The following is a 56734-nucleotide window of genomic DNA, read 5'->3' as shown; positions in this document are numbered from 1 at the left end:
CAGATTCCCTCGCCCAATCACTATCTCGACCTGCCCACGATCACCAAGGAGAATGTCGAGAAATATCCGGCGGCCTGGGGCGGCTGAACAGGGATACGGCCGATGCTTCTGGAGATGCGCGACATCCGAAAGAGCTTTTCCGGAGTTCAGGTTCTCCGAGGCGTCGACTTCTCGCTGAAAGCCGGTGAAATCCATGCTCTTGTCGGCCACAATGGGGCTGGCAAGAGCACGCTCATGAAAGTGCTCGGCGGGAACTACGCCGACTACGACGGCGAAGTTCGGCTCGACGGCGAGGAAGTCAGGCTGGGCGCGCCGCGTGACGCTCTGCAGCGCGGCGTCGCCATCATCTATCAGGATTTCTCGCTGGTTCCCGATCTGACGGTGGCCGAAAACATTGCGCTCGGACGAGAGCCGCGCGGCCGGCTCTCCGGCACAATAGCCTATGGGCGGCTGCGCGACCGGTCGAAACAGGAAGCCGAGAGGCTCGGAATTGCTCTGCCCATGGACATGCCCGTGCGCCGGCTTGGCGTCGGCGCGCAGCAGATGACGGAAATCGTCCGCGCTTGTTCGCAGGACGTCCGTATCCTCGTGATGGACGAACCGACGGCCCGCCTCGCTCCAGCCGAACGCGAGCTTCTGTTCGCCACTATGCGCAGGATGGCCGCGGAGCAGCAGGTCGGCATCGTCTACATCAGCCATTTCCTCGACGAGGTCCGCCGGCTCGCCGATCGCATCACGATCATGCGCGATGGCGCGGTCGTAGAAACTGGCGCCGGTTCGTCCTACACGGTCGACAGCCTCGCCAAATTGCTCGTGGGCCATGAGATTGTCGCAAGCTTGAGGCCCACACAGGCGGGGGGCGCGGCGGACGGGGCGCGGGAGGCGCTTAACGTCCGGGGCCTCAGCATTCACGGCCGGCCTCCGATTGATCTTTCGATCCGGCGCGGCGAGATCGTTGGGCTCGCCGGGTTGGTAGGCTCGGGACGCACGCGTTTCGCAAGGGCGTTGATAGGGGACGTTCGTAGCGCTGGCCGCGTCGAGGTTGGCGGGCGGCTCATGAAGCGGCGCAATCCCGAGCGCGCGACCCGATATGGTTTGGTGTTGACGCCGGAAGACCGCAAAGCATCCGGATTGGCGCTGACCTCCTCCGTCGAAGCCAATATCGTGGCGAGCGCCCTTGGCAAACTGCTGGCGACCGCGGGCATCGTTCATCCAGGTAGTCGGGCGCGCATGGCTCTCGACATGATCCAGCGCTTCGCGATCCGCCCGCCCGCGCGAAAGAAGATCGTCGGCCAGCTCAGCGGCGGCAATGCTCAGAAGGTCCTGCTCGCACGCGCGGTCGCGTCGCGGCCGAAGGTCATGGTTCTCGATCAGCCGACGGCTGGCGTCGACATCGGCGCCAAGGCGGAACTGCACAACCAGATCAGGCTGGCGGCGCAGCAGGGCGCGGGCATCCTCGTCATTTCGGACGATCTGGACGAACTGCTCGACCTCAGCGACCGCATCGTCGTCATGACCGCGGGAGCGATGAGCGGATCGTTCCGCAAGGCCGAACTGACCCGCGCCAGCCTTCTGGCCAATATGAGCAGGTTGCCAGGCCGCGCATGATCAGGTCCTGAACGCTTTGAGTCCGGCCAGCATCGCGTCGCCCTTCTCGCCGCCCCGCATGTCGAGAAGGTCGGTGAATGTGAAGACGCAGACGCCTTCGACATCCGAAGCCTCAAGCGCGTTCAGCGCCAGCCTGAACTCCTCCGCGGTCAGCTCGCTCTTGCGGCCCCGGCCGGCGTGCATTCCTTCGAGATAGAGAGCCTTCGCCTGCAGCGTGCAGATCGCCTCGCGCCCGCTGCGCTTCCGGATGTCCTCCGCGACCGCGGCCGGCCAGGTCGGGGGCTTCATGAGGATCTGGTGATAGGCCATCACTTCGAAAATATCGACCACGCTGGAAAGCGCAGCGATGTCCTGGCCAAAAACTTCCTCGACCGCATTGTCGAAGTCGGATTGGAAGAACGGCAGGGTGTTTATCGAATATTTGAGCCCGCTCCGCACGGATGCGAGTTCGCGCCGTATGCGTGCGATGGCCGCGACAGTCCTGGCGCATTTCCAATCGGTCCAGGCTCGGCGATGACTTTCGTGGATGATCCGCGCCGAGACGATGGGATCGCTGGCGTCGACCGATAGTCCGAGATCGCGATTGAAAGCGCTGACCGTTCGACTGGAAAAGCAATATTCCGGTTTCTCGGAGCGCGCGTCTCCCGGCAGCCATGTTTCCCAGAAGCCGGGCCAGCGAATGAAGCCGAGATGCACGGCGTCCGGCTGCAGCGCGGCGACGCCGCGGCGAAGAAGATCGATCTTGTGGGTCAGGTTTTCTTCCCGATCCGGGGGCAGGCCAATGTACCAATCTTCCTGCCGGGCGGCGCGCCCGCACTGGTCGATCGCAACCGAACCTGGATGCGCATCGGAAAAGGCGGGATCGAAGCAAATATTCAGGCAGGCGAAATAGGCGATGCCTCTCTCCCCTAAGAGCTTCCGAAAGGCCGCGTCGTCGAGTGCGTCATAGGCCTGCCTGTCGGCCTCGGCGATCGCGCTCGCCACCGCCGAATTCGACATGGGAAGGAACTTGCTCTGGGCGATCACATAGGTGACGCCCCATTCCGCCAGGAGGTCGGCAGCCTGAACAGCGCTCATTCGGTGACGAAGAAACCAATCATTGTCGTAGATCTTGACGCCAAACCTCAAGTTCACGAATTCCTCCCTTCGAGGAGTGGCTGCTTGGCCGTCTCTTTATGTGGTTGCCGACTAAGGGCGAATGAACAACCCCAGAGCAAGATCAATTCAGAAATTAACACGCTCTGCGGCGCTGGCACAGACCGCCGGCGATGTCGCGTAGATTTTCGTTGGATGCAATTTGACGGCGCCTTCGACTGGCGGGCCTCGGCGACGCAGGATTTCTTTATCTTTGCTATTGCGAAGACCAGAGATTTTTGTTGCGTTGCTCGCCGATCGATTGTTCGGTGAACAAGCAAAGCCCGAGGCGCCCATGCCTGAAACCCATAATTTCCTCAGCCAGCTTGTCGGCTCCTTCGCCGTGCCCGCCGCGGAGAATCCCACGGTCGCGATGGTCGAAGCGGCTTTCGCGCATCATGGGATTGATGCGCGCTATATCAATTGCGAGGTCGCGCCGGCCGATCTTGGCGCCGCCGTGCGCGGCGCCAAGGCGATGGGTTGGCTCGGCTTCAATTGCTCGATCCCGCACAAGATCGCGGTCATCGCGCATCTCGATTCACTCGCCGAATCGGCCGCGACGATCGGCGCCGTCAATTGCGTTGTCCGCCGGCAGGGGCGGCTTGTCGGCGAGAATACGGACGGCAAGGGCTTTGTCGAATCTTTGCGCACGCTTGCCGACCCGAAGGGCAAGACGTTCATTGTGTTTGGCGCCGGCGGCGCCGCGCGCGCCGTCGCGGTGGAATCGGCGCTCGCCGGCGCCAGCGCGATCACCATCGTCAATCGCGATCCCGCGCGCGGCCGCGAACTTGTCGCGCTGATCAACGACAAGACGCCTGCCCGCGGCGATTTCGTCGCCTGGGATAAAACCTATCGCGCGGCCGAGGACGCCGACATTCTGATCAACGCCACTTCGATCGGCCTATTTCCCGATGTCGAAGGCCGGCTCGATCTTGATCTGGCGAGTTTGCGCCCCGCGATGATCGTCGCCGACGTCATTCCCAATCCGCCGCGCACCTTGCTAATCCGCGAGGCGCAAGCGCGCGGCTGCCGCACGCTCGACGGTCTCGGCATGCTCGTCAATCAGGGCGTGATTGGCGTGAAGCACTGGACCGGGGTGGATGTCGAGCCGGGCGTGATGAGGCGGAGGCTGGTGGCGCTGTTTGGGGCGTGAGGACGGAGCGAGGCGCAGGCGGCCTCGGTTCGGGAAATGTCGCAATGAGTTCATCTCGTCACAGTTGCGCATTAAATCGAACGAAAATCGGCAAATAGGCGCCGTTAGCGGTAATCCCGGGCGCTGACGAAATAGGTTGCAAGCGGCGCCGACATTGCATGATATCGATCAAATCCGACCGCCGGCGCGGCGGGGCATCGCAACGACAGGATGGGCGCTTTGGCTAAGATTCCTCCGGGAGTAGGTCCGAAATATCCGCAGGTTCTCGTGCTCGTCGGCGCCACGGGCGACCTGTCTCAGCGCAAGCTGCTGCCCGGCCTATTCCATCTATGCAGCGCCGGGTTCATTCCCGCCTGCCGGATCATCGGCGTCTCGCTGGATTCCATCGACGTCGAAGGTTTTCGCGCGATCGCGCGCGGCGCGCTCGATAAATTCTCCCCCCGCAAGGCCAGCGATGCCGACTGGGCGGCCTTTTCCGGGATATTGGACTATGTGCCGATGGCCTCCGGTCCCGAGGCCCTCAAGGCGGCGGTGGAGAAGGCGGAGCGGGATTTGGGCGGCGAAAGCCGCCGCGTGCATTATCTCAGCGTGCCGCCCGCAGCGGCCCTGTCGGCCGTGAAGCTGCTGGCGGAAGCGGGTCTCGTCGAGCGGTCGCGGATCATCATGGAAAAGCCGTTCGGCACGGATCTGGCGAGCGCGAAAGTGCTGAACGCCCGGCTGCACGAGGTCTTTTCCGAGGACCAGATTTTCCGCATCGACCATTTTCTCGGGAAGGAGCCGGCGCAGAATATCCTTGCGTTCCGTTTCGCCAACGGCTTGTTCGAGCCGATCTGGAACCGCAATTTCATCGACCATGTGCAGATCGACGTTCCCGAGACCTTGGGCCTGGGCAAACGCTCCGCCTTCTACGAGGCGACCGGCGCCTATCGCGACATGGTGGTGACCCATCTGTTCCAGATTCTCGCCTTCATGGCGATGGAGCCGCCGACCGCTTTGCTGCCGGAGCCGATCAGCGAGGAAAAGAACAAGGTCTTCCGCTCCATGCTGCCGATCGAGCCCAAAGATGTCGTGCGCGGCCAATATGCGGGCTATCGGGCTGAAGAAGGCGTCGACCCCGAATCCGACACCGAAACCTTCGTCGCGCTGAAATGCATGATCGACAATTGGCGTTGGGCCGGCGTGCCGTTCTTCCTGCGCACGGGCAAAAGGATGGCCGAGGGGCAGCGGATCATTTCGATCGCGTTCCGGGAAGCGCCCAAGAGCATGTTTCCGGTGGGGTCGGGCGTCGGCGCGCAGGGCCCGGATCATTTGACGTTCGATCTCGCGGACGCTTCGAAAGTGTCGCTGTCCTTCTACGGCAAGCGGCCCGGCCCCGGCATGCGGCTCGACAAGTTGAGCATGCAGTTCGCACTGAACGAGACGGGCCTGATCGGCGAGGTGCTCGAAGCCTATGAGCGCCTCATTCTCGATGCGATGCGCGGCGACCATACTTTGTTCACGACCGCCGAGGGCATCGAGCGGCTGTGGGAAGTGTCGATCCCCCTGCTGGAAGCGCCGCCGCCGGTTCGTCTTTACGCGCCCGACTCCTGGGGGCCGAAGTCGGTCCACCAGCTCGTCGCTCCCCATGCCTGGCGATTGCCCTTCGAGCGCGCTTGGCGTAACCCCAACGCTTCGGGGAGCTGATCCGGCGCGCTTGCGCGGACGCCGGAATCACGAGCATGCGTTCGCCGCGCCGTCGCTTATCTCGCCGACGCGCGGATGAGGTCCGACGCTTTCTCGCCGATCATGATGGAAGGGGCGTTGGTGTTGCCGCTGACGACATCGGGCATGATCGAGGCGTCGGCGATGCGCAGACTTGTGACGCCATGGACGCGCAATTGCGGATCGACAACGCTGGCCGCATCGACGCCCATCCGGCACGTCCCGGCGTGATGATGATAGGTCTCCGACACTTCGCGCACATAGGCCTGCAGCGATTGCCTGTCGCTCTTGCGCGGCCAGACCTCGGCTTTGCGCCATTCGGCGAAGGCGGCGTTGTTGAGAATCTCGCGCGAAACTTCTAGCGAATGCACCAGAGCGTTCACATCGGCCTCCTCGCGGAGATAGCCGGGATCGATATGCAGGACCGCATCGGGATCGGCGCTGGTCAGACGCATCTCGCCGCGCGAGATCGGCCGGATGATTCCAGGCGCGATCGCATAAGCGTTCGGCGGGATGTCGAGATAGGGCAGGGGCGGCGCCATATTCATGAAAAGCGGCTGATGATCGGGGCCGATCAGGCGCGAATCCGTCTTGGCGAAAAGATGCGCCTCCAGAATATTGTGGCGCGGCGGCGGAACGGGCTTTTTCGCCTCGTGGATGACGAAGGTCAGGAAGTGATCTTGCAGATTCCGGCCGACGCCGGGCAGATTTTGTACGATGGGAACGCCGAGCGTTTTGAGATGACCGGCGTCGCCCACGCCCGACAGCATCAGCAGTTTGGGCGAACCGAACGCGCCGGCGCTGAGGATGGTTTCGCCGCTCGCTTCGGCGCGCCGCACAGCCCCCTCATGCCAATATTCGACGCCCATGCAGCGATTGCCCTCGATAACCAATCGGCGAACGTGCGCCTGGGTGAGGACGGTGAGGTTGCCGCGATTCATGGCGGGCCGCAGGAACGCCGCCGCGGCGCTGCAACGCTGGCCGTCCCTGACGGTCAGATCGCAGAGCCCGATGCCGAGGGCGGATTCACCCGCGAAATCGTCGTTGCGTTCGATGCCGAGCGCGCGCCCCGCGTCGAGGAAAGCCTCGGTCAGCGGATTGGGCGCTTCGATCCGCGAGACGCTCAGCGATCCGTCGGCGCCGTGATAGCGTCCGGCGCCGCCCCAATAATCTTCCGACTTCTTGAAATAAGGGAGGACGCTTTCATAGTCCCAGCCGGCATTGCCCAGATAGGCCCAGTGATCGTAGTCGGCGCGATTGCCCCTGATATAGATCATGCCGTTGATCGAACTGGAGCCGCCCAGGACTTTACCGCGCGGCAGATAGAGCGCGCGGCCGGCGGCGCCCGCTTGCGGGGCTGTCGGCAGCCGCCAGTCATCTTCCGTCATCCAGAGCCGCCAGGCATGCGCCGGAATATGGATATCAGGATTGGAATCGGGCCCGCCCGCCTCAAGCAGCAACACCCGCGCGTCGCCGCTTTCGGAGAGCCCGGCGGCGATCACGCATCCGGCCGAACCCGCGCCGACGACGATGTAATCATAGCCAGCCAAGTTGTCCCCCCCCTTATGCGATTCTTCTGATCGATCGCGCGCGCGGCAGCGGCCTGGCGGCTATGTCGTACGTTTGGCGAACGTCGTCATCAGCATATCGAAAAACCTCGCCCGGTCGGCGTTGAGCGCGACATGGCAATTGGGCGCGCGCGTCGTCCGCTTCTCGTGATCGACTACGGTGCGGCCCATCGTATATTCGCCGCGTGTCTCGATCACGACATTGAGGAATTTCGTATCGATCACCTGGGGATCGACGAGCGCGGCGATGCAGACGGCGTCGTGGACGGGCGCGGTTTGCGGCACGCCGGTCGGCTGATTCGCCTCATAGCCCCCGATCCTGAATTCGACGAGTTGCGCGGCGGCCTCGCCAGCATTGGTGCCGAGCGCGCGCAATTGCGCGCATTGATCGAGGGAAATGAGGGCTTGATGGGTGGCGTCGAGCGGGACCAGCGTGATCTTGGGAAACGCCGCCTCCATCACGACCGCCGCGGCCTCGGGATCGGCCCAGATATTGAACTCGGCCGAAGGCGTGATGTTCGATTTGTCGATCGCGCCGCCCATGATGATGAGTTCCGATACATTGCCCGCGAAAGCCGGATCGAGGGCGGTGGCGGCGGCGAGATTGGACAGCGGTCCGACCGCGACCAGCACGATTTCTCCCGGGCTTTTGGCGAATGTGTGCACGAGATATTCGGGGGCGGAAAGCGGCTGCTTGATGGAGCGGGCTTCTGGAAAGGGCAGGGTGGCGAGATGAACCTTCGCGTCGCGCTTTAGCGCGCGCGGCACGGGAAAGTCGCTGCGCACGATCGGCTTGGCCAGCCCCTCATAGACGGGAATGTCGCCGCGGCCGATCCAGTCGAGGGTGCGGAGGCTGTTATTCGTGCATCGCGCCACTTCGACATTGCCGTTGACGGTGGCGACGCCCAGAAGTTCAAGATCGGGATGAAGCGCCGCGAGCATAATGGCGACCGCGTCGTCAGTGCCGGTATCGCAGTCCAGAATAAGTTTGCGCGCCATTGCGAGTTTCTCCGATTAAAGCGCTTCGCCGAAACGCACCGGCGCCCCTTGCGCGGGCGCTGTCAACTCACCTTCCCACATCACGCGGGCCCCGCGCACAATCGTGCCAACCGGCCAGCCGATGACTGTCTTCCCGTCATAGGGCGTCCAGCCGCAGTGCGAGGCGATCCAGGCGTCGCGGATCGTCTCGACGCGCTTGAGGTCGACGATGGTGAAATCGGCGTCATAGCCGGCGGCGATGCGGCCCTTGCTGGCGATGCCGAAGATGCGCGCCGGGCCGGCGCTCGTCAGGTCGACAAAACGCTGCAAAGTGAGGCGTCCAGCGGCGACATGGTCGAGCATGACGGGAACAAGCGTCTGCACGCCTGTCATGCCGGACGGACTATCGGGATAGGGCTTGGCCTTTTCGGCAAGCGTATGGGGCGCGTGATCGGAGCCGAGCACGTCGACGATCCCTTGCGCGATTCCGCGCCAGATTCCTTCGCGATGCTGGGCGCCGCGCACCGGCGGGTTCATCTGCAATTTCGCTCCAAGGCGCGCATAATCCTCGGCGCCCAGCGTCAAATGATGCGGCGTCGCCTCGCAAGTCGCGACATCCTTGGCGTCTTGGAGAAAATCGATCTCCTCCAATGTCGAAATATGCAGGACATGGACGCGCGCATGCGCTTGCCGGGCGAGCGCGATGAGGCGCTGCGTGCATTGGAGCGCGGCGATTTCGTCGCGCCAGACCGGGTGGGAGGTGGGATCGCCGGCGACCCGCAGTCCTTTGCGGGCGTTGAGCCGCGCTTCGTCCTCGCTGTGGAAGGCGGCGCGGCGGCGCGTCTTCTTGAGGATTTCGAGCACGCCCGCATCGTCGGCGACGAGCAGCTTGCCTGTCGAGGAGCCCATGAACACTTTGATGCCGGCCGCGCCCGGCAGGCGCTCGAGTTCGGGAATGTCGCCGACATTGTCATGCGTGCCGCCGACCCAGAACGCATAATCGCAATGCATGCGGTTCTTGGCGCGCGCCAGTTTGTCTTCGAGCGCGGCGGTCGAAACGGTCAGCGGATCGGTATTGGGCATTTCGAACACGGCGGTGACGCCGCCAAGCGCCGCACTTCGAGAGCCCGATTCCAGATCCTCCTTATGCGTCGCGCCGGGCTCGCGGAAATGCACCTGGCTGTCGATCACGCCGGGCAGGATATGCAGGCCGCGGCAGTCGATGATTTCGCCGGCCGAAGCCTGGGCGAGGTCGTTGATCGCCGCGATCCGGCCGCGTGCGACGCCGATGTCGCGCGCGCCGATTCCATCCTGATTGACGACGGTTCCGCCGCGAAGGATGAGATCGAAGATCTGCGGCATAGACGTTTCCCAAGCTTGCGTGCGACGACTGGCGGACTAACTAAGGCGCACGCAAGATGCAAGCGCCCCCGGAGACTGACAGAATGACAATCCATAGGACCCTGCTCGAAGATAGGGGCGTTTTGCGGGTCGCGGGCGAGGATTCCGCGAGTTTCCTACAGGGCTTGCTGACCAATGACGTGGAAGGCCTGGCGGTCGGCGCAGCGCGCTATGCCGCGCTGCTGTCGCCGCAGGGCAAAATCCTGTTTGATTTTCTTGTCCTGCGCGTCGGCGCCGAGTCTGGGAAGGCCTTTCTCGTCGACTGCCCAGCCGCGCAGGCTGGCGAACTCGCCAAGCGACTCGGCTTTTATCGCTTGCGCGCCAAAGTGACGATCTCGGATGAGAGCGCGGATCATGCTGTGATCGCAGTCTGGAAGGAAGGCGAACAGCGTCTCGAACAGTCCACCGCCATGACGGATGGGGCGGCTGAAGGCCTATGCTACGTCGATCCGCGCGACCCACGGCTTGGCTCAAGGGCGATTCTGCCGCGCGCGCAAGCCGCCGCCCTCGCCAACAGTGACGTCGACGACTACGAAGCGCATCGCATCAAGCTGGGCGTGCCCAAGGGCGGCGTCGATTTCGCTTATGCCGACATTTTTCCTCACGACGCGAATCTCGACCTGCTGCATGGCGTCGATTTCGAAAAGGGCTGCTATGTCGGCCAGGAAGTCGTCTCGCGCATGCACCATCGTGGCGGCGCGCGTAAGCGGATCGTGCGCCTGACGCTCGCGGGCGCCGCCCCGGAGCGGGGGACGCCGGTTCTGGCGGGGGAAACGTCCATCGGAACGCTGGGTTCGGCGGCGAACGGGCGGGCGCTGGCCCTGATGCGCCTTGATAAGGTCGAGGATGCGCAAAGCGCTGGGCGCCCGCTTACAACAGGGGGCGTCGGCGTCACGACCGAGGAGAAATGAATTTACTGGGAAATTTCGTTTTCATTTAAATTATTTCATATCTTTAGTTGAACTAAAGACTCTTTCATCCTATGTCTTCGCCATGAAGCTCGCCGACTGGCTCATCCGCAATGGCGTCAAGCGTTCGGATTTTGCGCGCCGTATCGGCGTTTCGCCTGGCGCGGTCACGCAGATCTGCAAGGACGAGGGCGCCTGGGTTTCGCGCGAGACGGCCGAGCAAATCCTCGCCCAGACGCGCGGCGCCGTTACGCCCAACGATTTTCTCGCGCTTGCCCCCGCTCCAAACCAGGGAACTGAAATGTCGCATAACGTCACCCAGGCGGTCGAAGCCTTCGCGCGGGGCGAAATCGTCGTCGTCACCGACGACGACGATCGCGAAAACGAAGGCGACCTGATCGTCGCCGCCTCGCATTGCACGCCCGAGAAAATGGCTTTCATCATCCGCAATTGCTGCGGCATCGTTTGCGCGCCGCTCACCGCGCGGGACGCGCAGCGCTTGAATCTCAACCCGATGGTGGCGATGAACGATGCGCCGCTTGGCACCGCCTTCACTGTTTCCGTCGACGCGCGCCACGGCTTGACGACGGGCATTTCGGCCGAGCAGCGGTCCAATACCGTGCGCGCGCTCGCCAACGGCAATATGGGCGCGAATGATTTCGTCCGCCCCGGCCATGTCTTTCCGCTAATCGCCAAGGAAGGCGGCGTCCTGATGCGCTCAGGCCATACGGAAGCGGCCGTCGATCTTTGTAAACTTGCCGCTGTCCCGCCGGTCGCGGTGATTTGTGAATTGGCCAATGACGATGGCACGGTGATGGTCGGACCGCAGATCGCGGAATTCGCGGCCAAGCACAATCTCAAGCGCATTTCGGTGGCCGACCTGATTGCCTACCGGCAGTCGCGCGAAAAGCTGGTCGAGCGCGTTGGGACGTTCCCGGTCAAGACGCCGATCGGCGAACTCTCAGGCTATGCCTATCGCACGCCTTTCGATTCCGTCCTGCACTTCGCCTTCGTTCATGGCCATGTGGGCGACGGGCGCGATGTGCCCGCCCGGCTGCATCGGGCCGATATTCTGGGCGACATATTCGGCGGCGGCATTATCCCGCGCACTTTGCAGCGCTTCAAGGACGAGGGGCGCGGCGTGCTGGTTTATTTGCGCGACGGTTCGGCGGGCGTGCCCGCCAATCTCGCCGGCGCCGAACCGGCGGGTTCGGAGGGCGCGCGCGCCAATCAATGGCGGGAGATCGGTCTTGGCGCGCAAATCCTGCGCGACCTCGACGTCTCCTCGATCCGCCTGCGCACCGACAGCCCGCGCAAATATGTCGGGCTGGCGGGCTTTGGCATTGAGATTTCGGCGGTGGAGGGGATCGACAGCTAGAATTTAGCGGGCTTCCACGCGCTCCGCCCGCCCTGTGAGTTGCGATTGCAGGATAACGACAATCAACAGGAACACGCCGCGGATCACCGACTGCCAATAGGCGGATAGGGAGATGAATCCCATGCCGTTCTCGAAATTCAGCACGTTGAAAATCAGACCGAGCAGCATCACGCCGGCCAAAGTGGCGCCGACCGAACCGAGGCCGCCGGTCAGCAAGGTGCCGCCGACGACGACCGAGGCGATGGCGAACAATTCCCAACCGACGCCTTCGATCGGCTGTCCCGCGCCAAATTGGGACGCGAGGATGACGCCGGCCAATCCCGACAGGCCGCCGCTCACGACATAGACCAGAAACTTGATGCGGTTGACCGGTAGACCCATCATGCGGCTCGCATCTTCATTGCCGCCGATCGCCAGCACCGTACGGCCTGAGCTGGTGAAATTGAGAACGATCGAACCCACGACGTAAAGGATCGCGGCAATCAGCGCGGGGATCGGAATATTGTAAAAGTCGCCCTGGCCGAGATCGGTGAACCCGCTGTCGTAGGACACCGAGACCGATTGATCCCCGGCGAGCAACAGCGCCGCGCCGTTCGCCGCCAGCATCGCGGCGAGCGTGGCGATAAAGGGCAGGATGCGCAGCCTGACGATGACAAAGCCGTTGATGAGGCCGATGCAGAGCCCCGCGCCGACGCCGCCGAGCGTTCCGGCCATTGTGCCGTAGGGACTGAGCAGCGCCGAGACGACGCTGCCGAGCGCCGCGGTGGCGCCGACCGACAAATCGATGCCGCCAGTCATGATGACGAAGCACATGCCCAGCGACACCAGTGCGAACATCGAATTGTAACGGAGCACCGAGGTTATGTTGAACAGCCCGAGAAAATGATCGTAACGCAGCCAGCCGAACAGGATGAGCGCCGCCAAAGCGATCAGCACGCCCTGGCTTGAGAGAACAGATGCGATCGATGTTTTTTTCACGGCTCAGGCCCTCCCTTGGCCCTGGAGCCAGACCGCGGCCACAATCAACGCCGCCTTGGCGAGTTTGGCGACGTCGTCGGGGACACCATTGGCGAGCATCGTGTAGCGCACAAGTTGAATGATCAGCGCGCCGATCAGCGTGCCGGTGATGGTCGCGCGCCCGCCGCTGAGCAGCGTGCCGCCGACCGCGACCGCGGCGATGGCGTCAAGCTCCATGCCGAGCCCGACCTGGTTGGCGTCGCTCGACGAGTTGATGGCGATGACCACCAGTCCGGCGACGCCGGCGCAAAGGCCGCTGATGCAATAGACCCAGCGCTTGACTTGCGCGACCGGCACGCCTGACAGGCGCGCGGCGCGCTCATTGCCGCCAATGGCGAGTATCTGTCGGCCGAACAGGCTGCGCTTGAGCACCCAGGCGGCGACCACGACGAGCACGATCATGATCGCGACTTGGATCGGCAGGCCGCGATACACGTCCGTTATAGCGAACAGGCGGCCAAGGCCGATCCACTGGAACGCATCCAGTTTGAAGGGCTGCAAATTCCCGTTGGTCATCACCTGCGCGATACCGCGCCCGGCGATGAACAACACCAGGGTCGCGATGATCGGCTGAATGCGGAAACGCGTAATCAGCCAACCGTTGAACCAGCCGAATGCGCCGGCGAGCAAAACAGCGACAATCATCGCGACCGCGACGGCGAGGTGGATTTCGCCGATATTGAAGACCTTGTTCAGGAAAATGATCGGCGCGATCGCGCCTGAAATCGCCATAAGCGAGCCGACCGAAAGATCGATGCCGCCGGTCGCGATCACCAGCGTCATGCCGACGCCGACAATGACGATCGCCGCCACTTGCGTCAGATTGACGTCGAGCGTCTGCATCGCCAGGAAATGGCGCGTGAAAAGGACATTGAAGATAAGAAGCGCGACAAGCGCTCCTAACGTCGAATAGCGCATGACCGCAGCCAGCGCATCGATCCGCCGGGTCGCCGCTGTAGGCCCTTGAGTCTGGACCTGGCTCAAGACGCGCTCCCTTCGGCGACGAGGTCGCTATCGCCGTGCGCCATAGCGGTCATGACGGCGCTTTCGGTCGCCTCGGCGTGGGAAAATTCGGCGACGCTTCGCCCCTCGCGCAAGACAAAGACGCGATCGGAGCCTTCGAGCACTTCTTCGAGTTCGGAAGAAATCATCAATACGGCAAGTCCTTGATCGGCAAGTTCCTTGATGAGGCTTTGGATCTCCGCTTTTGCGCCGACATCGATGCCGCGCGTCGGTTCGTCAAGAATGAGCAACTTCGGATTCATGGCGAGCCATCGCGCCAACAGAACCTTTTGCTGATTGCCGCCCGAAAGCTCTCGAATTTTCTGGTCGGGCCCGCTGCATTTGACGCCGAGCCGCTGAATGAATTTCTCGACAATGGCGCGCTGCTTGGCGTCGTCGACGATGCCGGCCCTGGCGAGCTGCGGCATGAGAGCGAGGGTCAGATTTTCCGCCACCGACATTTCCGGCACAATGCCTTCCAGTTTGCGGTCTTCGGAGGAAAAGCCAATGCCGGCCTTGATCGCCTCGATCGGCTCGCGCGGATGAATCGCCGCGCCGTCGAGGGACAAGGCGCCTGATTGCAACGGGTCAGCGCCGAAAACCAACCGCGCCGTTTCGGTGCGGCCGGCGCCCAGAAGGCCAGCGAAACCGGCGATTTCGCCACGCCTCACGCTGAAAGAGACATCGTGAACCTTATGACCGGCGGCCAGACTGTTGGCGGTGAGCACGACATCGCCGATGCGTCCGCGCCGATCGCCAAAGGCGGTGGCGCTTTTGGCGACTTGCGCGATGTCGCGTCCCAGCATGCTGGCGACGAGTTCAAGCTTGCCGATGGAAGCCATGTCGGCGGTCTTCACCGTCCGCCCGTCGCGCATGATCGTCACACGGTCGCACACCGCATAAAGCTCGTCGAGCTTGTGGCTGACGAAAACAACCGAGACGCCTTCAGCCTTCAACTGGCGGATCACGTCGAACAACACTGCGACTTCGCGTTCGTCGAGCGAGGAGGTCGGCTCGTCCATGATGACTAGCTTCGCCTTGAAGCCAATGGCTCTTGCGATGGCGACCATCTGTTGGGTCGCGGTGTTGAACCGCAGCAACGGCTTGCGCACATCGAGATCGATTTTGAATCGCGCCAGCAGTTTGCGCGCTTGCTCGTGCATCGCTTGCCAATCGAGCAGGCCATAGCGGCGGCTTTCCCGTCCGAGACAGATGTTCTCGGTGACGGAGCGAAAGGGTACGAGATTGATTTCCTGATAGATCGTGCTGATGCCGTTGTTCTGCGCATCCTGCGGCGAGCGCGCTTCGAAAGGGGCGCCGTCGAAAAGAATTTCGCCCTTATCGCGACCGATATAGCCGGTCAGGATCTTGATCATGGTCGATTTGCCGGCGCCGTTCTGACCGATTAGCGCTTGGACTTCGCCCGGAGCGACCTCAAGCGAGGCCTCGGAGAGGGCTGGAATGCCGCCAAACGCCTTGCTGACCGAACGCATCGAAAGCAAAGGAGAAACCGATGGGGAAGTCGCCGACGCGGTCATATCAGCCCGTCTCATGCCTGGACAACAAAATGGTCCGCCCGCCGACGAGATTCGTCAAGTGGCGGGCGGACCTGGGGAGGCCAATGAACTTAGATGACCTCAGTACGAGTCGGCGATGCTCGCCGCTGCGTTGCTGGCGTCATAGAAGCGATCGGTGTTCGTCATCGTCGCAGGGATCTTTTCGCCCTTCGAATATTTGATCGCGGCGGCGTAAGCGGCCGGACCGAACTTCGGATTGCATTCGACGGTCGCGCCCATCTTGCCGTCGATGATCGCCTGCAAGCCATCCTTCTCTCCGTCGATCGACACGACGAGAATGTCCTTGCCGGGCTTCTTGCCCGCCGCTTCAATCGCCGAAATGGCGCCGATCGCCATTTCGTCATTGTGCGCGAAGATGATGTTGGCCTCGGGATGAGCCTGCAACAGCGCCTCAGCGGTCTTGCGGCCTTCGTCGCGGTTGAAGTTGCCGGTCTGCGAAGCGACAATTTTCAAGCCAGGGTTCTGGGCGATGACGTCGTCGAAGCCCTTCTTGCGGTCGTTGGCGGGCGAAGAGCCGGTCGAGCCTTCGATTTCGAGGATGATGCCTTTGCCGTCGACCTTCTTGACGAGCCAGTCGGCAGCCTGCTTGCCTTCGAGCAGGAAGTCGGAGCCGATGAAGGTCACATAGTCCACGCCAGCCTTGGCGAGGTTCGGGTCGACGCTGCGATCGATCAGGAACAGCGGAATGCCGGCCTTCTTGGCGGCCATGACGGCGGGGATCAGCGGCTTCTCTTCGCGAGGCGAAAGGAAGATCGCATCGACGCCCTGGGCGATCATGCTGTTGACGTCGGCCACCTGCTTGGCCGCGGAGCCGGCCGCATCGGTGTAGACAAGCTGCCAGCCGAGCTTGGCGGCTTCGTCTTTCATGCTCGCCGTCTGCGCGAGGCGCCAGGGATTGTTGCTTTCGGTCTGCGCGAAGCCGACCTTGTAGGTTGCTTTCTGCTTGAGGGGCGGCAGGCCATCGGCCATAGCCGCGGTGACGGCGAAACCGGCGATCGCCACGGTCGCCATAAGCGCCATACGGCGCGAGATAGATACCATCTAAGTTCTCCTTGATCGTCTCCCCAGTCGCCGTGTTCGGCCGACCTATTGCTAATAGAGCGGACAAGATTATTATCAGTCAAGCAAAAATATGACTATTGCAATGCACTATTTATGTTGCGCCGCAGCGCCAGTCGAAGCGCGACGAGAGACGTGAAGAATTTGCAGCCAGGCAGACGCGCCTCATGTCCGCTTCCATACGGCCGATAGCCGCGGCAGGGTGTTTCCTTATGCCCTTCAGGCCCTTCGATCAGACGGCGTCGTCCGATCACGGCGGATGGGCCAATGAGGACTTTCAGATCGCCTTGACTCCGAATATATATTCATCTAAACGCAGGGGCGGATGAAACCTAAGGATGACGAGAAACTTCAGGCGATTGTCGATGCGACTTTCGGCCTTGTGGAAAAGGTCGGCCTCAGCGGATTGACGATGGCCGATATTGCGCGCGCCGCGGGCATCGCGACAGGAACCCTTTATGTCTATTATTCTTCAAAGGAAGAATTGATCAACGACCTCTACCGAAAGTCGAAGACGGCGACGGCGAACCGTCTTCTCAAGGGGTACGACGCCCGTCTTCCCTTTCGCAGGCGGGCGCGCACACTTTGGCGAAATTCGATGAGAAATCGCCTCGATCACTATGCGGAGGCCATATTCCAGCAGCAATATTCCAATTCGCAATGGCGCAGCGCGAGCAATCACGCTCTGTTTTCAAATCTGATGCAAGAGTGGCTGGATTTCCTTGAAGAGGGAAAGCGTCAGGAAATATTGAAGAATGCGCCGTCTTCGCTGATGACGGCGCTATTCATGGGTTCAACCCGCGAGACCGCTGAGCTTATACGCCGAAAGGATATTAAGTCCGACGAGCAAACCCTGGATATTGCTTTCGCTCTCTGCTGGGACGCCATCAAGGCATAAATGACACAGTCCAATGGCGCCCCTTGAATTGCTTGCTCTTTAACCGAATAAGGATTCGCTAAATGAAAACCGTTCTCATCACTGGCTGTTCTTCCGGCATCGGCGAAGCTTGCGCCCGACATTTCGCCGCTCAGGGCTGGAGCGTCGCGGCGACAATGCGCAATCCGGCGGCGGCCGCCCATCTCAAGGACATTCCAAACATCAAACTCCTCGCGCTCGATGTGACCGATAAGGCGTCGATCGCCAAAGCGGTTGCGGACGCTTTGGCCGCTTTCGGCCAGATCGACGCGCTCGTCAACAATGCCGGCTACGGCCTTTTCGGCCCCTTCGAATTGGCGTCCGACGAACTCATCGAACGACAGTTCAAGACCAATTTGTTCGGCCTGTTTGACGTCACGCGCGCGGTGCTTCCGACAATGCGCGAACAGCGCTCGGGCGTCATCGTCAATATTTCCTCGATCGGCGGGTTGACGACCTTTCCGCTGAATTCACTTTATCATGCGACCAAATACGCCGTGGTCGGCTTCTCGGAATCGCTGAATTTCGAGCTCGCGCCGTTTGGCGTTCGCGTGAAAGTCGTGGCGCCGGGCGGCGTCGCGACCGATTTCGGCGGACGTTCGCTCGCGCTCACTTTTAGCGGCGACGGCCAGCCTTATGCGGACGCTATCGCCAAGGTGGTCGCGGCTTTTCGCGCGCGGCAGAGCGCCCGTTCGACGAGCGAATATCTTGCCGAATGCATCTATGCGGCGGCCACGGATGGAACTCGAAAGACGCTCTATGTCGCCGGCGAGGACGCCGTCGCCCTGGTCGCCGCGCGCAAGACGATGACCGACGAGCAATATCTCGCGTTTACCGAGCAGCGCATGGGACTGGCCTGACCATGCTCACGACTGGGATCGCGCGACATATTCGGCCAGACCCGTCGCCAGATGATCCATCATCAGCCGCAATCGCCGGCTCGCGCGCAAATCCTCGTGCAGCGCGAGCCACATTTCCAGGCTGAAGCCGATCTCGCCCGGGAAGAGAGGGATGAGATCGGGATCGCGGCGCGCGACGCCGTGCTGGATGAAGCCGACGCCAAAGCCGGCGCGGATCGCTGCGATCTGCGCGAGGTCGCTGTCGGTGCGCAATGCGAAGGATTCGCGCGCGATCGGCATGCGGGTCAAAAGCTCGCGTAAGAAGGGCGTCTCCTGATCGAAGCCGATCAGCGCATGATCGCTTGTCAGCAGCGCCACGGCTGTCGCCGGCGCTGGGAAAGCCTCGAGATAAAGCCGATGGGCGTAAAGCCCGAGACCGACCGCGCCGATGCGCCGCGCCACCAGCGCCGCTTGGCTCGGGCGCACCATGCGCACGGCAATATCGGCCTCGCCTTGCAAGAGATCCTCGACGCGATTGGAGAGCGCGAGTTCGATGGTCACGGCGGGATTGGCGCGATGAAAACCGGCGAGCAGCGCGGGCAACACTTCGGCCCCGATGATTTCGCTCGCCGTGATGCGCACGGTTCCCGCGCTCTCGCGCGCCCCGCCGGAGGCGGCGCGCATCGTCGCGCTCGCCGCCGCCGCCATCGCCCGGGCGTGCGGGGAGATGTCGCGCGCGACATCGGTGGGTACCAGGCCGCGTTGCGAGCGGATGAACAAGGCGGCGCCCAGGTTATATTCGAGATCGGCGATCTGACGCCCGAGCGTCGGCTGGGTCAGCCCCAGCGCCCGCGCTGCGCCCGAAAGACTGCCCTCGTGCAAGACGGCGAGAAACGCGCGGTAATGGCTCCAGTCCGGCTCAGTCATACATATATGTATATCAACTGCATGATATTAGGCAATTCACGGATGGTTCGGGAAGAGGGATAGTCGACGTCAAAGTCGTTTGACCGGGCGCAAAGGAGATTCCTCATGTCCCAATCCAGCAAAAAGATCGCGCTCGTCATTGGCGCGGCGGGCGGCGTCGGCGGAGAAACGGCCGCCGCGCTCGTTCGTCACGGGTGGTCGGTGCGCGGCCTCACCCGTCGCCCGCAGCCGGCGAAGGCCGGCGTTGAATGGATACCCGGCGATGCGATGAACGCGGCCGATGTGCTGCGCGCCGCGCAAGGCGCTGGTCTGATCGTCCATGCCGCCAACCCGCCGGGCTATCGCAACTGGGCGACCCAGGTGCTGCCCATGGTCGACAATACGATCGCCGCCGCCAAAGCGGTCGGCGCGCGCATTGTGCTGCCGGGAACGATCTACAACTACGGTCCAGACGCCTTCCCCGTGCTGCGCGAAAACTCAGCCCAGCGTCCGACGACCCGCAAGGGCGCGATCCGGGTGGAGATGGAGAAGCGGCTGCAGGCCGCGGCCGGGGCGGGCGCGCCGGCGCTGATCGTGCGCGCGGGCGACTATTTTGGGCCGAACACGACCGGCAACAGCTTTTTCTCGGCAGCGATGGTGCAGCCGGGCGCGCCCGTCAAGCGGATCATCGATCCCGCGCGCCGCGGCGCCAGCCATGCCTGGGGCTATCTCCCCGATGTCGGCGAGACGATCGCGCGCCTGATGGATCGCGAGAGCGAGCTTGGCGATTTCGAAGTGTTTCATTTTGCCGGCCATCAATTGGCGCCGGGCGAAATGGCGGCGGCGATCCGTGCGGCGACGGGCAATCCTCGCCTGCGCGCCTGGCCCTTCCCCTGGCCGCTCGTCGTCGCACTGCAGCCCTTCGTACGGCTGTTCCATGAAATGGCGGAGATGCGCTACCTCTGGCGCGAGACGATTTCGCTCGACGGCGGCAAGCTCAAAGCTTTCCTCGGCGACGACTTGCCGGCGACGCCGCTCCATGCAGCGGTGCGCGAGACGCTTGTGGGACTGGGCTGCCTCAAAGAGGAGCGGGACGTGCGCCAGATCGGAATTCAGGCGCCAGTTTCACGCCGCGCCTGACGGGCGCGGCCGACGGAGACGACCGCCTGGCTCAGCCGCTGTCTTAAGCGCCTTCCTTCAGCAGCCCCTCGAGGTCAAGGCGGCGCGTATACATCTCGATACCGCCTTCGGCTGTTTTTGGCCATTCTTCGTGCGGACGGTCCCAATAGAGTTCGACGCCGTTTTCGTCGGGGTCGCGCAGATAGAGGGCTTCGCTGACGCCATGGTCGGAGGCGCCGTCCAGCGGGATTCCCGCTGTCGCCAGACGGCGCAACGCGTCGGCGAGCGCGGCGCGGGTCGGATAGAGAATGGCGAGGTGAAACAGTCCCGTGGTCCCGCGCGCGGGCGGCGATCCGCCGCGGCTTTCCCAGGTGTTGAGGCCGATATGGTGGTGATAGTCGCCCGCCGCGATGAACGCCGCTTCCGCGCCATAACGCGCCACCAGGGAGAAACCGAGCACGCCGCAGTAAAACGCCAAAGCCCGTTCGATGTTGGCGACTTTGAGGTGGACGTGGCCGATGCCGACCTTTGGATCGATCGGCCGCTTGAAAATCTCGGCGGCGGACGCGTCATAGGCTTTAGCGGGTGCGGTGGGCATTTTTGCTCCTGTTTCTCAAGAGGCGCTGGATCGGCGCGACGGGTTTACGCTGGCGGGGCGAAACGTCAAATAATGCGGCCGTCCCCAAATCGAAAGGCGGTTCGCCAATTATTCCCGCTGCGGGTGCGGTCGAGCAGGACTTCGGCGCGCATCGCCATTCACGCTCCCATCAAAGCGGCGACATGGGCGGCGACGGAGCGCGACAGGCCGTCAAGATCATAGCCGCCCTCGAGCAGGGAAACCACGCGCCCCTTGCAGCTTTTGTCCGCGATCGCCATCAGGCGCCGCGTCGCCCAGGAATAATCAGCCTCGACCAGATCGAGATGGCCGAGCGGATCGAGCCGGTGCGCGTCAAAGCCGGCCGAAATGACGATCAGGTCCGGGCTGAACGCCTCCAGGCGCGGCAGGATCGCGACTTCGAACGCCTCGCGGAACGCTTCGCAGCCATCGCCGGCGCGCAGCGGCGCATTGACGATCTGATTGTGTTCGCCGCGCTCACCCAAGGCTCCTGTGCCGGGATAAAGCGGCATTTCGTGGGTCGAGCCATACATCACATTTCGATCGTCCCAGAAGATATCCTGTGTGCCATTGCCGTGATGAACGTCGAAGTCGACGATCGCGACGCGCCCGGCGCCATGGGCCGCCTGGGCGTGGCGCGCCGCGATGGCGGCGCTGTTGAAAAAGCAAAAGCCCATTGGAGTCGCCCGTTCTGCATGATGGCCGGGCGGCCGCGTCGCGACAAAGGCGTTGGCGCGGCGCCCGCTCATCACTTCATCGACGGCGAAAGTCGCGCCGCCCGCTGCGTGCATCGCCGCTTCTAGCGTGCCGGGTGACATCGAAGTGTCGGCGTCGAGGCGGGTGAATCCTTCGCTCGGCGCCGCCTCCTCGATGGCTGCGACATAGGCTTCAGGATGCACGCGCAGCAACGCGGCGCGTGATACGCGGGGGGCCTGCGCGCGCGCCAGCGCCTGAAACGTCTCGTGCTCAAGCGCTTGCTCGATCGCGCGAATCCGGTCCGGTCGTTCAGGATGGCCCGCTCCCATTTGGTGGCCGTAGCTTGCAGGATGGGTCAAGAGAAGCGTTGTCACGTCAGCAGTATCCCGGCGGCGTTTGTCATCGAGCGGTCAGTCGCGCGAGCATCGCGCTAACGCGAACCCCTGTCCACAGGCTGTCGGCGCGATCATTCCGGGCTGGCCTCGGTCGCACAGTTCAGCGCGCGCACGGTGCTTTCCGCGCGCGGATAGAGGCTCGGTTGCTCGCTGAAGGAACGCATCGCCACAAAGCCCGCATTAGTGGGGGATACGATGCGCAATTCCTGCACAGGGACGTCCTCGTCGTCCTTGGCCGCCACCGCGCGCAATTGATCTTCGGTAAGCACCAGCGCCTCCAGCACGCCATGCGTCGCCGCTTTATCGGTGATCGCATAAAAGATGCTGCCGCGCCGCGTATGGAACGACAGCGAAGCAAAACCCGATGGGTCCGCCGGCGCCTTCACCCGCAACGGGCCGGCGCCGAGGTCGAAGCGGCAGAAAGCGCTGGCGACCGCGGGGTCGCCGTAAGGAAGCAGCCGCGCTTGCGGGCCTGGCTGCGCCAACAGGATCGTCGCATTGACCGGCCCAAGCTGACTCAATCGCGCAAAGGCGTCGCGCGAAGCATAGAGCGGAATGATGAGGATGGCGACAATATGCACCAGCGCGGCGATCATCGCCGCGCCAAGCGCGATCATCAGGATATCGGTCGCGCGCCGCTTGAGATTCACCGGCAGCTTTCCCTGGAAATACGCGGCATCGCGGTCTTCTCGATCGCCCCCGCCGTCGCGCTGACAGGCGAATCGTAAAGGCGAAGCGCCAAAGCAAAGCGGCCTTCGGATCCGATGGGCAGCCAATTGCCCGAATGCGCGCTTGCCGCAACCGCGATGACGAAACCGCCGTCGGCGTCGCGCACAATCTCGCTCGACCGAAATCCATAACGCGCCGCCGGATTTTCAACCGGAAAACCTTGTCGATCGACCAGGCTCAAGGTCCAGTAGCGGGCAGGGGGCGTCACACGACCGACAAGATAGGTGCAGCGTGAATTGAGCGCCGCGCCAGTGTCGTCCGCGCGCGCAATGAATTGCAGCCCTTCGCCTGCCGCCAGGGGAATTTCGCCGCTGCGCTCCAGACCAGCGCGGGTGTAGGGGTCGGCGTCGGGGGCGCCCGCCTTCTCCGACACCGTCCACGCGCCGATGGTCGTCGCGTCAAATCCGCGCCCGCTGCGCAAGCTCAGCGCCGTCGCCCACAGACCGAGAGCCAGACCGACGACGCAGGCGATGAGCGCTTTAATCAGCATATCCAAAACAAGGGGCCGATGAGGGTGTATTGAGGGCGCGGCAGATAAAGCGCGATGGCGTGCGCCCAAGTCAAGCGACGCGGCGCCGGCGGACTGTGGGTCGCAAGCCAGGCGGCCGCCGCCTTATTGCCGCGGGCGGTCTTAATGCCGCATGGCGATCTGAGACGCCCGTCGTTATACAGTGGCGCCTCGCAGCCTTCCTAAGCGCGATCCCGTGCGCGGGGGAATCGGAACCGATGCGCGATCGATCTGCTTTGCGGCCGGCGTGGTATGCGGCTCAAATCCGCGCCGAGGCCTGGGATAGGCGATGAACCGCGGCTAGGTTCGCTCGTTCAAACCGGTCGCCAGATTCTCGGCGAAGGCCAGCGGTCGGGCCGTCCTATCTTGTGTGGCGGGCGCTCGTTGCGCAGTTTCGGGAAGAACTGGCGCGGCGGCCAGGAAAAGATTCGCGATCATCGCGATGTGGAGTTGTTGCCTGATGACAATTGCGACCGCGGCGGCGGCAAAAAGCGGCGCCGCTGAAAAGCCCGTGTCAGCGGGGATGACGTTCCTGCTCGCCGCCGCCTGCGGCCTGACGGCGGCCAACATCTATTACGCGCAGCCTCTGATCGGTCTTATCGCGCCGGCCGTCGGGCTTGGCGAGACAGCCGCCAGTCTGATCGTCACCGTCACCCAGGTTGGCTACGGCATTGGCCTCGTGTTGCTCGTTCCGCTTGGCGATCTCGTCGAAAATCGCTCGCTGACATTCTGGACGCTCTGCGCCGCTGTCGTCGCGCTTTTGGCGGCCGCGTTCGCGCCCTCAGCGCCGATGTTTCTGGCCGCCGCTCTTCTGATCGGAATCGCCTCGGTCGCGGCGCAAATGCTGTTGCCGATCGCCGCCCATCTGGCGCCGGACGCGACGCGCGGCCGCACGATCGGCAATGTGATGAGCGGCTTGTTGCTGGGAATCATGCTCGCGCGCCCGATCTCCAGCCTGATCGCCGATGCTTTCGGATGGCGCGCGGTTTTCGGCGTGTCCGCCCTCGCCATTGCGGCTCTGGCCTTCGCTCTGCGCGGCCTGCTGCCGCGGCGGCGCCCAAAGGTCGATCATGGCTATGTCGCACTGATCGCATCGATGTGGGCGTTGCTGCGCGATACGCCGCTGCTGCGCCGTCGCGCGGCCTATCAAGCGGCGCTCTTTGCCGCGTTCAGTCTTTATTGGACGGCCGTTCCTCTCGAACTCGCCGGACCGACCTTCGGATTGAGCCAGCGGGGAATCGCGCTTTTTGCGCTCGCCGGGGCGGGCGGCGCTCTGTCCGCTCCCGTCGTCGGACGCATCGCCGATCGAGGCTGGGGCCGCGCTTCGACCGGCGTGTCGATGGCTGTCGTAGCGGTCGCCTTCCTGCTTGCCCGAATCGGCGGGCACGGATCGATGATCGCGCTATTGGCGGCCGGCATTCTGCTGGACGCGGGCGTCCAGGGCAATCAGGTTGTCGGTCAGCGCGTCATCTATGGGCTTGGCGCGGAAGCCCGGAGCCGATTGAACGGACTCTATATCGCGATATTTTTTGTGGGCGGCGCCGTCGGCTCGTCGATCGCGAGCCTCGCCTATACGCTGGGCGGCTGGGAGCGCGTGAGCTGGATCGGCCTCGCCTTTCCGCTGATCGCGCTGCTTCTCTTCGCGACCGAATTCCGGCGGCCGGCCGATTGATCGGCGAGCAAGAATAGGGCCTTGAATGCTGTGGGCGCAGCACGCTGACAGCGCGACGATAGGATGCGCGACCTGCGCCCAACGATTTTAAGGGCGTTTGGGGATTTCGAGCCCACGTTGCACGGCGGGCCGCGCCAGGCAGCGGTCCAGCCATGATGGGACGCGCTCCAGATCGTCGAATGCGACGAGATCGCGTGCGCCATAGAAGCCGATCAGATTGCGCACCCAGCCGAGCAGGGAGATGTCGGCGATCGTATATTCGTCGCCCATGATCCATCGCCGGCCATCGAGGCGCGTCTCGAGGACGCCGAGCAGGCGCTTGGATTCGGCCCTATAACGTTCAAGCGGGCGCTTGTCCTCGATCTCGCGGCCCGCGAATTTATAGAAATAACCGACCTGGCCGAACATCGGCCCCACGGCGGCCATCTGGAAGAACACCCATTGGATGGTCTCGTAGCGCGCCGCCGCGCCGCGCGGCAGAAGCAGGCCGGTTTTCTCGGCGAGATAGAGCAGGATCGCGCCAGATTCGAACAGGCCGAACGGCTTGCCGCCCGGTCCGTCGGGATCGATGATCGCCGGGATCTTGCCGTTCGGGTTCAGCGACAGGAATTCGGGGGTCCAGCTTTCATTCTTGCCGATGTCGATCGCATGCGGCTCATAAGGCAGTTCGATCTCTTCCAGCGCGATTGAGACCTTGACGCCATTGGGCGTCGGTACGGAATAGAGCTGAAGGCGCTCTGGATGTTGGGCCGGCCAGCGCGCGGCGATCGGAAAAGCGGAGAGAGAGGACATCCAAAACTCCATTGGGGTCGCGTGACGATTCCAGACAACGATAGACGGCCTTCCGCGATCTGCAACCTTCCAATACGGGCGCCGAGCCCACTTGTGTTGGCAATCCCGGTTTTTCAATAGGCCGCCTGGCGGCCGGCGGGCTCGTTTATGGTTGGCCGGCGCTCACGGCGGCGGGGCTCATTTGCGCGGCGACCGAGACCGGCGTCGTCAGCTCCGCGCTACGGCTCTTGTCCGTGCGCGCGAGATCCCCGATCTCTGCAAGCGCGCGCGCCGCGCGCGGCGACAATCCAATAATCGGCCGCGGAGCCGTCGCATCGGCCGCGCTGCCGGCCGCCGGCGCGGCGGCGATTTCGGGGGCTTTGGCGGGTCCGGGCGCGACGCCATAGGGCGGCTTTATGTCGAGCCCCTGGTGGGCGTAGATCATGATGTCGTGCCATGTCTGCGCGGGCAATATGCCGCCGGTCAAATTCTCCATCGGCGCATTGTCGTCATTGCCGAACCAGACGCTGCCGACGAGATTGCCGGTAAAGCCATTGAACCAGGCGTTGGTCGAGTTATTGGTCGTCCCGGTCTTTCCCGCCGCGACGATGCCTGGAATCTGGGCGGCGCGGCCGGTGCCCTCGGTCACGACATGGGTCATGATATTGTTCATTTCGGCGATCTTGTCGGCGGGGATCACCTGGAGGGGATCTGGCCCATTGGCCTCGTGCGTATATATCAGCGCGCCGGCCGAATTGCGGATTTCGATCGCGGCATAGGGCGTCGCGCGCCTGCCGCCATTGGCGAGCAGCGCATTGGCGCCGAACATGTCGATCATCTTGACCTCATCGGCGCCGACCGGCAGCGAGACGGTGTCGACAAGCGGCGTTGTGATGCCCATCTTGCGCGCCGTCTCGACGATCTTGCTGCGCCCGAGAGCCGCGATCTTGCCCAGGTGGTAGCTCTGTTTCGCCGGCCAATAGAACTCGCCGATCTTGATCGACATACGAATCGCCGCAGTGTTGAACGACTGCGCGAGCGCGGTGTAGATCGGCATCGAACCGCCGCTCTCTCCATCATAATTATGCACGCAATAATCGCCGATGCAGACGGCTGAAGCGTCGATTGGCGTATTGCCATGATATTTGCCCGTCAGCAGGGCGGTGAGATAGACGAAGATCTTGAATGACGAGCCGGGCTGGCGCAGCGCGTCGGTGGCGCGATTGAACTGGCTGGCGCCGTAATCGCGACCGCCAACCATCGCCCGCACGAGGCCATTGGTTTCCCCCACCACGGTGGCCGCCTGATGCGCGCGATAGGCCGGCGCCTTCACGCGCAGCATATCCTCGATCACGCTTTCGGCGTGAAGCTGTAGTCCCGTGTCGAGGCCGGTGCGCACCGTGAGCACGCGCTCATTGCCAAGCTTGCCCTCGTCGGCGAGCCCCTTGACCTCGTCATAAGCGAAATCGAGATACCAGTCCGGGCTGCCACGCGCGCTATGATCGACCGGCGTCGCCGGATTGCGGCGCGCCGCATAGACTTGCCCTTCGGTCATGAAGCCCGCATCGACGAGGTTACTCAACACGTCGTTGGCGCGCGCGCGGGCGGCCGGCAAATTCACCTCGGGCGAATATTTCGTCGGCGCCTTGAACAGGCCAGCCAGCATCGCCGATTGGGCGAGATCGATGTCCCTGGCCGACTTGCCGAAGTAAAATTGCGCCGCCGCCTGTACGCCGAAAGCGCCGCCGCCCATATAGGCGCGATCGAGATAGAGCTTGAGAATTTCCCTCTTGGTGAGGTGATGTTCGAGCCAGAGCGCGAGATAGGCCTCTTTGACCTTGCGATCGAGAGAGCGCTCATTGGTCAGGAACAGGTTCTTGGCGAGCTGCTGGGTGATCGACGAGCCGCCCTGGACGACGCCGGAGGCGCGTGCGTTGACGGTCAGCGCGCGCAACGTGCCGACGACATCGATGCCAAAATGGCTGAAGAAGCGGCGGTCCTCGGTGGCCAGGACGGCCTTGATGAAATGATCAGGCAATTGCTCCAGAGGAATCGAATCGTCATGCTTGATGCCGCGGCGTCCGACTTCAACGCCATAGCGATCGAGGAAAGTGACCGCGAGATCCTCGCGTTTCAACCAATCCTCGTCGCTGGTCTCGCGAAAGGCGGGCAGGGCGAGCGCGAGCGCGACAAGCGCGCCGGCCAGACCCAGGGTCAGGCCTTCGCAGGCCATTTCGACGGCGAACTTCCCAAACCCCGAAACGTGGAAGCGATCGAGAAAAGCGGAATAGGACGTATAGGCGGCGATAGCGCGGCGCTTGCCGTTAAAAAGCGACGAATCGATAAACGCGTCCAGGGCGAGAAACGCTCGCCCGATGATTTCGACAAAGACCGCTGTTTTCGATTTTTTCGACACTGGCTTCCTGCGCGCCCTCTCCCTGGGTCTCAAACTACCATATAATTGAACCTGTGCGGTTTTTGCAGGGCCGGCTGGCCGATGAGCGTCCGCGGCGGCGCTGTGTTATGGCTTTTGGCGCGATGCGGCCGGCAGAATTCCTCTGGCGCAGATTTCATGAGGCTGAGCCGATGACGAGCCTACCGGCCGATCCAGTACCGTTCTGGCGCGCCAAGACCCTTGAGGACATGTCGACACGGGAATGGGAGAGCCTTTGCGACGGGTGCGGGCGCTGTTGCCTCGTCAAGCTCGAAGACGAGGACAGCGGCGAGATTCATTTCACCGATATCGGCTGCAAGCTGCTCGATGGCGAAAGCTGTCGCTGCACGGATTATTCCCATCGGCGCCGGCGGGTGCGCGATTGCGTCAAACTGACGCCCGAGGCGGTGCGCTCCTTGTCCTGGCTGCCGGTGACCTGCGCCTATCGCGTTGTCGCGGAGGGGCGGGATCTCGCCTGGTGGCATCCGCTGGTGTCAGGTTCGGATCAGACCGTCCATGACGCCGGCGTGTCTGTGCGCGGGCGCGTCAGCGCCAGCGAGGAGGACGTGCCTGTCGAGCTTTGGCCCGACCGCATCGTCAAATGGCCGAACCGGCCCGTGCGACGACGCAAATAAAAGCCCCGGGCGCAAGGCCCGGGGCTGTGTTGGAAGGAAAAGCCGGTTCGTTCAGAAGGTCAGGCGCAGGCCGGCGGTCGGAGCGATGTTGGTGGTGTGGAAAAAGCCGCTCGCGAGGCCGCCGGTAACCTGCGAGAACATCACGCCGGCATAGACGTCAAGACGCTTGAACGGGCGCCAATCGAGCAGGGCGGACTCGGCGTTTTCGTGGCCGGCGCAATAGGTGTTCGTCGCCCCCTGAAGCTGCTGGAATCCCGTCGCGGCGGACGGCTTCGTGGTGTTGGGCGCGCAGGCGGCCGCCCGAGCCGTCGGTGTGATCACGGTAGACGGGAAGAAATTATTTTGCTCGGCGTAATAATAAGCGCCGGTTATATCGAGGTCCGGACGGATCGAATACGTCGCGCCGAGCCATGCGACCTGCAATATCTTGTTATTGCTGTAAGAGGTAATGCTTACGTTCGCGGCGCCTGGAAGCACGTCGTAACCTCCAAGCGTTGAAAACCCGTTCGCGACGGCATTGGCCGCGTAGGAATCGGTCGGGTTCGAATAGCGTGCATATTCGTATCCGCCAAACGCCTTGAACGGTCCATTGACATATTTGAGGCCAATAATCCCCGCGTTGATGTCAGCAAGCGTCGCCTTCAGGTCGTCTACGGTGGCGCCTTTGGGAAGCGCGCCGAAGCTGTAAGTGCCGAGCGAGACGGCATCTTTCGCATAGCTGTAGACCGCGTCGACCGAGAAGCCGGCGTAATCGGCGCCGAGGTCAAACTGATAGGCGCCGTCCGAGCCGTTGCCCTGTTCATAGCCGCCGAACTGCCAAGCCGCGGCGGCGCGGAAATTGTTGTAGGCGACTTGATACTTGACCGAGGTGTTGTAGCGGGAGGTCTCGGTGTCGCCCAAGCCGCTGGCGAGCGACGACGAGAAGCCGATCAAGGAAAACGCGTAGGAGCCGCCCATCGGATCGTAAACAGTCACCAGGTCGTTGGACAGGGCAGTTTCGCGACCGGCGGTCAGCGTGCCGAACGTGCTGCTGCTGATTCCCAAATAACCGCGCGTATTGTCCCATTGACCTGCCCGACTCGAGTCGGAATTGGTATTTTGGCCGATAAGCGGCGTGTTGTTGTTTTCGACCAGCGACCTTGGTCCGTTGGAGAGTTGCAACGAATAAGGATCAAAACTCGTATTCGCGTCGAAGACAAACGCCCATCCGGGCGCGAATTCCTCCCTGCCCTTGATGCCGATGTTGGATTGGCTCAGGCCGTTGGGAACCAATTGAAACGCCGCCCCCTGGTTGGTCTTGGATATGACCGAGAAGACGCCGTTATTGTAAGATGGGTTGAACTTGGAGGCGTGCTCGGCCCAGCCTCCGCCCACATCAATCACGCCATAAGCAGTTATGCCCATATAGGTCAGCGGGCAGTCTTGCGCGCTCGCGTTGAAGTAGTCGTAAAAGCTGGCGAAGCAGGAATGAGTAGGCGGGGGCGCCGCAGGCGCCTTTGTGGTCGGGAGGTCTGCCGATTGGGCGCCGCCTGCAAGGGCGAGCGCTATTGCCGAGCCCCCAAGAATTGAACCAAATATTTTCATTATACGCCCCCGGTTCAGGGCGGCGGCGCTGACGCTTTGAGGCGCCGTCTGGTCATCCGCCGTCCTGAATTTCTGTCGGCGCGACAAGAGCGCCAGTAACCAATTGTGGCACGCCGCCACAATTAGATCAATAGTAATTCTACTTATTTAATAGAGATAGATCGGATAGTGCAAAAAAAACCGTGCTATCCGCCCGCGGCGCCCGCTTCTACAAGCGGAGCATGATGATCCAGATTTTCTCAAATTCGACCTGGAGGCGTCACCAGGCTATCGGGGGCTGCCGGTCGCCAAAATGAACGTCCGATGGAGCCTACAAACCCCATCGTTTGAGCACGCCATCGATCCAGGCGCGCTGCGGAGCGATGAGCGGGCCCTGGGTGACGGCGCCGCAATGTACTCCCCTGTTCGGTCCCGCCGACCAGGTCGTGATGGCCAGCACCTTTGCGCCGTCGCCTGACAAAATGGGACCGCCCGAATCGCCGCTGCAGGCCCCCGCGCCTGCGCCGTTAGGGTCCTCCGCCCAAAGCAGGATCGCCGAAAGCGGCGCCCGCACTTGCAGCGCGGCGCTGCGAAGCACGCCGCCGCTCGTTCCCTCGCCTTCGCGTCCAAGCCCATAACCCACAACCCGTACCGATTGCCCCACCGCGACCGCGCCGGCCTCGTCCAGTTCGGCGGCCGAAAAACGCGCGTCGAGCGGCGCTTGCGTCTCGACAAGGGCAAGATCGATCGAGACGACGCGTTTGCTCAGGGCATCGGCGCGAAAGCCGGGATGAACGGCGACGGCCCGGACCTCGACGATCTCCGGGCGCCCCGTGTCGTCCTTATAGTGGATGCGCATGTCTTTGATCGGCGCGACGCAATGGGCGGCCGTTAGCACGACTTGCGGCGCCAAGACGACGCCTGTGCAAAAGCCCGCTCGGTCGCCGCCGCGTTTGAGCACCATCACGACATGGGCGGCGAAGCTTTGATCCTCGCTCGCCGGTCCGACAAGGGCGAGAGCGGGCAAACTGATTGCACAGATTCCGGCGCAGAGGAGAAGCCAGAAAGGGAGCCGGCGCCGCCATTGCGTCTTGATCATGAGATTGCGCTTTCCCGCCTGCATGGCGTCCAGCGTTAGCGCGCGGGCCAAGCCCAAGGCAAGAGCCGGCTCGCCAGCAATCCAGTTTCGGATTATTCCGAGCTTCGGCGATGAGAGCGCGGACCCAGAAAGGATCAAGACAAGTTGATGTCTTGATCTGAAAACGGCCTTGCGGTCGAAGTCGGTTTGAAGCGTGAATGCGCGCGGGGGTGGAAATGTCCGTCAACTGGCTTCACGACATTGGCCCGTGGCCAGGTTATGGGCGCGGGCTGACCATTCATTCGTCGTTCAGGCGGGGCGGGTGAGGGTCCGGGCATGGCGCGAAAGTCTATTCCTCCGATCGTCTTGGCGCTTGGCGCCCTCATCTGCGCGCCGGCGATCGCGCCCGTGCGCGCCCAGGCGCCCCCGGCGGTGAAAGCCGTTTGCCTGGCGACCAGCGAAACGCGCGAAGAGATCAAATCGCACCATCTGCTGGAGCCGTTCGTCGTGCTCAAGAGCGCGGCCGTGGCCATCTCGTCGCCAAAGAACAAGGCCGAGGCTCTGTCGGCCAAGCTTTGCCGGCTTGGCGACGAATATGTCTATGAAATCGCTTTGTTGCATCATGACGGTCGGTTGGTGCATGTCGTCATGAGCGCCGTGACCGGCAAAGTCGTGAATACGCGCATTTCGCGCGAAGCGCCGCCGAGGACCTGAACGAATATGCGTCTGCTCGTCGTGGAAGACGACCGCGATCTCAATCGACAGATCGTGACGGCCCTCGAAAATGCGGGTTACGCCGTCGATCGAGCGCTGGACGGCGAAGAGGGGTGGTTTTTGGGCGATACCGAGCCCTATGACGCGGTCGTTCTCGACATTGGCCTGCCCAAGCGCGATGGCGTCGCGGTCCTCGAAGCCTGGCGCCGGGCCGGGCGAACGATGCCCGTGCTGATTCTGACCGCTCGCGATCGATGGAGCGACAAGGTTCAGGGCTTCGACGCGGGCGCTGACGATTATGTCGCCAAACCTTTCCATATGGAGGAAGTGCTGGCGCGCCTCAGAGCGCTGCTGCGCCGCGCCGCCGGCCATGCGACGAGCGAACTTGTCGCCGGTCCGGTGCGCCTCGATGCGCGCGCGGGGCGCGTCACGGTCGAAGGCGTCGTCGTCAAACTCACCTCGCACGAATATCGCCTTCTGTCCTATCTCATGCATCATGCTGGGCGGATCGTGTCCCGCACCGAGATCGTCGAGCATCTCTACGATCAGGACTTCGACCGCGACTCCAACACGATCGAGGTTTTCGTCGGCCGGTTGCGCAAGAAGCTCGGGGTCGACATTATCCAGACCCTGCGTGGACTTGGTTATCTCATTGGCGTCGAGGGGGAACCGGCTCGCTGAGGCGAAACCGAATGCGTGAGCGTCTCGGCTTGTGGATATCGCAAAATGCTTAAGGCGCTGAATGCGCAATCGATCGCGGCGCGCCTGTTCCTGTCGGCGGCGTTCCTGAGCGCGACGATTCTCGTGGTCGCGGGTCTTGGCCTGACCGCGGTTCATGCGCGCTCGACGGAGGCCGCGTTCGACGAACAACTGGAGGTCTATCTGAAGGCGCTCGTCGCCCAGGTCGCCTCCAACGGCGAGGAGGCGCTCAGCGGGCCCGGACAATTTATCGGCCCCCAATTCGAACTGGCGCGCTCGGGCTGGTATTGGCAAGTCACGCGGCTCGATTCGCAGCCGGCCGACATCAAGAGTTCGCGCTCGCTTTTTGCGGCGCAATTGCCCCGCGTCGACGCCGCCGCGGCCAATCCCGAATCAGGCGCCGTGCGCAGCGGCTATGTCACCGGCCCCGACGAGCGGAGCCTGCGCCTGATCGAGCGCGTCATCGATGCGGGCGATGAAGGACGCTATCTCATTCAGGTCGCGGGCAATTCCGAAGAGATCGAGGCGGAAATCAGCGATTTTGAATATACGCTGGGCGCGACCTTCGTGGTGTTGCTTGCCGCCATTCTCGGCTCGATGGCGTTGGCGGTCCGTTTCGGGCTTCGCCCGCTGCGCGAGCTGCGCGAGGGCGTCGCCGCGATCAGGCGAGGCGAAGCCGAGCATATCAGCGGCGATTTCCCGCAGGACATTTCGCCGCTCGCCGCCGAGGTCAATCTGCTGCTCGACGCCAATCGCGAGGTCGTCGACCGGGCGCGCACGCAGGTGGGCAATCTCGCGCATGCGCTGAAAACGCCGCTCAGCGTCATCCTGAACGAAGCGGACGCCGGCAGCCCCACGCTCGCCGAAAAGGTCAAGGAGCAGGCGGAGGTCATGCGCCGTCAGGTGACTTTCTATCTCGACCGGGCGCGGGCGGCGGCGCGGGCGGGGTCGATCGGCTCGGCGACCGAGGTCAGGCCGGTGATCGAGGGCCTCACCCGAGCATTCGACAAAGTCTATGCCGAACGCGCGCTGACCTTCGCGATTCATGCGTCCGACGGCCTGCGCTTTCGCGGCGAAGCGCAGGATCTGAACGATCTCATCGGCAATCTCCTCGACAATGCCGGCAAATGGGCGCGCGCGCGCGTCGATATATCCGCTGCGCGCGATCCCAATCTCGATTCTGGCGGCCGCGCCTATTTCATTACGCGGATCGATGACGACGGGCCGGGCCTTGACCCGCAGGCGCGGACCGCCGCGCTGCGCCGCGGCCAGAAGCTTGATGAATCGAGGCCGGGCTCGGGCCTTGGTCTGTCGATCATCGTCGATCTCGCGCAAATCTATGGCGGCTCGCTGCTGCTCGAGGACAGTCCGCTCGGCGGCCTGCGAGCCACCCTGCGCCTGCCGGCGCTGTGAGCGCGCTATGAACTTGGCGTCGCCCAAAAATGCGGGTCACGGAGGTTGCGGCGCGGCGCGCGAGACCGTAAATGCGTCTGCGGCGGGGCGCCCAAGCGATCCCGTCTCCGCCTTAGGCTTTGACTCATTGAGGGCTTTCTCATGAACCGCGCCCTATCGATCGCCATTTGCGGCATTGGCGTCCTCTTGATCGGGGGCTGTTCGGGCGGCGGCTCCCTATTGGGCTCGGGCGCAGCGACCACCCCAGCGGTCTCGGCGCCGGCCGCTCCCGCTCCTTTGCCCACTGGCGCGGCTCTGGGCGGCATTCTTGGCGGGCCTGTCGGCGCTCAGCTTGACGAAGCCGACAGGCAGACGGCCTATGACGCGCAGGTCGCCGCGCTGGACGCCGGCGAGCGGCGCACATGGCGCGGCGCGCATGGCGCCTTTGGCTATGTAGAGCCTGGTCCCGGCGCCGACAGCGCCCAGGGCTTTTGCCGGAGCTACGCGCAGACGATCTATATCGCCGGGCGCCCGCAACGCGGCCATGGCCTCGGTTGTCGCCAGTCGGACGGTGCGTGGCGGATGGCGGGCTGAGCGCGCGAGCCCGAGAGTAGCTTTTTAGCATCACTAAAACTCTGCTGCGCCGCCGGGATGCGGCAAGCGAGGAAATTTCGCCTTGCCATCGCCATCGTCATGATGTTCTCAGGGCGGGTTCGTTCAAAGGCCAATTGAAATGCTGTGGGTCGCCTTCGCCTTGATGACCGGCGCCGCTATTTTGTGCGCGCTCTGGCCATTGTCGCGTCGGCGCTCCGGCCCCGAAGGACAAGCGCGCGCCATTGCTTTCCACAAGGCGCAACTCGCCGAGATCGATCGCGACGTCGAGCGTGGGCAATTGCCGCCGAGCGAGGCGGCGGGTGCCCGCGCGGAGGCGGCGCGCCGGCTCATCGCCGCGAGCGACGTGGCCAAAACCACGGCGGGCGCAGGAGACGGGCGCGCGTCCCTGCGCGCGCGCGCGGCCGTCGTCATCGTCTTCGTCGCCATTCCCTTGGTGACATTCGGCCTCTACCTCAAGCTTGGCAGCCCCAATCTGCCGGACCAGCCGATCCTCGCGCGCGCCGGCGCTGCTGGGAACGGCGACCTTGGAGCCGCGCTTGCCAAGATCGAAGCGCATCTGATCGCTGACCCTAACGATGGTCGCGGCTTCAAGGTCATCGCCCCGGTCTATATGCGTCTGGGGCGCTTCGATGATGCGGCGAAAGCCTTTGGCGAAGCTTTGCGCTTGCTCGGCGAAGACGCGCCGATGCGCGCCGATTATGGCGAGGCGCTGACCGCCGCCGCCGGCGGAATCGTGACCGCGCAAGCCCGCGCCGCCTTCGAGCAGGCTTTGACCGATCGGGGCGATCTGCCCAAGGCGCGCTATTATATCGGCCTCGCCGCCGAGCAGGACGGGGATAAGCCGAAGGCGACCGCCATCTATCAGAAGCTGCTGGCGGACGGGCCGGCTGGCGCGCCCTGGCTCGCCAACGTGCGCGAGCGTCTGGCCGGCCTTGAGGCCGCGCCCGCGGCGCCGGGCGGCGAAGCGGCGGCGATCGCCGCGCTTGATCCCGCCGCTCAGCAATCGGCCATTCGCGGCATGGTGGAGCGGCTCGCCGAGCGACTTGCGCAAAACGGCGACGACGCGCAGGGATGGCTGCGCCTTATTCGCGCCTATGGCGTCCTCCATGAAACGGATAAAGCGAGGGATGCGCTGGTCCAGGCGCGCAAGGCGATGACAGGCAATGAAACGGCAGGCCGCGATCTTGACGCGCTGGCGCGGGAGTTCGGGCTTGGGAGCTGAAGTTTGACGCGCAAGGGCAGACGTCTCACGCTGATCGGCGCCGCGCTCGCCATCATCGCCTTTGCGGCGGCGCTGGCGCTCTATGCGCTCAGCGACAGCATCGTGTTCTTTTACGGTCCGACCGAAGTTCTGCAAAAGAATCCCACGCCGGGGACGCGTCTGCGCATCGGCGGTCTCGTCAAGGCGGGCTCGCTGGTTAAAACTGAGGATCAAAAGGCCGCTTTCACGATCACCGACAATGCCAATAATGTCGCCGTCACCTATCAAGGGCTGCTGCCGGATCTGTTTCGCGAAGGGCAGGGGGTTGTGGCCGAAGGCGTGCTGGAGGCGCCGGGCCGCTTCCATGCCGATACGGTGCTCGCCAAACATGACGAGCGCTATATGCCGCGCGAAGTGGTCGACGCCCTGAAGAAACAGGGCCGCTGGCAAGAAGGTGAAGCCAAGCCATGATCGTCGAGATCGGACATTACGCTTTGACCCTCGCGCTCGCTCTGGCGCTGGTGCAGGCGATCGTGCCGCTCTGGGGAACGCTGCGGGGCGACGAAGGCCTGGCCTCCGTCGGGCAATCCTGCGCTTTGGGTCAGTTCGTCGCGATCGCGCTGTCGTTCGGCGCGCTGGTCCAGGCGCATCTGGCGTCCGATTTCTCGGTGCTCAACGTCGCCGAGAATTCGCATAGCGCCGTGCCGACGATTTACAAAATCTCCGGCGTCTGGGGCAACCATGAGGGCTCGATGCTGCTCTGGGTTCTCATCCTCGCCTTCTTTGGCGCCTTGGTCGCCGGCCTTGGGCGCGGCCTGCCGCTCATTCTGCGCGCCAATGTGCTGGCTGTGCAGGGCTTCATTTCGGCCGCCTTCCTCGCGTTCATTCTGCTGACGTCGAACCCTTTCGCGCGCCTGTCGCCGGCGCCGTTCGAGGGGCGCGATCTCAATCCCGTCCTGCAGGATCTTGGCCTCGCCATCCATCCGCCGCTGCTCTATCTCGGCTATGTCGGCTTCTCGATCGTTTTCTCCTTCGCGGCGGCGGCCCTGATCGAGGGACGCATCGACGCCGCCTGGGCGCGCTTCGTGCGGCCCTTCGCATTGGTCGCCTGGTGTTTCCTCACGCTCGGCATCGCGATGGGCTCCTATTGGGCCTATTACACCTTGGGCTGGGGCGGCTTCTGGTTCTGGGATCCGGTCGAGAACGCCTCGCTGATGCCCTGGCTCGCCGGCACCGCCTTCGTGCATTCGGTCGCCGTGATGGAAAAGCGCGACGCGTTGAAAGTCTGGACGATCTTTCTGGCGATCCTCGCCTTTTCATTCTCGCTGCTCGGTACTTTCCTGGTGCGCTCGGGCGTGCTGACTTCGGTCCATGCTTTCGCCAGCGATCCCTCGCGCGGCGTGTTCATTCTTGCGATCCTCGCGCTCTTCATCGGCGGCGCGCTGGCTCTGTTCGCCTGGCGCGCGCCGATGCTCAAGCGCGGCGGCCTGTTCGCGCCGATCTCGCGCGAGGGCGCGCTCGTCCTCAACAATCTGCTGCTGACGACGACCTGCGCCGGCGTGCTGATCGGCACGCTCTATCCCTTGGCGCTCGAGCAATTGACCGGCGAAAAAATCACCGTCGGCGCGCCTTTCTTCAACATGACCTGCGGCGTGCTGCTGCTGATGCTGTGCGTTGTCGTGCCGTTCGGCCAGTCGCTCGCCTGGAAGCGCGGCGATCTGCTGGGCGTCGCGCAACGCCTCAGCGTCGCGGCGGCGATCGGGCTTTGCATCTTCATCGCTCTCTTCGCGACGCTACGCGGCGGCCCGGTATTGGCGCCGATCGCAGCGGGCCTCGCAATCTATATTATCCTGGGCTCGCTCAGCGAAATAGCCGCGCGCGTCTGGCGGCGCGGCGCGTCGCTCGGCGTATTGTTCTCCCGTGCGCGCGGCCTGCCGCTGTCGGCATGGGGCAGCGCGCTGGCTCATATCGGCGTCGGCGTCACGCTGCTTGGGCTGGCCGCGACCGCATTCGGCGCCGAGACGATCGCCAGCATGCGCGTCGGCGAGCCGCAGAACGTCGGACCCTATCAGGTGACGTTTCAATCGGTCGCCTCCCGTCCCGGCCCCAATTACAGCGAAGTGGTCGCCAAAGCCGACATCCGTTCGGGCGGAACAATCGTCGCCTCGGTCGAGCCGGCCAAGCGTTTCTTTTCGGCGCGCCAGACATCGACGACGCAGGCGGGCATTGCGACGCTTTGGTTCGGCCAGCTTTATATCTCGATCGGCGATCAGACTGGCGACGGCGCCGTCGCGGCGCGGCTCTACTGGAAGCCGCTGGTGACCTTCATCTGGCTGGGCGCCTGTTTGATGGCGTTTGGCGGCGCGCTCTCGCTCGCCGATCGGCGTCTGCGCATCGGCGCCCCGGCGCCCGCGCGGAGCGGCTCGCCAGCGATAGCGGCGCGTTGAAACGATGAAGCGCGCGCGGCTCGCCCTTCTTTTCGTCCTGATGATCGCAGCGCCTCTCGCCCATGCCGTGCAGCCCGACGAAGTGCTGCGCGATCCCGCGCTGGAAGCGCGCGCGCGGACGCTTTCGGCGGAGCTGCGCTGCATGGTCTGCCAGAACCAGTCGATCGACGATTCCGACGCGCCGCTGGCGCGCGACATCCGCCTGTTGATCCGCGACCGCATCGCCAAGGGCGAGAGCAATGAGGCGGTGCGCGGCTTTCTTGTCTCTCGCTACGGCGATTTCATCCTGCTCAACCCGCCGTTCAAACCGGAGACCTTGCTGCTGTGGGCCGGCGCGCCGCTGGCGCTGATCCTGGGCGCGCTCGCCCTATGGCGCGCGGCGCGGCGCCGGGAAGAGGCGGCGCCGGCATTGAGCCCAGCCGAGGAGGCGCGGCTGGCGGCGATCGCGGAGGAGGGCGAACGGGGCTGAAGGGGGAGCGGTCGCCGCTTGCATGACGGCCAACGACTTTAGTCCCGCGAATCGAGCTTTTCCAACGGCTTGCAAGGCGGTTTAGTTTCCCGCCGTCTCGCATGCGTCCTGCGCGACGGTCAGTTTCGGGGCCGCTTCGGGCGCGGGCAGGGCATGCGGCGTGGGAGCCGCTTGCGCAGGCGAAAGCCCTGCTCTGGCGCTCGGCGGTGGCGCATTCTTCATTCGTGATAGCGGTCGAGCTGTTCGACGGTCTTGAGATAGCGATCGACAGCCCCAAGCTTGCCCTTGATCATATACGCGTTGGCCACGCTCAGCACATGGTTGAGACGTGCGATCTGCAACTGCGCGAATTGCTCCGGCGGGTCGATGTCGCGCGCGCTGAGCGCTTCGGCGACGATTCTTCTCACCCATTGAACCGAACAATTTTCCTCGCGCGCAATGGCCAGATAGGAGGCGCCTTCGACCAGCCGCTCGAAAATGCGCTCCTTGCGCAAGGCGGCCTCTTTGCGCCCGGCGCGCAGCTTTTCGCGCGGGCCGCCGGCGGCGTCAGGATCGGTCGGGGAGGGCTTAGATTCGAGATCGGGCTCGGACATAGGGGCTGTTCCTGAAAAAGAGGTTGTGCGGGTCGGACGCATGATGGGCGATTATAACGAGTATTCTCTTTTTCAGAAAGATTTTGTTTTATAAAAAGAGATGGAGCAGCCTTTGTCAGGCATGACATGGCGGGTTGATTGATGTGTGATGTCTGATGGTTGATGTTTTTGGAGACTCGCTTGCGCACGACGCTCGCTATTGACGACGATGTCCTGGCGGCCGCCAAAAGTCTGGCGTCCCAACAGCGCAAGAGCCTGGGCGAAGTGATCTCGGATCTGGCGCGACAGGCGTTGCGGCCTGACGCGCCGCGCGGCGACACCCGCAATGTTGTCTGAAAGAGATGTGAGCGCGCAAGCGCGCCACTCGCATCACGAAGAATTGCCGGGGCTGACGGGCCTCCGTTTCGTCGCCGCCTTTTCCGTGCTGATCGCGCACGCCGCCGCCGCGCTTTTGGCGGTTCACGAGACGCCGCTCGGCGTCGTTTATTGGCTCAGGCAGGCGTCTGGATTCGGGATGACGCTGTTCTTCGTGCTCAGCGGCTTCGTGATTCATTACAATTATGCGAGCTTGATAAGCAGGGACGGGCTTCGCGGCGTCGCCGCCTATCTGTGGGCGCGGTTCGCGCGCCTCTACCCCCTTTTTCTTCTCACGCTGCTGGTCAATGTGCTGCTGAGCAGCAGGCTATTCGATTTGTGGAATGGGCATGTCGAACCATTCGAAAGCACGCTTCGGGCGCTTCCCTATTTCCTCGTGTCCATTCAGAGCTGGTTCTACGCGCCGATCCAGGGCGGTTCGCTCATTACCGCCGTCGGCGGCGGCTCTCCGCTGACCTGGTCGATCAGCGCGGAATGGTTTTTCTACTTTGCTTATCCATGCATGGCCTGGTTCATTCTGCGGCGACGGCGGCCAGGGACCGCGGCCGCGCTATTGGCGCTTTGGTGCGCCCTCTGGATCGCGCTCGCCGCCGGTCTCTACGACAGGTCCCCGGCGATCGATGCGTGGGCGGTTGACCGGTTTGGATCGATTGCCGGAATGCAGGACCATCAGCAGGATTCTTTCGTGCGATGGCTGCTCTACTTCTCTCCCTATCTGCGGATGGGAGAGTTTGTTGTTGGGGCGCTTGTCGCTCAATTCTATGTTCAAATGCGCGGTCGGATGGTCACCGAACTCGAAAATTTCATCGGCTCTTGCGTCATGCTCGCCGCGGCGCTGAGCGTCTTTTATATCACCTATCTCATGTATGATCCCGATGTCGGCGTGAATCTCTTCCGCAAGATGAACATGAACTTTGGACTGGCGCCGCCCGCCGCCGTGCTGGTTTTTTGCGCGGCGCGCTACACCGGATTCGGCGGTCGGTTGCTGAACGCGCGGTCGGCGATCGCCTTGGGAGAAGCGAGCTACTCCATCTATCTGGTGCACGATGTCGCGCTCTTGATCGCGGTGCGGTTGTCGGGCCAGCGGCCGCACAGCCTCGCGTTCGATGTCGTAAAGCTCGTCGGCGTCATAGCGATCGTTCTTCTGGTCTCGCGCGCGCTCTATTCGTTTTGCGAAACGCCCTCCCGAAAATGGCTGCGCCAACAATGGGGCGACAAACGCGTCGTCGTCGCGCTTGCGGCGGCGCCTGCTGTTTTGGCGCTGGCGCTCGCTGGCGTAACATATCCATTTCGACTGTAACGCATGGCGCACAGCGCCGGGCCTGGACGGATAGCCGCCGGCGCGGCGTGGAGATCAATTTTCGTTCCTCGAAATATTGACAAAACTATGTAACTTCCATATATGGCTATTCCATAGTCGCCTTCGGGTCGGACGATGCATGCCGTTTGTGAAACCAAGGCATTCGAACGCGCCGCGTCGGGGGCTGGCATGTCCCGAGCGGAGGTTGATGCCTTTATCGGGTTTCTTGCAGCCAATCCCGACGCCGGGGATGAAATCCAAGGCTCGGGCGGCTGCCGGAAAATACGCGTCGCCGGCGAAGGCCGGGGCAAGAGCGGCGGCTATCGCGTCGTCACGTTTTTCACCGGTGAGGACTTGCCGATCTTTCTGCTGACCGTCTTTGCGAAGGGTGAAAAGGCGAATTTGAGCGCCGCCGAGCGCAATGGCCTGGCCAAGCTTACGGCAATCCTGGCGGCCGATTACGGCAAGAAAATCATGCGCGGCGATCGAACAAGCGAGGGATGAATTATGACCAGGAAAGCTTTCGACAAGATCGCTGCAGGCCTTGAAGAGGCCATCGGCATTGCGCGCGGCGAGGTCTCGCCCGCCCGCCTCCATGTGCCGGCCGAGATCGACGTCAAGGCGATCCGCAAGAAGGTCGGCTTGTCGCAAGAGGCGTTCGCTTATGCCTTCGGCTTCACGGTCGAACAAATTCGCGCCTGGGAGCAGGCGCGCAGCCGGCCGCTTGGCGGCGTGAGGGCTTACTTGATGATGATCGGCCGCGATCATCAAGGCGTCGCGCGTATCCTGGAATCGACGCGCAAGGGAAAAAGAGCGGCGTGAAGATCGCGAAAACGTCGGCGATGCCATGATAGAGCCATTTGCCTTGGCTTTTTGCCGACCGCGCCATTCCTATGAAAGCCAGCCCCCATGTTCCGTCACTCCCGCTTGTTCCTCCCGATCGTCGCCTTGCTGTCCTTCGCTCCGGCTCTCGCCGCCGAAGCGCCAGTCTACGGCCCCGAGCTTGAGGGCTTCGACTATCCCTATCCGGTGAAGCAATTCGCGTTCGTCTCGCAGGGCCAGAATCTCCATATGGCCTATATGGACGTCGCCGCCGCCAAGGCGCCGCGGGGCGCGATCGTGCTGCTGCACGGCAAGAACTTTTGCGGCGCCACCTGGGAAGCCGCGATCAGGGTGCTGAGCGATGCGGGCTATCGTGTCATCGTTCCCGACCAGATCGGCTTCTGCAAATCGAGCAAACCCGGCGACTACCTGTTCAGCTTTGAGCAACTCGCCGGCAATACCCGCGCGCTGCTCGCCTCGCTTGGCGTCGAAAAGGCGACGATCATGGGGCATTCGACCGGCGGCATGCTCGCGATCCGTTACGCCTTGATGTACCCAGGACAGGTCCGCCAGCTCGTTCTCGTCGATCCGATCGGTCTTGAAGACTGGAAAGCCGAAGGCGTGCCGTCGCTCAGCGTCGATCAATGGACCGAGCGCGAATTGAAAACCTCGGCCGAAAGCGTGCGCCGCTACGAACAGGCGACGTATTATTCCGGGGAATGGAAACCCGCCTATGATCGCTGGGTCGAGATGCTGGCGGGGATGTATCGCGGGCCGGGACGCGAGGCTGTCGCCCGGGATTCGGCTCTGATCGACGAGATGATCTACACCCAGCCCGTCATCTACGAACTCGGCAAGCTGGCGATTCCCACCGTATTGTTCATCGGCGACAAGGACACGACGGCGCTCGGCAAGGATCTCGCGCCGCCGGAGCTGCGCGCCAAGCTCGGTGACTATCCGGAACTCGGCAAAAACGCCGCGCGATTGATCCCCAACGCCAAACTGATCGAATTTCCGACCCTTGGCCATGCGCCGCAAATGCAGGACCCCGACGCCTTTCGCAAGGCGCTGCTGGAGAGCCTCGCGCCGTGAAATCGCGGCGGCGATATTGTAATTGAAGGGACCATGCATCATCGGCGCCGGTCTTCGTTTGTGCTGGGCCATTATTTTACTGGCCAATCCAAAGCGACGATTACGCCCAAGGCCAAAGTCAGACCTATCAAGAAACCTTGGACGCCGAAGAAGAGCATACCCAAGCCGCAGACATCTGCGCACATAGAGCCGCCTTCTTTGATGCCTCCGTAAACTACGCCAGCCCCTGTACAAACAGACCATGTTAGGAAGAAAGGCAAAGCCTTATTAGATTTCTTCATTTTGGTCCGCCCCCGAACTTCAGCGGTTTCGGTTCGGCCGGTGCCGGCCTATGCTGGACGATCTTCCTAACGGCGCTGTCTAGCATCGCCGGATCGTTGCTGGCCTCGACCTCGCGCGCCAGCTTACCGATGTTCGCGGCGCACTCGGCGTCAGTGATTTGGTGTTTCTTGGCGGGCATCGAGCGGAGGCCTCATTTTTATTGTGGCTCGACGTCAGAAAGCGAGTGCGGGCGAGTAGCGATCGCAGCCTTGCAAATCTTTAGGGATTTGCCATCCGCGCGAAGGGAAAGGCGCGAGGACGATGTCCCCGAATTCATAGGGCATCGTATACGTCGTCCTCCGGATTGCTCCAGATAGCCGCGAAGGCGGGCGCGCTTGCGGTGGCGCGTGAGGTCGCGTGTTCCTGTTCTCGGGAAGCGATGAAATCCACGAAATCCTCGATCTCGGCGAGACGCTCGACAGGCAGGGCCTGAATCTTCGTCATCAAGGCTTCGGCGTTTGTAGGCATGATCGCTCCTCGATAAGGCCGAACCATGCGCTATTCTACGGGAGACCGCTCGGCAATCCAATGGCTGTCTCACAAATTTCGGCCGAAGCGCGCTCTGGTTGGCCGCGCGGCCCCCAACATTACCAACCTTTCACGTCCGCGCCATCGAGCGGTAAAGGGCGTTCGTCCATCTTGTCGGCCATGCCGCCAGCCGAGTCCTCGATGCTGGCGCGCCGCCACAGATGGAGAAGAAAGATGTCATTCCCCCATTCCGCCGATTTCCGGCCGCGCTCCCTGCGCGGCGCCTTGCTCGGCGCGGTCGCCATTCTCGCCATCGGCGGCGTGGCGCTCGAAAGCGTGCCCCAGTTCTCACAGGCTGCGCTCGCCGCGACCAGCGCCTCGCCTGCCGGCCCCGCCTCTTTCGCCGATGTCGTCGATCGCGTGAAGGGCGCCGTCGTCTCGGTCAAGGTCAAGATTTCCGAAGACGCCAGCGACGATCAGTCCGACCGGCCGCATATGCCCGATTTCCCGCCAGGCAGCCCGATGGACCGCTTCTTCAAGCAGTTCGGCCAGGGGCAGGACGGCGACGGGGACATGCCCGGCATGAGACATCCGCATGCGCCACATCTGTCGATGGCGCAGGGCTCCGGCTTCTTCATTTCCGCCGACGGCTATGTCGTCACCAATAATCACGTCGTCGATCACGCCACCGACGTCACCGTCACCACGGTCGACGGCAAGACGATCCCGGCCAAGGTTATCGGCACGGACCCCAAGACCGATCTCGCTTTGCTGAAAGTCAAAGAAGGCGGCGACTATCCCTTCGTCAATTTCGCCAGCCAGTCGCCGCGCGTTGGCGATTGGGTCATCGCGGTCGGCAATCCGTTCGGCCTGGGCGGCACGGTGACGGCCGGCATCGTTTCGGCGCGCGGCCGCGATATCGGTTCGGGCCCCTATGACGATTTCCTGCAGATCGACGCGCCGGTCAACCGCGGCAATTCGGGCGGTCCGACCTTCAATTCCGAGGGTGAGGTCGTCGGCGTCAATACGGCGATCTTCTCGCCGTCAGGCGGCAGCGTCGGCATCGGCTTCGCCATCGCCAGCGATGTCGTCAAATCCGTCGTGCAATCGCTGAAGGATCACGGCTCGGTGGCGCGCGGCTGGCTCGGCGTCGAGATCCAGCCGGTCAGCGCCGACATCGCCGACAGCCTCGGCATCAAGGAAGCGTCCGGCGCGCTTGTCTCCAGGGCGCAACCCGATTCCCCCGCTCTGGCGGCGGGCGTCAAGACCGGCGACGTCATCACCTCGGTCAATGGCGAAAAGGTCGCCGATCCCAAGGAGCTGGCGCGCAAGATCGCGCTGCTCGGCCCCACGACGACCGCGGAGCTTGGCATCCTCCGCAACGGCGCCGCGCAGACGATCAGCGTGAAGCTCGGCGCGATGGCCGGCGAAAAGGAAGCCAAGGCGGACGCCACAACGACCCAGCCCTCCGGGCCGACCGAGCTCGCCAAGCTCGGCCTGACGGTCGAGCCCGCGCGCGCCGGCCGTGAAGGCGTAACGGTCGCCGAAGTCGATCCCGACGGTCTCGCCGGGCAGAAGGGCCTCCAGACGGGCGACATCATTCTGGACGCCGGCGGCAAGCCGGTGGCGAGTGCGGCCGATATTACGGCGGCGTTCGATGCGGCCAAGGCGAGCGGCCACAAGGCTGTGCTGCTGCGCGTGAAATCGGGCGACGCCTTCCGCTTCGTCGCTCTGTCCACCCAGGCGGCTTCCTAAAAGCCTGCAGGAGTTGGCTCCAGAGGTCCGCATCTGGAGCCGCGTCCAGCGCCATCTTCCAGCCCCCGCGGGATATGGCGCGGGATATCGGGCGGCAGGCCGGGCGCCCCCCTGGCCTGCCGCTTTTTACGTTTTTGCCGTTTTGGCGGAGAGGCTATATGTCCTCCATGCGCATTCTCATTATCGAAGACGACCGTGACGCGGCGGCCTATCTGACCAAGGCTTTCCGCGAAGTCGGCCATGTCGCCGATCACGCCGCCGACGGCCTCAACGGCTACGATCTGGCGCGCGAGGGCGCCTATGACGTCGCGATCGTCGACCGCATGCTGCCCAAGATGGACGGTCTGTCGCTGATCGGCGCCTTGCGCGCGCAAAGCGTCGAGACGCCGGTGTTGATCCTCTCGGCGCTCGGCCAGGTCGACGACCGCGTCAAGGGCCTGCGAGCGGGCGGCGACGATTATCTGGCCAAGCCCTACGCCTTTTCTGAACTGCTCGCGCGCGTCGAAGTGCTGGCGCGCCGTCGCCCCAAGGGCGCGAGCGAAGAAACGCTCTATCGCCTCGGCGATCTCGAACTCGACCGGCTCTCGCATAAGGTGACGCGGGCGGGCGAAGAAATCATCCTCCAGCCTCGCGAGTTTCGGCTGCTCGAATATCTCATGCAGCACGCGGGCAAAGTGGTCACGCGCACCATGTTGCTCGAACATGTCTGGGACTATCATTTCGATCCGCAGACCAATGTGATCGACGTCCATGTCTCGCGCCTGCGCGCCAAGATCGACAGGGATTTCGAGACGCCGCTTTTGCATACGATCCGGGGCGCGGGATATATGATCCGCGATGGGGCCAAATAAATTGTTGCGCTTTGGCGGGGCCGTTTCTGGTGCGGTTCGTCCGGCAATCGAAATTGAATTGTCGGCGCATGCCGTGGTCGGCCGCTCGGAGGAGGCGACGGCCAACTCTGTCAAAGCAGCGGGTATCGCGCGGTATGGCGAGCCGGAGGGTTCGGCGAACTTTTGCGATGTTGTTGAACCAAGAAATTGCCTCAACGCCCGCCCGATTCCGACGACGACATAAGCGCGTTGACACAGCCTAGACCCAAAGTCACGATTCACGCGGAGCAGGTTGAAGATCGCTGAGCCCGACAAGGGATTCGAAATTGGCCAAGATTCCTCTTGCGTCGATGCGTAGTCTGTGAGAAAAACGATTTAAACGTAAATCGTTTTACGTAGAAAGGGAGTGAACTTGTGAAAGTCCCGCCGGCGTCCATCAAAGACGTTGCCAAACGCGCGGGCGTGTCGGCCGGCACTGTTTCGAACGTATTCAGCGGCAATCGGCCGGTGAAGCCGGGGCTCGCAAAACGGGTCCGCGAAGCGGCCGCCGCGCTTGGCTATGAGCCGGATCGCGCGGCCTCGCAGCTTCGCGGCGGGAAGGGGCGGGTGGTCGGGATTGTCATTCCCGAGCTCAGCAACCCGTTTTTTACGTCGCTCGTCGCGGCGATCGAAACCGCCGCCAGGGCCGAGAGTTTCGACATCCTCGTTGCGAGTTCGAGCGACGACGACAGCGAAGAGGCCGCAAGGCTGCGAACGTTGCTCGCCTGGAAACCGGCAGGCGTGGTGATCGTGCCGGCCAGCGATGAGTTTCCCAGTCGAGGCCTGCTTGAGAAGGCGGGCCTCCCGTTCGTCGTCGTCGATCGCGTGCCTCAGGACTTTACCGGCGACGCTGTGTCCAGCGACAATTTTGACGCGGGCTTGCAGGCGGCCAGGCACCTCTTTGAACTTGGGCACCGAGACATCGTCGTCGCCGCGTCGAGCATGAGGCTGCAGAATATTCGGGAGCGTTGTTCGGGAATCGAATCCGTCCTTCGCGAAACCGATTCCGCCCCGCTGTCGCTCATTGAGCTCGGATTTAGCTTCGAGTCAGCGGCCGCGCGTCTGGAGCAACTGGCGACGGAAAGACGCCGGCCGACGGCTTTTCTCGCTTTGACGAATTTCGGCACCCTTGGCGTGCTCGCCACGTTGCAGCAATGGAATGCACGCGTTCCCGACGACGTGTCCGTGCTGGGCTTCGACGACTATTCCTGGATGCGCGCGGTGTCGCCGCCGCTGACCGCCATCCGGCAGCCGGTGGAGGAAATGGGGCGTCGCGCCTGGCGCATTCTCAGACGACGCATCGAGGGAGACAGCGAGCCGCCCGAAGGCATTCGCCTCGCTTGCACGTTGGAGCGTAGACGCTCGACCGCGACCTGTCCGCCAGGAACGACCATTGACATCAAACGCCCTTCTCGGAGAGACCGCGACGATCTTGCCAAGAGCAATTGAATAGGCCGTCGGCGTCCGCTTTGGGCGCGACGACCGGGATATGAACCAACAGGCGATCTATCAAAACCGCGCGGCGCGACGCCCGCGCGAACGGCGCAGCTTTGTCAATCGACAGGGCCAACGCAAAACGAACGAGGCTTGGGCCAGATGGAGTTTCTTGCGGCCGATCTTGCAATGGCCGCAAGTTGCAAGGGAGGATGAAAATGAAAGCCATGAATCGTCTAGGAATTATCTCGTCGGCCGTCGTGGCCGCGGCGTTGCTGTTCGCCAATGGCGCGTCGGCGACGGACAAGACAATCCACATCACATTGATCACCAAGGATCCGGACAACCACTTCTGGACCGCGATGGTCGAAGGCGCCAAGGAGGCCGCCAAAGGCCAGAATGTCGAAATCACCGTCGCGGCCGGACGTGACCAGAGCGACGCCGACGGCCAGATCCAGGCGATTGAATATGCGGTCTCGCGAGGCGACGACGCGATCCTCATCGCCAATAACGGCCCGGCGGTGAACGAAGCGGTCAAGAAGGCGCAGGCGGCTGGTCTCTATGTGCTGGCGCTCGACACGCCGTTCTCGCCGACCAAACTCGTCGCCGCAACTCTGGCTTCCGACAATTACGAGGCGGGTCAGTTGATTGGCAAATGGACCGCGGCCACGCTGGGCGGCAAGAAGGCGACGATCGCCATGCTCGACCTGTTCGCCGACAAGGTCGTCTCGATCGACTGGCAGCGCGACCACGGCTTTCTGAATGGGATGGGCGTCAAGACCAAGGATCCGCAGGTCAACGGCCGCGAGGACAAGACCGGCAAATATTCAGGCGGCGATTACGAAATAATCTGCAATGGCGCGACCAATGGCGCGGAGGATGGCGGCCGCACCGTGATGGAGAATTGCCTGTCCATCAATCCGAAGATCAACGTCGTGTTCAGCGCCAATGAAACTTCCGGCGTCGGCGCCGTACAGGCGCTGAAGGCGGCCGGGATCAAGGATGCGCTCGTCGTCTCGATCGACGGCAGTTGCAGGGGCGTGAAGGCGGTCGCCTCGGGCGACTTTGGCGCGCTCTCCCAGCAATATCCGAGCGCGATGGGTCGCTTCGGCGTCAAGGCGGTCATCGACCACATCCGCAATCACGCCGAGCCGGTCAATTCGAAAGGCGTTGACTTCGTCAACACCGGCATCACGCTGGTCACCGACAAGCCCGTCGCGGAGATGAAGAGCATCGACTCCAAGAAAGGCGCGGAGCTTTGCTGGTGACGCGAGTCCCATTTGAGGCTGATCGCCAATGAGTGAATCAAGAATCACGCCAATGACCGCCGCCGAAATCTTTCGGCGGCGGGAGCTTACGACGATGCAGCGCATCCAACGCGCGCTGCATCGGCATCCGGAAATCAGCCCGCTCTGCGTGTTGCTGGCCGCGTTGGTGACATTCTCCTTCGCGAGTTCACGCTTTCTCCAACCGTCCAACCTGTCGCTGATCCTTCAGCAGGTGTCGGTCGTCGGCTCGCTGGCGATTGGGCAGACGCTGATCATCCTCACCGCCGGCATCGACTTGTCAGTCGGCGCGATGATGCTGCTCGTGACGATGGTTATCGGCGTTCTCGCTGGCAAAGCTGGCGTCCCGGGCTGGCTGTCGTTGGGAATCGGCATCGGCGTTGGCGGGTTCGCAGGCTTTCTCAACGGCGTGCTCGTCGCTCAGGTGCGGTTGCCGCCCTTTATCGTGACTTTAGGATCGCTCAACGTCTTCATCGCCATTGCGCTCCTGATGAGCGGCGGGCGCTCGATTCCCGGAGCCGACCTCGGTCCCTTCCTGGTCGCAACCAATCTTTCCTTTCCGGTCGGTCCGTTCCAATTCACGGTCGGCGCCGTGTTGGTCATCGCAATGTATCTCGCGGTCGGCTTCGCATTGTCGCAGACCGCATGGGGGCGTCATGTCTATGCGGTTGGCGACGACTCGTCCGCTGCGCGGCTCGCCGGCATTCAGGTCAAACGGTTGCTGCTGAGCGTGTACACGCTCACCGGGGTGATCGTCGCGCTGAGCGCGTGGGTGCTCATAGGGCGCGTCGGCGCGGCGACGACGAGCTCGGCGGTTGACGCCAATCTCGACTCGGTCACCGCGGTGGTGATCGGCGGCGCCAGCCTGTTTGGCGGCCGCGGCAGCCTTCTGGGAACGTTCCTCGGCGCGGTGATCGTTGGCGTCTTCCGCAACGGTCTGGCGCTCGCGCGCTTTGACGTCCTCTACCAAACGCTGGCCATCGGCCTGCTCATCATCGCCGCGGTCTCGCTCGACCAATGGATTCGCGGCGTAAAGGCGCAACGATGAACGCGTCCATCGCCATCGACGCGGATTCAGCGCGCGTTCCCGTTCTATCGGCGCGCGGCCTCGTCAAGACGTTCGGCCCCGTCGTCGCTCTCGATGGCGTCGACGTCGATGTCTATAGCGGCGAAGTGCTGGCGATCATCGGCGACAATGGCGCGGGCAAGTCGGTGCTCATCAAATGCCTGACCGGCGCCGAAATCCCCGACGCCGGTCAGCTTAGGGTCGAGGGCCGGCCGGTTGCCTTCCGCAAGCCTCAGGACGCGCGCGACGCGGGCATCGAGACGGTCTATCAGTCGCTCGCGCTCTCACCGGCGCTTGATATAGCCTCCAACATGTTTCTCGGACGCGAGCGCAGGCGCGACAACATTCTGGGGCGATGGCTGCACATGCTCGACAAGCGCGGCATGCGGCGCGAAGCGGCGGAGAAAGTCGCGACGCTCGGCATTCAGACGATCCAGGACATCACACAGGTTGTCGAGACGCTGTCGGGCGGCCAGCGGCAGGCGGTGGCGGTCGCCCGCGCCGTCGCTTTCGGCGGCAAGGTCATCGTGCTCGACGAACCGACCGCGGCGCTCGGCGTGCGCGAAGGCGGGGTCGTGCTCGAGATCGTTCGTAAGCTAAGGAACCAAGGCCTCGCCGTCATCCTGATCAGCCACAACATGCCGCATGTCTTCGAGAGCGCCGACCGCATCCACATCCAGCGGCTCGGGCGATGCGCGGGCGTCATCACGCCGAAGACCCACACGATGCCGCAGGCGGTGGCGATCATGACCGGGGCGATTTCCGTCGCGGACTCACTGCCAGGCGCCGCCGCGGGCAATCCTGGGCGCGCCGGCGATTTGGAGGGATAAGATGGGCGCGTCTCATCGTCGCAAGATCATCCTCGACACGGATCCGGCGGTCGGCATTCCCGGCACGGATGCCGACGATCCGCTCGCTCTGATGCTCGCCTTGCAGGACCCGCGCCTTGAGCTGCTGGGCGTAACGACCATATTCGGAAATTGTCCGCCAGCGCTGGGCGCGCGATGCGCGGCGGCGGTGCTGCGCGCGGCGGGGCGCGAGGACGTTCCGGTCGCGATCGGAATGGGAACGCGGATGAATGGCGAACTGCCGCAGCCGTTGAAGGACGCTTATGCGGGCGCGCGCGGCCGACCCGGCCGCGTCCAACTGCCCGAAATCGTCAATCCGCGCACAATCCTCAGCGCGGTCGATTTCATCATCGAAACAGTCTCGGCCCATCCCGGCGAGGTGACCATCGTCGCGATCGGCGCGCAAACCAATCTGGCGCTCGCTCTCGAGAAGGCGCCGCGGCTACGTAAGGACATCGGCGCCGTCGTGTTCATGGGCGGCGGCCTCGGTCTTGAGCAGCGCTACGGGAAGGGGAACATCACCCCGCTCGCCGAATGCAACATCTGGTTCGATCCGCAGGCGGCGGACATCGTCTTCCGTTCCGGCGTCGAGCTCACCATGGTCAGTCTCGACGTCACCAATCCGACCACCGGCCTCATGTTGCGCGAGAGCGCCATCCGCGCGGTGGATCCGAAATCCGCGCTGCTCGCCCCGATCTTCCGCGAGGTGTGCATGACCTATCTCGATGCGCCGATGTTCGATTGGGGCGACGGTTGCGTGCTTTACGATCCTTTGGCGGTGGCGGTCGCCGCCGATCCAGGCGTCGCATCCTTTCAGGACCTGTCGGTTTCCGTGAATTTGGAGCCAGGGCCCGGTCTCGGGCAGACCGTGATGAGGCCCGGCGGCAAAGCGAACATGCGTGTTTGCGTCGGCGTAGACGGCGAGAAGGTGGTTGGGGACATCGTCAAGACAATCCTCGCCGCGTGAACTAGCGCCGTGTGACAGGCGATGAGTGTGAAAGGCGGAGCATGAACAAGAAGTCCGGCGGCAATCTGGTAGGCGTCCATGCGTTGGTGTGGGCGGGCGATACGTCGCGCGAATCGATCGAGATCGCGGCCAAGCGCTCATCGGAAGCAGGCTTCGACCTGCTCGAACTCTCGCTGCACGATCTTGCCAATCTCGACGTCCCGCATGCGCGAGACGTCATGAAACGGCATGGCCTTCAAGTCGCGTGCTCGCGTGGGTTGGCGTTCGACGCTGACGTATCGAGTGAGGATAGGGTTGTCGTCGAGCGCGGCGCGAAGTTGCTCCATGATTCGCTCGTGGCGACCGCCGGCCTCGGCGCGCGCATTTTGACGGGCGCCCTCTATAGCGCGCTTGGCAAATATGGGCGGCCGGTAACCGAGCGCGGGCGGCAAAACGCCGTCGCTGTCCTGCGGAGTCTCGCCGAAGAGGCGCAGCGGCTCGGCGTCGCGCTCGGTCTCGAGGTATGCAACCGCTACGAGACGAATGTCGTCAATACTGCGCGTCAGGCGATTGCGCTCGCCGACGACATCGGCAGCGACAATGTCTTCATTCATCTCGACGCCTACCACATGAACATCGAGGAGGACGACTTCGCGCGCCCCATCCGTGAGACGGGAGCGCGGTTGGGCTATGTCCATGTGGGAGAAAATCATCGCGGACTGCTGGGGTCGGGTCACATCGATTTCGCCTCGCTTTTCCATGCGCTCGCCGACGTTCGTTTTAAAGGGCCGATCACATTCGAATCCTTCTCCTCGACGGTGGTCGCTCAGGGTCTGTCCAACGACCTCGCGATCTGGCGAGATCTGTGGACCGACGGCGGCGGCATCGCCAGCCATGCGCGAGCGTATATCGCGGCGCAACTAGAGGCGGCGGTCGCCTGACTGGGCGCCCGGCGCCGCGCGGAAAGTCAAGACCATTGCGAGGGAGGAACGGGCAATGTCGATCTACAGACGGCCGAAGGACGGCGTCGCCGCGGGCGACGCGATACCATTCGCGCATCAGGGCGTCGTTCATCTCTTCCACCTCGCTTCGCCGGCGAACACGGTCAAATATCCTGAGCGCGTGCGCACGACCTGGCGTCATGCCTGCTCGAAGGACCTGGTCGAATGGGAAGAGCTTCCGGCGGCGCTGGCTCCAGGCGAGGGAGGCGCGCCCGACGCCGATGGCGCCTGGACCGGCTCGGTGATCGAAAGCGGCGGCGTCTTTCATCTCTTCTACACCGGCCACAAGCTGGGCGCGAAGCATCCGCAGACCATTTGCCATGCGACCAGTCGCGACCTCGTCCACTTCGAGAAGGACGCGGCGAACCCGATCCTTTCTCCGACCGCCGAATATGAAGCGATCGATTGGCGCGATCCGTTCGTGATGTGGAATGAGGCGGAGCAGGTCTTTTGGATGCTGATCGCCGCGCGGCTGCGCAATGGGCCGAAATGGCGTCGCGGTTGCATCGCGCTCGCGACGTCCAGCGATCTCAAGACCTGGTCGGTTGAGCCGATGCCCTTCTACGCCCCGATGAGCATCTTCTGTCCGGAGTGCCCGGAACTCTTCCAATTGAACGACCACTGGCATCTTGTTTATTCGCGCTATTCCGAGGATGCCGCGACCATCTGCCGCGTGTCGGAGAATCCGCGCGGGCCGTGGCGCATTCCAAGTCGCGAGGCCTTCGATGGCCGCCGCTGGTACGCCGCTAAATCCGCTCCCTATGGCGAAGGCCGCGTCTTTTTCGGGTGGGTGCATGATCGCGCCGGCGACGTCGATACAGGCGAATGGCTGTGGGGCGGCGATTTCGCCGCGCCGAGGTTGCTTGCATCGACGCCGTCCGGCGCTTTGACGATGAGGCTGGCGGACGAGGTCGCAAATGCGTTCGGCCCCCGTCAATCGCTCAAAGTCGTGAGCCTATCCCGTCAAGGGACTGAAGCGCCTCGTCGGAAGTCGCTGAAGTTAGAGTCAAACGGAGGGTTCGCTTGGGAGGTCTTCGAACTCGATCGCGAGGACTATCTTCTGTCGGGACGCTTCCATTTTCATCCTGCTCCGGCGCGATTCGGGCTGCTGCTGCGCCCCGATGACGACCTCACGGCTTTCGCGGTGGTGTTCGATTCCGCGCGGCGCTCGGTGTCTCTGACGCGTTGGCCGGCGCCGCTCGACTCGTTCTGGGCGGATCTCGTTGACCGCTCGGGCGAGACGCGCGAAGTCGACGGCCCGCGTCTTGTGGAACATCCCTTCGAGTGGCGTTCCGACGGATCGGGTCCGGAGTTCCAATTGCTGGCGACTGGCAGCGTCGTCGAGATCTTCGTAGATCGGCGAGTCGCGCTAAGCTATCGCATCTACTCCGGCGCTCGGCAGCGAATTGGAGTTTTCGTCGAGGGCGGGTCGATGGAGTTCACCGATATTTCCGTTCAGTATCAAAACTAAACTGCAGAGGCTCGTCGGGCACAAGCCGTCGAAGCACGGTCCGATCGATATGGCTATCCGTGAAATTCTCGCGGAAGCACCGGGGAAGCAGTTCGCAGAGAGTTGTGAAGAAGATTATTGCGCCAGGTTGGCCAAAGCGTCGAGCGTTCTTAACGGCCTTAGCCTTGATCCCGCCCCTGTGCTGTGAGCGGGTATTGGATTGGATCAAGAAGAGAGAGAAGCAATGAGCGTCGCCTTTACTCGGGAGGAGAGCGCCGAAACCGCCGCGGAGGTCGGACTTCCCGATCGACCTGTCTCGCCACATCCTAATTTGGTGACGGCGTCCGGATTAAGAGCGCTGGGCGCGGCGATGACAGAAGCTCGTGCCGCCTACGACGCCGCGCAGCAGATTGAGGACGTGAACGAACGTCGCCGCGCCGCCGCGCCCGCTTATTGGGATCTGAGGTATTTTGCCGAGCGTCTGCGGAGCGCTCAGCTCGTCGCGCCGCCGGCATTGGGCGACACCGTTGCTTTTGGAAACCGCGTTACGTTCAGTCGCGACGACGGCCGGCGCCAGGTTTTCAGAATTGTGGGTGAAGACGAAGCAGATCCTCGGAATGGATCAATCTCCTACGTCTCCCCCGTGGCGCGCGCGCTCATCGGCAAGGCTGTCGGTGATGTCGTCGTTTTGGGCGATGGCGAGATCGAGGTTCTCGCCATCGCAGAATAGGGCAGATTCCCAAGGCGGCGAGCCGAATTATGTTCTTCCTCGGTTAGGATCAGGGTCGATCATGAAGAGCGAGCCATGTGCGAGATCATGCATATCGACATGGTCACCAAGTTCGGCGGAGACACTGGAGTGGAACTTCGCGCAAACGGCGTTCGCCGTTTCATTCCGAATTGGCTCTCCCGGGCTGAACGAAACTGCGAACTTTGTGTCGCCGATTCCCTTGGGTGCGGTCGCTGCGCGCGATCGTCTGCGCCTTCAGCAGCAGGATGCGGAAGCGTGATCGTGACCGCGCCGAGCGAGTTTGGTTGGCCGGCGGCCTGAAGCCGTCCCTCAGAGAACGCGCGGAGGCGCTTGCCCCGGAGACGGGGATAGTCCGCACGAAAGAACTGCCCAAGAATTTAGATTCCGGCGCCGAGCAGCGCCAGGGTCCTTCTTGAATATCACGACGCCAGCGGAAAGGGTGCTCAGCCCATGACCGTGGCCATATCGACAGTCGCTCCCGTCTTCGCGGAGCGGGTCGCCGCCTCCGCGATCGCGAGCGCGTTGACGCCGTCGTCGAGCGTCACTGGCAGAGCCGTCCCTTTCGTGACAGCTTCAACGAACGCCGCCCATTCGGCGGCATAGGCGCGCATGTAGCGTTCCAGGAAGAAGAATTCCGGCTTGGCGCTGACGACGCCGGCCGTCGTCGCCTTGACGACGGTGTTTTCAATCACGTTGCCCGCCGAGAGCAGGCCCTCTGAGCCGAGCAATTCGACGCGTTGATCGTAGCCGTAAACCGCGCGCCGGCTGTTCTTGATGACGGCGATGCGACCGGCGGCGAAATGCAAAGTGACGACCGCTGTGTCGACGTCGCCTGCGGCGCCAATCTCGGGATTCACGATCGACGAACCGATCGCAGTCACCTTTTGCGGCGTCGCTCCCATGATCCAACACGCCATGTCGAAGTCGTGGATCATCATGTCGCGGAACAGCCCGCCCGATACTTTCACGTAGGAGATCGGTGGCGGTGCGGGATCGAAAGACGTGATCGACAGAAGCTCGCTCTTGCCGATTTCGCCGCGGTCGGAAGCGGCCTTGAGGGCGGCGAAATTCACATCAAAGCGGCGGTTGAACCCGATCATCACCGGGCGCCTGGTCGCGGCGGCGGCCTTCTGACACGCCTTTGCTCGCGCGAGACTGAGGTCGACGGGTTTTTCGCAGAGCACGGCCTTCCCGGTTCGGGTCGCAGCCTCAATGAAATCGGAATGCGTGTTGGTCGAGGTAGCGACTAGGACAGCGTCGATGGACGGGTCGGAGAGGATGGCTTCGTTGCTGCGCGGCTCCGCGCCATATTGCGCCGCGAGCGCTTCAGCGGCGCCCATGTCGACGTCAGACACCGCGACGAGACGGCTTTCCGGATGCGAGGAAATCGCCTTGGCGTGAACCTTGCCGATGCGACCGGCGCCAAGGAGACCGACTTTAAGCATTTTAGCATTCCCTT

At 63.2% G+C, this 56734-nt stretch carries 53 protein-coding genes and 1 pseudogene (1 of these 54 running past the window's edge); 34 read left to right on the top strand and 20 right to left on the bottom strand.

Annotated elements, in window-relative coordinates; translation table 11 throughout:
- Window positions 1–87, top strand: the 3' portion of a protein-coding gene (locus tag GSQ90_RS30460) for a sugar ABC transporter substrate-binding protein (protein WP_158818730.1). 873 nt of this gene lie to the left of the window's left edge; the window shows 87 of its 960 coding nt (coding positions 874–960); the start codon falls outside the window, past its left edge; it ends in the stop codon at window positions 85–87.
- A gap of 15 nt (window positions 88–102) precedes the next feature.
- On the top strand, window positions 103–1608 hold the full coding sequence (locus GSQ90_RS30455) for a sugar ABC transporter ATP-binding protein (protein WP_158818729.1): 1506 nt from the start codon (window positions 103–105) through the stop codon (window positions 1606–1608).
- On the opposite strand, the gene GSQ90_RS30450 is transcribed toward GSQ90_RS30455, so the two are convergent.
- Complete coding sequence (locus tag GSQ90_RS30450) at window positions 1609–2742, bottom strand: hypothetical protein (RefSeq protein ID WP_158818728.1); 1134 nt, start codon at window positions 2740–2742, stop codon at window positions 1609–1611.
- Window positions 2743–3037: 295 nt separating this feature from the next.
- Between GSQ90_RS30450 and aroE the strand changes: the two genes are divergently transcribed.
- Both aroE and zwf read left to right on the top strand, forming a co-directional pair.
- Window positions 3038–3895: a shikimate dehydrogenase gene (gene aroE / locus GSQ90_RS30445; RefSeq protein ID WP_158818727.1), complete on the top strand. Its 858-nt coding sequence runs from the start codon at window positions 3038–3040 to the stop codon at window positions 3893–3895.
- Window positions 3896–4105: 210 nt separating this feature from the next.
- On the top strand, window positions 4106–5578 hold the full coding sequence (gene zwf, locus GSQ90_RS30440) for a glucose-6-phosphate dehydrogenase (protein WP_158818726.1): 1473 nt from the start codon (window positions 4106–4108) through the stop codon (window positions 5576–5578).
- A 56-nt stretch (window positions 5579–5634) separates the two neighbouring features.
- Here the strand turns inward: zwf and GSQ90_RS30435 are convergent, their stop codons facing one another.
- Genes GSQ90_RS30435 through GSQ90_RS30425 form a run of 3 tightly spaced genes read right to left on the bottom strand, consistent with a single transcriptional unit; the run spans window position 5635 to window position 9504 of the window.
- Window positions 5635–7146, bottom strand: coding sequence for a GMC family oxidoreductase (locus tag GSQ90_RS30435; protein WP_158818725.1), 1512 nt, complete (start codon window positions 7144–7146; stop codon window positions 5635–5637).
- Window positions 7147–7206: 60 nt separating this feature from the next.
- Window positions 7207–8163 carry a nucleoside hydrolase gene (locus GSQ90_RS30430; protein WP_158818724.1) on the bottom strand — a complete coding sequence of 319 codons (957 nt, stop codon included), beginning with the start codon at window positions 8161–8163 and terminating at the stop codon, window positions 7207–7209.
- A gap of 15 nt (window positions 8164–8178) precedes the next feature.
- A complete protein-coding gene (locus tag GSQ90_RS30425; RefSeq protein WP_158818723.1) occupies window positions 8179–9504 on the bottom strand; it encodes a dihydroorotase in 1326 nt (441 codons plus the stop codon).
- Window positions 9505–9593: 89 nt separating this feature from the next.
- Here GSQ90_RS30425 and GSQ90_RS30420 point away from each other — a divergent pair, with 89 nt between their 5' ends.
- The gene (locus tag GSQ90_RS30420) at window positions 9594–10454 is read left to right on the top strand and encodes a folate-binding protein YgfZ (protein ID WP_371418511.1); all 861 of its coding nucleotides are present in this window, start codon (window positions 9594–9596) and stop codon (window positions 10452–10454) included.
- Window positions 10455–10536: 82 nt separating this feature from the next.
- Entirely contained in the window at window positions 10537–11829 is a 1293-nt protein-coding gene (gene ribB / locus GSQ90_RS30415) for a 3,4-dihydroxy-2-butanone-4-phosphate synthase (RefSeq protein WP_158818721.1), read from the top strand.
- Between the two features lie 3 nt (window positions 11830–11832).
- On the opposite strand, the gene GSQ90_RS30410 is transcribed toward ribB, so the two are convergent.
- The 4 genes from GSQ90_RS30410 to GSQ90_RS30395 all read right to left on the bottom strand — a co-directional run bounded on the left by GSQ90_RS30410 (window position 11833) and on the right by GSQ90_RS30395 (window position 16466).
- Window positions 11833–12807, bottom strand: coding sequence for an ABC transporter permease (locus GSQ90_RS30410; protein ID WP_158818720.1), 975 nt, complete (start codon window positions 12805–12807; stop codon window positions 11833–11835).
- A gap of 3 nt (window positions 12808–12810) precedes the next feature.
- Window positions 12811–13830, bottom strand: a complete 1020-nt coding sequence (locus GSQ90_RS30405) for an ABC transporter permease (RefSeq protein WP_371418509.1) — start codon at window positions 13828–13830, stop codon at window positions 12811–12813.
- On the bottom strand, window positions 13827–15386 hold the full coding sequence (locus tag GSQ90_RS30400) for a sugar ABC transporter ATP-binding protein (RefSeq protein ID WP_246731843.1): 1560 nt from the start codon (window positions 15384–15386) through the stop codon (window positions 13827–13829). Before GSQ90_RS30400 ends, GSQ90_RS30405 begins: the two co-directional genes overlap by 4 nt.
- 99 nt (window positions 15387–15485) lie before the next feature.
- Complete coding sequence (locus tag GSQ90_RS30395; RefSeq protein WP_158818719.1) at window positions 15486–16466, bottom strand: ABC transporter substrate-binding protein; 981 nt, start codon at window positions 16464–16466, stop codon at window positions 15486–15488.
- 343 nt (window positions 16467–16809) lie between these two features.
- On the opposite strand from GSQ90_RS30395, the gene GSQ90_RS30390 reads away from it, so the two are divergent.
- Together GSQ90_RS30390 and GSQ90_RS30385 are read left to right on the top strand one after the other, a co-directional pair.
- Window positions 16810–17382, top strand: a complete 573-nt coding sequence (locus GSQ90_RS30390; protein WP_158818718.1) for a TetR/AcrR family transcriptional regulator — start codon at window positions 16810–16812, stop codon at window positions 17380–17382.
- 62 nt (window positions 17383–17444) lie between these two features.
- Window positions 17445–18260: an SDR family oxidoreductase gene (locus GSQ90_RS30385; RefSeq protein WP_158818717.1), complete on the top strand. Its 816-nt coding sequence runs from the start codon at window positions 17445–17447 to the stop codon at window positions 18258–18260.
- Between the two features lie 6 nt (window positions 18261–18266).
- Here GSQ90_RS30385 and GSQ90_RS30380 read toward each other — a convergent pair whose 3' ends face one another.
- A complete protein-coding gene (locus tag GSQ90_RS30380; RefSeq protein ID WP_158818716.1) occupies window positions 18267–19166 on the bottom strand; it encodes a LysR family transcriptional regulator in 900 nt (299 codons plus the stop codon).
- A 105-nt stretch (window positions 19167–19271) separates the two neighbouring features.
- On the opposite strand from GSQ90_RS30380, the gene GSQ90_RS30375 reads away from it, so the two are divergent.
- The gene (locus GSQ90_RS30375; protein WP_158818715.1) at window positions 19272–20285 is read left to right on the top strand and encodes an NAD-dependent epimerase/dehydratase family protein; all 1014 of its coding nucleotides are present in this window, start codon (window positions 19272–19274) and stop codon (window positions 20283–20285) included.
- A gap of 43 nt (window positions 20286–20328) precedes the next feature.
- Here the strand turns inward: GSQ90_RS30375 and GSQ90_RS30370 are convergent, their stop codons facing one another.
- The 4 genes from GSQ90_RS30370 to GSQ90_RS30355 form a co-directional block, all read right to left on the bottom strand.
- Window positions 20329–20862, bottom strand: a complete 534-nt coding sequence (locus GSQ90_RS30370) for a VOC family protein (protein WP_174247550.1) — start codon at window positions 20860–20862, stop codon at window positions 20329–20331.
- Between the two features lie 158 nt (window positions 20863–21020).
- Entirely contained in the window at window positions 21021–21950 is a 930-nt protein-coding gene (locus GSQ90_RS30365) for a histone deacetylase family protein (protein ID WP_158818714.1), read from the bottom strand.
- Between the two features lie 92 nt (window positions 21951–22042).
- Window positions 22043–22621: a DUF1254 domain-containing protein gene (locus GSQ90_RS30360; protein ID WP_158818713.1), complete on the bottom strand. Its 579-nt coding sequence runs from the start codon at window positions 22619–22621 to the stop codon at window positions 22043–22045.
- The gene (locus GSQ90_RS30355; RefSeq protein WP_158818712.1) at window positions 22618–23190 is read right to left on the bottom strand and encodes a DUF1214 domain-containing protein; all 573 of its coding nucleotides are present in this window, start codon (window positions 23188–23190) and stop codon (window positions 22618–22620) included. Before GSQ90_RS30355 ends, GSQ90_RS30360 begins: the two co-directional genes overlap by 4 nt.
- A 478-nt stretch (window positions 23191–23668) precedes the next feature.
- Here GSQ90_RS30355 and GSQ90_RS30350 point away from each other — a divergent pair, with 478 nt between their 5' ends.
- On the top strand, window positions 23669–24880 hold the full coding sequence (locus tag GSQ90_RS30350; RefSeq protein ID WP_158818711.1) for an MFS transporter: 1212 nt from the start codon (window positions 23669–23671) through the stop codon (window positions 24878–24880).
- A gap of 87 nt (window positions 24881–24967) precedes the next feature.
- On the opposite strand, the gene GSQ90_RS30345 is transcribed toward GSQ90_RS30350, so the two are convergent.
- Together GSQ90_RS30345 and GSQ90_RS30340 are read right to left on the bottom strand one after the other, a co-directional pair.
- Window positions 24968–25672, bottom strand: a complete 705-nt coding sequence (locus GSQ90_RS30345) for a glutathione S-transferase N-terminal domain-containing protein (protein ID WP_158818710.1) — start codon at window positions 25670–25672, stop codon at window positions 24968–24970.
- Window positions 25673–25817: 145 nt separating this feature from the next.
- Window positions 25818–28067 (bottom strand): transglycosylase domain-containing protein, encoded by a 2250-nt coding sequence (locus GSQ90_RS30340; RefSeq protein ID WP_158818709.1) that lies wholly within the window; start codon window positions 28065–28067, stop codon window positions 25818–25820.
- Window positions 28068–28237: 170 nt separating this feature from the next.
- Here GSQ90_RS30340 and GSQ90_RS30335 point away from each other — a divergent pair, with 170 nt between their 5' ends.
- A complete protein-coding gene (locus GSQ90_RS30335) occupies window positions 28238–28720 on the top strand; it encodes a YcgN family cysteine cluster protein (RefSeq protein ID WP_158818708.1) in 483 nt (160 codons plus the stop codon).
- 51 nt (window positions 28721–28771) lie between these two features.
- Here GSQ90_RS30335 and GSQ90_RS30330 read toward each other — a convergent pair whose 3' ends face one another.
- Complete coding sequence (locus GSQ90_RS30330) at window positions 28772–30304, bottom strand: porin (RefSeq protein WP_158818707.1); 1533 nt, start codon at window positions 30302–30304, stop codon at window positions 28772–28774.
- Between the two features lie 310 nt (window positions 30305–30614).
- On the bottom strand, window positions 30615–31382 hold the full coding sequence (locus GSQ90_RS30325; protein ID WP_158818706.1) for a trypsin-like serine protease: 768 nt from the start codon (window positions 31380–31382) through the stop codon (window positions 30615–30617).
- Between the two features lie 315 nt (window positions 31383–31697).
- Here GSQ90_RS30325 and GSQ90_RS30320 point away from each other — a divergent pair, with 315 nt between their 5' ends.
- The 8 genes from GSQ90_RS30320 to GSQ90_RS30285 all read left to right on the top strand — a co-directional run bounded on the left by GSQ90_RS30320 (window position 31698) and on the right by GSQ90_RS30285 (window position 38898).
- Window positions 31698–32075: a PepSY domain-containing protein gene (locus GSQ90_RS30320; RefSeq protein WP_158818705.1), complete on the top strand. Its 378-nt coding sequence runs from the start codon at window positions 31698–31700 to the stop codon at window positions 32073–32075.
- A 6-nt stretch (window positions 32076–32081) separates the two neighbouring features.
- Window positions 32082–32756, top strand: coding sequence for a response regulator transcription factor (locus tag GSQ90_RS30315; RefSeq protein ID WP_158818704.1), 675 nt, complete (start codon window positions 32082–32084; stop codon window positions 32754–32756).
- Window positions 32757–32801: 45 nt separating this feature from the next.
- Complete coding sequence (locus GSQ90_RS30310; protein WP_158818703.1) at window positions 32802–34187, top strand: ATP-binding protein; 1386 nt, start codon at window positions 32802–32804, stop codon at window positions 34185–34187.
- A 141-nt stretch (window positions 34188–34328) separates the two neighbouring features.
- Complete coding sequence (locus GSQ90_RS30305; RefSeq protein WP_158818702.1) at window positions 34329–34760, top strand: hypothetical protein; 432 nt, start codon at window positions 34329–34331, stop codon at window positions 34758–34760.
- Between the two features lie 139 nt (window positions 34761–34899).
- Window positions 34900–36003 (top strand): c-type cytochrome biogenesis protein CcmI, encoded by a 1104-nt coding sequence (ccmI, locus tag GSQ90_RS30300; RefSeq protein ID WP_158818701.1) that lies wholly within the window; start codon window positions 34900–34902, stop codon window positions 36001–36003.
- Between the two features lie 3 nt (window positions 36004–36006).
- On the top strand, window positions 36007–36453 hold the full coding sequence (gene ccmE, locus GSQ90_RS30295) for a cytochrome c maturation protein CcmE (protein WP_158818700.1): 447 nt from the start codon (window positions 36007–36009) through the stop codon (window positions 36451–36453).
- Window positions 36450–38429 (top strand): heme lyase CcmF/NrfE family subunit, encoded by a 1980-nt coding sequence (locus GSQ90_RS30290; RefSeq protein WP_158818699.1) that lies wholly within the window; start codon window positions 36450–36452, stop codon window positions 38427–38429. Before ccmE ends, GSQ90_RS30290 begins: the two co-directional genes overlap by 4 nt.
- A gap of 4 nt (window positions 38430–38433) precedes the next feature.
- Complete coding sequence (locus GSQ90_RS30285; protein ID WP_158818698.1) at window positions 38434–38898, top strand: cytochrome c-type biogenesis protein; 465 nt, start codon at window positions 38434–38436, stop codon at window positions 38896–38898.
- A 218-nt stretch (window positions 38899–39116) separates the two neighbouring features.
- Here GSQ90_RS30285 and GSQ90_RS30280 read toward each other — a convergent pair whose 3' ends face one another.
- A complete protein-coding gene (locus GSQ90_RS30280; RefSeq protein WP_158818697.1) occupies window positions 39117–39491 on the bottom strand; it encodes a hypothetical protein in 375 nt (124 codons plus the stop codon).
- Window positions 39492–39671: 180 nt separating this feature from the next.
- Between GSQ90_RS30280 and GSQ90_RS30275 the strand changes: the two are divergent.
- From GSQ90_RS30275 to GSQ90_RS30255, 5 genes and pseudogenes are all read left to right on the top strand, one after another.
- Window positions 39672–39821, top strand: a pseudogene (locus tag GSQ90_RS30275) (CopG family transcriptional regulator); the annotation flags it as partial.
- A 13-nt stretch (window positions 39822–39834) separates the two neighbouring features.
- Complete coding sequence (locus GSQ90_RS30270; RefSeq protein ID WP_158818696.1) at window positions 39835–41166, top strand: acyltransferase; 1332 nt, start codon at window positions 39835–39837, stop codon at window positions 41164–41166.
- A 135-nt stretch (window positions 41167–41301) separates the two neighbouring features.
- The gene (locus GSQ90_RS30265) at window positions 41302–41670 is read left to right on the top strand and encodes a type II toxin-antitoxin system RelE/ParE family toxin (protein ID WP_158818695.1); all 369 of its coding nucleotides are present in this window, start codon (window positions 41302–41304) and stop codon (window positions 41668–41670) included.
- 3 nt (window positions 41671–41673) lie between these two features.
- The gene (locus tag GSQ90_RS30260) at window positions 41674–41988 is read left to right on the top strand and encodes a helix-turn-helix domain-containing protein (RefSeq protein ID WP_158818694.1); all 315 of its coding nucleotides are present in this window, start codon (window positions 41674–41676) and stop codon (window positions 41986–41988) included.
- Window positions 41989–42075: 87 nt separating this feature from the next.
- Complete coding sequence (locus GSQ90_RS30255) at window positions 42076–43080, top strand: alpha/beta fold hydrolase (protein WP_158818693.1); 1005 nt, start codon at window positions 42076–42078, stop codon at window positions 43078–43080.
- Window positions 43081–43674: 594 nt separating this feature from the next.
- Here GSQ90_RS30255 and GSQ90_RS30250 read toward each other — a convergent pair.
- On the bottom strand, window positions 43675–43845 hold the full coding sequence (locus GSQ90_RS30250; RefSeq protein ID WP_210255019.1) for a hypothetical protein: 171 nt from the start codon (window positions 43843–43845) through the stop codon (window positions 43675–43677).
- 258 nt (window positions 43846–44103) lie between these two features.
- Between GSQ90_RS30250 and GSQ90_RS30245 the strand changes: the two genes are divergently transcribed.
- The 10 genes from GSQ90_RS30245 (at window position 44104) to greA (ending at window position 55254) form a co-directional block, all read left to right on the top strand.
- Window positions 44104–45624: a Do family serine endopeptidase gene (locus tag GSQ90_RS30245; protein ID WP_158818691.1), complete on the top strand. Its 1521-nt coding sequence runs from the start codon at window positions 44104–44106 to the stop codon at window positions 45622–45624.
- Window positions 45625–45791: 167 nt separating this feature from the next.
- Window positions 45792–46475: a response regulator transcription factor gene (locus GSQ90_RS30240; protein ID WP_158818760.1), complete on the top strand. Its 684-nt coding sequence runs from the start codon at window positions 45792–45794 to the stop codon at window positions 46473–46475.
- Window positions 46476–46868: 393 nt separating this feature from the next.
- Window positions 46869–47942 carry a LacI family DNA-binding transcriptional regulator gene (locus GSQ90_RS30235; protein WP_158818690.1) on the top strand — a complete coding sequence of 358 codons (1074 nt, stop codon included), beginning with the start codon at window positions 46869–46871 and terminating at the stop codon, window positions 47940–47942.
- Between the two features lie 203 nt (window positions 47943–48145).
- Entirely contained in the window at window positions 48146–49195 is a 1050-nt protein-coding gene (locus GSQ90_RS30230) for a substrate-binding domain-containing protein (protein ID WP_210255018.1), read from the top strand.
- Between the two features lie 52 nt (window positions 49196–49247).
- The gene (locus tag GSQ90_RS30225; protein WP_210255017.1) at window positions 49248–50261 is read left to right on the top strand and encodes an ABC transporter permease; all 1014 of its coding nucleotides are present in this window, start codon (window positions 49248–49250) and stop codon (window positions 50259–50261) included.
- Window positions 50258–51109: an ATP-binding cassette domain-containing protein gene (locus GSQ90_RS30220; protein ID WP_158818687.1), complete on the top strand. Its 852-nt coding sequence runs from the start codon at window positions 50258–50260 to the stop codon at window positions 51107–51109. The genes GSQ90_RS30225 and GSQ90_RS30220 overlap by 4 nt, the downstream gene beginning before the upstream one ends.
- Window position 51110: 1 nt before the next feature.
- A complete protein-coding gene (locus GSQ90_RS30215) occupies window positions 51111–52094 on the top strand; it encodes a nucleoside hydrolase (RefSeq protein ID WP_158818686.1) in 984 nt (327 codons plus the stop codon).
- 41 nt (window positions 52095–52135) lie between these two features.
- Window positions 52136–53014: a sugar phosphate isomerase/epimerase gene (locus GSQ90_RS30210; protein ID WP_158818685.1), complete on the top strand. Its 879-nt coding sequence runs from the start codon at window positions 52136–52138 to the stop codon at window positions 53012–53014.
- Window positions 53015–53069: 55 nt separating this feature from the next.
- A complete protein-coding gene (locus GSQ90_RS30205) occupies window positions 53070–54545 on the top strand; it encodes a glycoside hydrolase family 32 protein (RefSeq protein WP_158818684.1) in 1476 nt (491 codons plus the stop codon).
- A gap of 223 nt (window positions 54546–54768) precedes the next feature.
- A complete protein-coding gene (gene greA, locus GSQ90_RS30200) occupies window positions 54769–55254 on the top strand; it encodes a transcription elongation factor GreA (RefSeq protein ID WP_158818683.1) in 486 nt (161 codons plus the stop codon).
- Between the two features lie 464 nt (window positions 55255–55718).
- Here the strand turns inward: greA and iolG are convergent, their stop codons facing one another.
- Entirely contained in the window at window positions 55719–56720 is a 1002-nt protein-coding gene (iolG, locus tag GSQ90_RS30195; protein WP_158818682.1) for an inositol 2-dehydrogenase, read from the bottom strand.
- Window positions 56721–56734 lie beyond the last annotated feature (14 nt).

This window comes from Methylocapsa sp. S129 (assembly GCF_009765995.1).
Lineage (GTDB): Bacteria > Pseudomonadota > Alphaproteobacteria > Rhizobiales > Beijerinckiaceae > Roseiarcus.
Note: the sequence above shows the minus strand (reverse complement) of the source record. Positions and strands in the feature narration are given on the sequence as shown.

Bases quoted from the DNA above. Each gene is read 5' to 3' on its own strand.
- GSQ90_RS30455 (WP_158818729.1), top strand. From the start codon at position 103: ATGCTTCTGGAGATGCGCGACATCCGAAAGAGCTTTTCCGGAGTTCAG.
- aroE (WP_158818727.1), top strand. From the start codon at position 3,038: ATGCCTGAAACCCATAATTTCCTCAGCCAGCTTGTCGGCTCCTTCGCC.
- zwf (WP_158818726.1), top strand. From the start codon at position 4,106: ATGGGCGCTTTGGCTAAGATTCCTCCGGGAGTAGGTCCGAAATATCCG.
- GSQ90_RS30430 (WP_158818724.1), bottom strand. From the start codon at position 8,163: ATGGCGCGCAAACTTATTCTGGACTGCGATACCGGCACTGACGACGCG.
- GSQ90_RS30425 (WP_158818723.1), bottom strand. From the start codon at position 9,504: ATGCCGCAGATCTTCGATCTCATCCTTCGCGGCGGAACCGTCGTCAAT.
- ribB (WP_158818721.1), top strand. From the start codon at position 10,537: ATGAAGCTCGCCGACTGGCTCATCCGCAATGGCGTCAAGCGTTCGGAT.
- GSQ90_RS30400 (WP_246731843.1), bottom strand. From the start codon at position 15,386: ATGACCGCGTCGGCGACTTCCCCATCGGTTTCTCCTTTGCTTTCGATG.
- GSQ90_RS30395 (WP_158818719.1), bottom strand. From the start codon at position 16,466: ATGGTATCTATCTCGCGCCGTATGGCGCTTATGGCGACCGTGGCGATC.
- GSQ90_RS30390 (WP_158818718.1), top strand. From the start codon at position 16,810: ATGAAACCTAAGGATGACGAGAAACTTCAGGCGATTGTCGATGCGACT.
- GSQ90_RS30385 (WP_158818717.1), top strand. From the start codon at position 17,445: ATGAAAACCGTTCTCATCACTGGCTGTTCTTCCGGCATCGGCGAAGCT.
- GSQ90_RS30380 (WP_158818716.1), bottom strand. From the start codon at position 19,166: ATGACTGAGCCGGACTGGAGCCATTACCGCGCGTTTCTCGCCGTCTTG.
- GSQ90_RS30375 (WP_158818715.1), top strand. From the start codon at position 19,272: ATGTCCCAATCCAGCAAAAAGATCGCGCTCGTCATTGGCGCGGCGGGC.
- GSQ90_RS30370 (WP_174247550.1), bottom strand. From the start codon at position 20,862: ATGCCCACCGCACCCGCTAAAGCCTATGACGCGTCCGCCGCCGAGATT.
- GSQ90_RS30355 (WP_158818712.1), bottom strand. From the start codon at position 23,190: ATGCTGATTAAAGCGCTCATCGCCTGCGTCGTCGGTCTGGCTCTCGGT.
- GSQ90_RS30350 (WP_158818711.1), top strand. From the start codon at position 23,669: ATGACAATTGCGACCGCGGCGGCGGCAAAAAGCGGCGCCGCTGAAAAG.
- GSQ90_RS30345 (WP_158818710.1), bottom strand. From the start codon at position 25,672: ATGTCCTCTCTCTCCGCTTTTCCGATCGCCGCGCGCTGGCCGGCCCAA.
- GSQ90_RS30335 (WP_158818708.1), top strand. From the start codon at position 28,238: ATGACGAGCCTACCGGCCGATCCAGTACCGTTCTGGCGCGCCAAGACC.
- GSQ90_RS30330 (WP_158818707.1), bottom strand. From the start codon at position 30,304: ATGAAAATATTTGGTTCAATTCTTGGGGGCTCGGCAATAGCGCTCGCC.
- GSQ90_RS30325 (WP_158818706.1), bottom strand. From the start codon at position 31,382: ATGATCAAGACGCAATGGCGGCGCCGGCTCCCTTTCTGGCTTCTCCTC.
- GSQ90_RS30320 (WP_158818705.1), top strand. From the start codon at position 31,698: ATGGCGCGAAAGTCTATTCCTCCGATCGTCTTGGCGCTTGGCGCCCTC.
- GSQ90_RS30315 (WP_158818704.1), top strand. From the start codon at position 32,082: ATGCGTCTGCTCGTCGTGGAAGACGACCGCGATCTCAATCGACAGATC.
- GSQ90_RS30310 (WP_158818703.1), top strand. From the start codon at position 32,802: ATGCTTAAGGCGCTGAATGCGCAATCGATCGCGGCGCGCCTGTTCCTG.
- GSQ90_RS30305 (WP_158818702.1), top strand. From the start codon at position 34,329: ATGAACCGCGCCCTATCGATCGCCATTTGCGGCATTGGCGTCCTCTTG.
- ccmI (WP_158818701.1), top strand. From the start codon at position 34,900: ATGCTGTGGGTCGCCTTCGCCTTGATGACCGGCGCCGCTATTTTGTGC.
- GSQ90_RS30290 (WP_158818699.1), top strand. From the start codon at position 36,450: ATGATCGTCGAGATCGGACATTACGCTTTGACCCTCGCGCTCGCTCTG.
- GSQ90_RS30285 (WP_158818698.1), top strand. From the start codon at position 38,434: ATGAAGCGCGCGCGGCTCGCCCTTCTTTTCGTCCTGATGATCGCAGCG.
- GSQ90_RS30280 (WP_158818697.1), bottom strand. From the start codon at position 39,491: ATGTCCGAGCCCGATCTCGAATCTAAGCCCTCCCCGACCGATCCTGAC.
- GSQ90_RS30265 (WP_158818695.1), top strand. From the start codon at position 41,302: ATGCATGCCGTTTGTGAAACCAAGGCATTCGAACGCGCCGCGTCGGGG.
- GSQ90_RS30260 (WP_158818694.1), top strand. From the start codon at position 41,674: ATGACCAGGAAAGCTTTCGACAAGATCGCTGCAGGCCTTGAAGAGGCC.
- GSQ90_RS30255 (WP_158818693.1), top strand. From the start codon at position 42,076: ATGTTCCGTCACTCCCGCTTGTTCCTCCCGATCGTCGCCTTGCTGTCC.
- GSQ90_RS30250 (WP_210255019.1), bottom strand. From the start codon at position 43,845: ATGACGAAGATTCAGGCCCTGCCTGTCGAGCGTCTCGCCGAGATCGAG.
- GSQ90_RS30245 (WP_158818691.1), top strand. From the start codon at position 44,104: ATGTCATTCCCCCATTCCGCCGATTTCCGGCCGCGCTCCCTGCGCGGC.
- GSQ90_RS30240 (WP_158818760.1), top strand. From the start codon at position 45,792: ATGCGCATTCTCATTATCGAAGACGACCGTGACGCGGCGGCCTATCTG.
- GSQ90_RS30230 (WP_210255018.1), top strand. From the start codon at position 48,146: ATGAAAGCCATGAATCGTCTAGGAATTATCTCGTCGGCCGTCGTGGCC.
- GSQ90_RS30225 (WP_210255017.1), top strand. From the start codon at position 49,248: ATGACCGCCGCCGAAATCTTTCGGCGGCGGGAGCTTACGACGATGCAG.
- GSQ90_RS30220 (WP_158818687.1), top strand. From the start codon at position 50,258: ATGAACGCGTCCATCGCCATCGACGCGGATTCAGCGCGCGTTCCCGTT.
- GSQ90_RS30215 (WP_158818686.1), top strand. From the start codon at position 51,111: ATGGGCGCGTCTCATCGTCGCAAGATCATCCTCGACACGGATCCGGCG.
- GSQ90_RS30210 (WP_158818685.1), top strand. From the start codon at position 52,136: ATGAACAAGAAGTCCGGCGGCAATCTGGTAGGCGTCCATGCGTTGGTG.
- GSQ90_RS30205 (WP_158818684.1), top strand. From the start codon at position 53,070: ATGTCGATCTACAGACGGCCGAAGGACGGCGTCGCCGCGGGCGACGCG.
- greA (WP_158818683.1), top strand. From the start codon at position 54,769: ATGAGCGTCGCCTTTACTCGGGAGGAGAGCGCCGAAACCGCCGCGGAG.
- iolG (WP_158818682.1), bottom strand. From the start codon at position 56,720: ATGCTTAAAGTCGGTCTCCTTGGCGCCGGTCGCATCGGCAAGGTTCAC.